Source organism: Pseudomonas sp. MS646, from assembly GCF_036693845.1.
GTDB lineage: Bacteria > Pseudomonadota > Gammaproteobacteria > Pseudomonadales > Pseudomonadaceae > Aquipseudomonas > Aquipseudomonas chlororaphis_E.
In genome coordinates, this window is sequence record NZ_CP144763.1 from 1,015,687 (window position 1) to 1,071,210 (window position 55,524).

Annotated in this window: 55 protein-coding genes (2 of these 55 cut by a window edge); 34 read left to right on the forward strand and 21 right to left on the reverse strand. The window is 62.1% G+C overall.

Going from position 1 to position 55,524, the window contains the following annotated elements:
• The 4 genes in view from lptA to V3H56_RS04295 are tightly spaced (at most 7 nt apart) and all read right to left on the reverse strand, a layout consistent with a single transcriptional unit that may run on beyond the window.
• Positions 1-436, reverse strand: partial view of a lipopolysaccharide transport periplasmic protein LptA gene (gene lptA, locus V3H56_RS04280; protein ID WP_042729882.1) — the 5' portion only. Its footprint begins 110 nt before the window's first position; only the first 436 of its 546 coding nucleotides appear in the window; the start codon lies at positions 434-436; the stop codon falls past the left edge of the window.
• A complete protein-coding gene (lptC, locus tag V3H56_RS04285; RefSeq protein WP_042729881.1) occupies positions 423-992 on the reverse strand; it encodes an LPS export ABC transporter periplasmic protein LptC in 570 nt (189 codons plus the stop codon). Before lptC ends, lptA begins: the two co-directional genes overlap by 14 nt.
• 7 nt (positions 993-999) lie before the next feature.
• Entirely contained in the window at positions 1,000-1,524 is a 525-nt protein-coding gene (locus V3H56_RS04290; RefSeq protein WP_042729880.1) for an HAD family hydrolase, read from the reverse strand.
• Positions 1,525-2,499, reverse strand: a complete 975-nt coding sequence (locus V3H56_RS04295; RefSeq protein ID WP_042729879.1) for a KpsF/GutQ family sugar-phosphate isomerase — start codon at positions 2,497-2,499, stop codon at positions 1,525-1,527.
• Positions 2,500-2,776: 277 nt separating this feature from the next.
• Between V3H56_RS04295 and V3H56_RS04300 the strand changes: the two genes are divergently transcribed.
• The 10 genes from V3H56_RS04300 (at position 2,777) to hisC (ending at position 10,767) form a co-directional block, all read left to right on the forward strand.
• Positions 2,777-3,586, forward strand: a complete 810-nt coding sequence (locus tag V3H56_RS04300) for an ATP-binding cassette domain-containing protein (RefSeq protein ID WP_042729878.1) — start codon at positions 2,777-2,779, stop codon at positions 3,584-3,586.
• Positions 3,586-4,383, forward strand: coding sequence for a lipid asymmetry maintenance ABC transporter permease subunit MlaE (gene mlaE, locus V3H56_RS04305; protein WP_042729877.1), 798 nt, complete (start codon positions 3,586-3,588; stop codon positions 4,381-4,383). The genes V3H56_RS04300 and mlaE overlap by 1 nt, the downstream gene beginning before the upstream one ends.
• Positions 4,383-4,850 carry an outer membrane lipid asymmetry maintenance protein MlaD gene (gene mlaD, locus V3H56_RS04310; RefSeq protein WP_042729876.1) on the forward strand — a complete coding sequence of 156 codons (468 nt, stop codon included), beginning with the start codon at positions 4,383-4,385 and terminating at the stop codon, positions 4,848-4,850. Before mlaE ends, mlaD begins: the two co-directional genes overlap by 1 nt.
• An 11-nt stretch (positions 4,851-4,861) precedes the next feature.
• The gene (locus tag V3H56_RS04315; protein WP_042729875.1) at positions 4,862-5,515 is read left to right on the forward strand and encodes an ABC transporter substrate-binding protein; all 654 of its coding nucleotides are present in this window, start codon (positions 4,862-4,864) and stop codon (positions 5,513-5,515) included.
• 8 nt (positions 5,516-5,523) lie between these two features.
• Positions 5,524-5,829: an STAS domain-containing protein gene (locus V3H56_RS04320; protein ID WP_042729893.1), complete on the forward strand. Its 306-nt coding sequence runs from the start codon at positions 5,524-5,526 to the stop codon at positions 5,827-5,829.
• 113 nt (positions 5,830-5,942) lie between these two features.
• Positions 5,943-6,182 (forward strand): BolA family protein, encoded by a 240-nt coding sequence (locus V3H56_RS04325; protein ID WP_042729874.1) that lies wholly within the window; start codon positions 5,943-5,945, stop codon positions 6,180-6,182.
• Between the two features lie 22 nt (positions 6,183-6,204).
• A complete protein-coding gene (murA, locus tag V3H56_RS04330) occupies positions 6,205-7,470 on the forward strand; it encodes a UDP-N-acetylglucosamine 1-carboxyvinyltransferase (protein WP_042729873.1) in 1,266 nt (421 codons plus the stop codon).
• 146 nt (positions 7,471-7,616) lie between these two features.
• Entirely contained in the window at positions 7,617-8,252 is a 636-nt protein-coding gene (gene hisG / locus V3H56_RS04335) for an ATP phosphoribosyltransferase (RefSeq protein WP_042729872.1), read from the forward strand.
• A 122-nt stretch (positions 8,253-8,374) separates the two neighbouring features.
• Complete coding sequence (gene hisD, locus V3H56_RS04340) at positions 8,375-9,718, forward strand: histidinol dehydrogenase (protein WP_123578222.1); 1,344 nt, start codon at positions 8,375-8,377, stop codon at positions 9,716-9,718.
• The gene (gene hisC / locus V3H56_RS04345) at positions 9,715-10,767 is read left to right on the forward strand and encodes a histidinol-phosphate transaminase (RefSeq protein WP_047738289.1); all 1,053 of its coding nucleotides are present in this window, start codon (positions 9,715-9,717) and stop codon (positions 10,765-10,767) included. Before hisD ends, hisC begins: the two co-directional genes overlap by 4 nt.
• A 59-nt stretch (positions 10,768-10,826) precedes the next feature.
• Here hisC and V3H56_RS04350 read toward each other — a convergent pair whose 3' ends face one another.
• The 3 genes from V3H56_RS04350 to algW all read right to left on the reverse strand — a co-directional run bounded on the left by V3H56_RS04350 (position 10,827) and on the right by algW (position 15,079).
• Positions 10,827-11,546, reverse strand: a complete 720-nt coding sequence (locus V3H56_RS04350; RefSeq protein ID WP_123578221.1) for a DUF4198 domain-containing protein — start codon at positions 11,544-11,546, stop codon at positions 10,827-10,829.
• A 12-nt stretch (positions 11,547-11,558) separates the two neighbouring features.
• Entirely contained in the window at positions 11,559-13,664 is a 2,106-nt protein-coding gene (locus tag V3H56_RS04355) for a TonB-dependent siderophore receptor (protein WP_338474252.1), read from the reverse strand.
• A 254-nt stretch (positions 13,665-13,918) separates the two neighbouring features.
• Positions 13,919-15,079, reverse strand: a complete 1,161-nt coding sequence (algW, locus tag V3H56_RS04360; RefSeq protein ID WP_042732519.1) for a Do family serine endopeptidase AlgW — start codon at positions 15,077-15,079, stop codon at positions 13,919-13,921.
• 104 nt (positions 15,080-15,183) lie between these two features.
• On the opposite strand from algW, the gene V3H56_RS04365 reads away from it, so the two are divergent.
• The 4 genes from V3H56_RS04365 to cysN all read left to right on the forward strand — a co-directional run bounded on the left by V3H56_RS04365 (position 15,184) and on the right by cysN (position 19,525).
• Complete coding sequence (locus V3H56_RS04365) at positions 15,184-15,942, forward strand: Nif3-like dinuclear metal center hexameric protein (protein WP_338474253.1); 759 nt, start codon at positions 15,184-15,186, stop codon at positions 15,940-15,942.
• 267 nt (positions 15,943-16,209) lie between these two features.
• Positions 16,210-17,127: a sulfate adenylyltransferase subunit CysD gene (cysD, locus tag V3H56_RS04370; protein ID WP_042732314.1), complete on the forward strand. Its 918-nt coding sequence runs from the start codon at positions 16,210-16,212 to the stop codon at positions 17,125-17,127.
• 104 nt (positions 17,128-17,231) lie between these two features.
• Positions 17,232-17,573, forward strand: coding sequence for a four helix bundle protein (locus V3H56_RS04375; protein WP_047738283.1), 342 nt, complete (start codon positions 17,232-17,234; stop codon positions 17,571-17,573).
• Between the two features lie 53 nt (positions 17,574-17,626).
• Positions 17,627-19,525 (forward strand): sulfate adenylyltransferase subunit CysN, encoded by a 1,899-nt coding sequence (cysN, locus tag V3H56_RS04380; protein WP_042732316.1) that lies wholly within the window; start codon positions 17,627-17,629, stop codon positions 19,523-19,525.
• A 183-nt stretch (positions 19,526-19,708) separates the two neighbouring features.
• On the opposite strand, the gene V3H56_RS04385 is transcribed toward cysN, so the two are convergent.
• The 3 genes from V3H56_RS04385 to V3H56_RS04395 all read right to left on the reverse strand — a co-directional run bounded on the left by V3H56_RS04385 (position 19,709) and on the right by V3H56_RS04395 (position 23,117).
• Entirely contained in the window at positions 19,709-20,617 is a 909-nt protein-coding gene (locus tag V3H56_RS04385; RefSeq protein ID WP_047738281.1) for an acyltransferase, read from the reverse strand.
• Positions 20,618-22,717 (reverse strand): phosphate acetyltransferase, encoded by a 2,100-nt coding sequence (gene pta / locus V3H56_RS04390; RefSeq protein ID WP_047738280.1) that lies wholly within the window; start codon positions 22,715-22,717, stop codon positions 20,618-20,620. It lies immediately after the preceding gene.
• A gap of 61 nt (positions 22,718-22,778) precedes the next feature.
• Positions 22,779-23,117, reverse strand: a complete 339-nt coding sequence (locus tag V3H56_RS04395; protein ID WP_080964411.1) for a DUF3565 domain-containing protein — start codon at positions 23,115-23,117, stop codon at positions 22,779-22,781.
• Between V3H56_RS04395 and V3H56_RS04400 the strand changes: the two genes are divergently transcribed.
• The 3 genes from V3H56_RS04400 (at position 23,086) to V3H56_RS04410 (ending at position 25,514) form a co-directional block, all read left to right on the forward strand.
• Positions 23,086-23,571 carry a peptidylprolyl isomerase gene (locus V3H56_RS04400; RefSeq protein ID WP_047738276.1) on the forward strand — a complete coding sequence of 162 codons (486 nt, stop codon included), beginning with the start codon at positions 23,086-23,088 and terminating at the stop codon, positions 23,569-23,571. The two genes, V3H56_RS04395 and V3H56_RS04400, sit on opposite strands and share 32 nt — an antisense overlap.
• Before the next feature lie 115 nt (positions 23,572-23,686).
• On the forward strand, positions 23,687-24,169 hold the full coding sequence (locus V3H56_RS04405) for a glutathione peroxidase (RefSeq protein WP_047738275.1): 483 nt from the start codon (positions 23,687-23,689) through the stop codon (positions 24,167-24,169).
• 241 nt (positions 24,170-24,410) lie between these two features.
• A complete protein-coding gene (locus V3H56_RS04410; RefSeq protein ID WP_338474254.1) occupies positions 24,411-25,514 on the forward strand; it encodes an NADH:flavin oxidoreductase in 1,104 nt (367 codons plus the stop codon).
• A 135-nt stretch (positions 25,515-25,649) separates the two neighbouring features.
• Here the strand turns inward: V3H56_RS04410 and V3H56_RS04415 are convergent, their stop codons facing one another.
• Together V3H56_RS04415 and cysZ are read right to left on the reverse strand one after the other, a co-directional pair.
• The gene (locus V3H56_RS04415) at positions 25,650-26,849 is read right to left on the reverse strand and encodes a glycosyltransferase family 1 protein (protein ID WP_047738271.1); all 1,200 of its coding nucleotides are present in this window, start codon (positions 26,847-26,849) and stop codon (positions 25,650-25,652) included.
• A 37-nt stretch (positions 26,850-26,886) separates the two neighbouring features.
• Positions 26,887-27,645, reverse strand: coding sequence for a sulfate transporter CysZ (cysZ, locus tag V3H56_RS04420; protein ID WP_042729392.1), 759 nt, complete (start codon positions 27,643-27,645; stop codon positions 26,887-26,889).
• A 309-nt stretch (positions 27,646-27,954) separates the two neighbouring features.
• On the opposite strand from cysZ, the gene trxB reads away from it, so the two are divergent.
• A complete protein-coding gene (gene trxB, locus V3H56_RS04425; RefSeq protein WP_003205459.1) occupies positions 27,955-28,917 on the forward strand; it encodes a thioredoxin-disulfide reductase in 963 nt (320 codons plus the stop codon).
• Positions 28,918-29,108: 191 nt separating this feature from the next.
• Complete coding sequence (locus V3H56_RS04430; protein ID WP_234407991.1) at positions 29,109-30,263, forward strand: integrase core domain-containing protein; 1,155 nt, start codon at positions 29,109-29,111, stop codon at positions 30,261-30,263.
• A 117-nt stretch (positions 30,264-30,380) separates the two neighbouring features.
• Here the strand turns inward: V3H56_RS04430 and V3H56_RS04435 are convergent, their stop codons facing one another.
• The 5 genes from V3H56_RS04435 to folM form a co-directional block, all read right to left on the reverse strand.
• Positions 30,381-31,631, reverse strand: coding sequence for an aspartate aminotransferase family protein (locus V3H56_RS04435; RefSeq protein ID WP_047738267.1), 1,251 nt, complete (start codon positions 31,629-31,631; stop codon positions 30,381-30,383).
• 204 nt (positions 31,632-31,835) lie between these two features.
• A complete protein-coding gene (locus V3H56_RS04440) occupies positions 31,836-32,174 on the reverse strand; it encodes a HopJ type III effector protein (protein WP_042729390.1) in 339 nt (112 codons plus the stop codon).
• Complete coding sequence (locus V3H56_RS04445) at positions 32,167-32,463, reverse strand: DUF1244 domain-containing protein (protein WP_047738266.1); 297 nt, start codon at positions 32,461-32,463, stop codon at positions 32,167-32,169. The genes V3H56_RS04440 and V3H56_RS04445 overlap by 8 nt, the downstream gene beginning before the upstream one ends.
• An 89-nt stretch (positions 32,464-32,552) precedes the next feature.
• The gene (gene folX, locus V3H56_RS04450) at positions 32,553-32,933 is read right to left on the reverse strand and encodes a dihydroneopterin triphosphate 2'-epimerase (protein WP_042729388.1); all 381 of its coding nucleotides are present in this window, start codon (positions 32,931-32,933) and stop codon (positions 32,553-32,555) included.
• Between the two features lie 50 nt (positions 32,934-32,983).
• Positions 32,984-33,694, reverse strand: a complete 711-nt coding sequence (gene folM / locus V3H56_RS04455) for a dihydromonapterin reductase (RefSeq protein ID WP_338474255.1) — start codon at positions 33,692-33,694, stop codon at positions 32,984-32,986.
• A 190-nt stretch (positions 33,695-33,884) separates the two neighbouring features.
• Here folM and V3H56_RS04460 point away from each other — a divergent pair, with 190 nt between their 5' ends.
• Complete coding sequence (locus V3H56_RS04460) at positions 33,885-34,844, forward strand: MerR family transcriptional regulator (RefSeq protein WP_042729386.1); 960 nt, start codon at positions 33,885-33,887, stop codon at positions 34,842-34,844.
• Here V3H56_RS04460 and V3H56_RS04465 read toward each other — a convergent pair whose 3' ends face one another.
• Positions 34,845-35,450 (reverse strand): hypothetical protein, encoded by a 606-nt coding sequence (locus tag V3H56_RS04465; protein WP_042729385.1) that lies wholly within the window; start codon positions 35,448-35,450, stop codon positions 34,845-34,847.
• Between the two features lie 54 nt (positions 35,451-35,504).
• A complete protein-coding gene (locus tag V3H56_RS04470) occupies positions 35,505-35,981 on the reverse strand; it encodes a PAS domain-containing protein (RefSeq protein WP_042729384.1) in 477 nt (158 codons plus the stop codon).
• A 160-nt stretch (positions 35,982-36,141) separates the two neighbouring features.
• Between V3H56_RS04470 and V3H56_RS04475 the strand changes: the two genes are divergently transcribed.
• The 8 genes from V3H56_RS04475 to V3H56_RS04510 all read left to right on the forward strand — a co-directional run bounded on the left by V3H56_RS04475 (position 36,142) and on the right by V3H56_RS04510 (position 46,967).
• On the forward strand, positions 36,142-36,597 hold the full coding sequence (locus tag V3H56_RS04475) for a flavodoxin (protein ID WP_338474256.1): 456 nt from the start codon (positions 36,142-36,144) through the stop codon (positions 36,595-36,597).
• A gap of 141 nt (positions 36,598-36,738) precedes the next feature.
• A complete protein-coding gene (locus tag V3H56_RS04480; RefSeq protein WP_053149179.1) occupies positions 36,739-37,521 on the forward strand; it encodes a class II aldolase/adducin family protein in 783 nt (260 codons plus the stop codon).
• On the forward strand, positions 37,521-38,423 hold the full coding sequence (locus V3H56_RS04485) for an alpha/beta hydrolase (protein WP_338474257.1): 903 nt from the start codon (positions 37,521-37,523) through the stop codon (positions 38,421-38,423). Before V3H56_RS04480 ends, V3H56_RS04485 begins: the two co-directional genes overlap by 1 nt.
• 373 nt (positions 38,424-38,796) lie before the next feature.
• Entirely contained in the window at positions 38,797-39,708 is a 912-nt protein-coding gene (locus tag V3H56_RS04490; RefSeq protein ID WP_338474258.1) for an SDR family oxidoreductase, read from the forward strand.
• A gap of 517 nt (positions 39,709-40,225) precedes the next feature.
• Positions 40,226-42,019: a DUF1302 domain-containing protein gene (locus tag V3H56_RS04495; RefSeq protein WP_042729379.1), complete on the forward strand. Its 1,794-nt coding sequence runs from the start codon at positions 40,226-40,228 to the stop codon at positions 42,017-42,019.
• 22 nt (positions 42,020-42,041) lie between these two features.
• The gene (locus V3H56_RS04500; RefSeq protein ID WP_042729378.1) at positions 42,042-43,409 is read left to right on the forward strand and encodes a DUF1329 domain-containing protein; all 1,368 of its coding nucleotides are present in this window, start codon (positions 42,042-42,044) and stop codon (positions 43,407-43,409) included.
• Positions 43,410-43,594: 185 nt separating this feature from the next.
• Positions 43,595-46,144 (forward strand): LuxR C-terminal-related transcriptional regulator, encoded by a 2,550-nt coding sequence (locus V3H56_RS04505; protein WP_047738261.1) that lies wholly within the window; start codon positions 43,595-43,597, stop codon positions 46,142-46,144.
• Positions 46,145-46,265: 121 nt separating this feature from the next.
• Entirely contained in the window at positions 46,266-46,967 is a 702-nt protein-coding gene (locus V3H56_RS04510) for a hypothetical protein (RefSeq protein ID WP_047739533.1), read from the forward strand.
• Here the strand turns inward: V3H56_RS04510 and V3H56_RS04515 are convergent.
• Complete coding sequence (locus tag V3H56_RS04515) at positions 46,932-47,753, reverse strand: IclR family transcriptional regulator (protein ID WP_042729376.1); 822 nt, start codon at positions 47,751-47,753, stop codon at positions 46,932-46,934. The genes V3H56_RS04510 and V3H56_RS04515 overlap by 36 nt on opposite strands.
• Positions 47,754-47,905: 152 nt before the next feature.
• Here V3H56_RS04515 and hmgA point away from each other — a divergent pair, with 152 nt between their 5' ends.
• The 3 genes from hmgA to maiA are packed head-to-tail and all read left to right on the forward strand — an operon-like array spanning position 47,906 to position 51,169.
• The gene (hmgA, locus tag V3H56_RS04520) at positions 47,906-49,210 is read left to right on the forward strand and encodes a homogentisate 1,2-dioxygenase (RefSeq protein WP_047738259.1); all 1,305 of its coding nucleotides are present in this window, start codon (positions 47,906-47,908) and stop codon (positions 49,208-49,210) included.
• Positions 49,211-49,213: 3 nt separating this feature from the next.
• Complete coding sequence (fahA, locus tag V3H56_RS04525; RefSeq protein ID WP_047738258.1) at positions 49,214-50,518, forward strand: fumarylacetoacetase; 1,305 nt, start codon at positions 49,214-49,216, stop codon at positions 50,516-50,518.
• A gap of 9 nt (positions 50,519-50,527) precedes the next feature.
• Entirely contained in the window at positions 50,528-51,169 is a 642-nt protein-coding gene (gene maiA / locus V3H56_RS04530; RefSeq protein WP_047738255.1) for a maleylacetoacetate isomerase, read from the forward strand.
• Between the two features lie 199 nt (positions 51,170-51,368).
• Here maiA and V3H56_RS04535 read toward each other — a convergent pair whose 3' ends face one another.
• Positions 51,369-52,172, reverse strand: coding sequence for a tetratricopeptide repeat protein (locus tag V3H56_RS04535; protein ID WP_042728237.1), 804 nt, complete (start codon positions 52,170-52,172; stop codon positions 51,369-51,371).
• 185 nt (positions 52,173-52,357) lie between these two features.
• Here V3H56_RS04535 and V3H56_RS04540 point away from each other — a divergent pair, with 185 nt between their 5' ends.
• The 3 genes from V3H56_RS04540 to V3H56_RS04550 all read left to right on the forward strand — a co-directional run.
• Positions 52,358-53,377 (forward strand): Glu/Leu/Phe/Val dehydrogenase dimerization domain-containing protein, encoded by a 1,020-nt coding sequence (locus tag V3H56_RS04540; RefSeq protein ID WP_042728238.1) that lies wholly within the window; start codon positions 52,358-52,360, stop codon positions 53,375-53,377.
• Between the two features lie 475 nt (positions 53,378-53,852).
• Positions 53,853-54,728 carry an AraC family transcriptional regulator gene (locus tag V3H56_RS04545; RefSeq protein WP_047738254.1) on the forward strand — a complete coding sequence of 292 codons (876 nt, stop codon included), beginning with the start codon at positions 53,853-53,855 and terminating at the stop codon, positions 54,726-54,728.
• Between the two features lie 161 nt (positions 54,729-54,889).
• Positions 54,890-55,524, forward strand: the 5' portion of a protein-coding gene (locus V3H56_RS04550; RefSeq protein ID WP_042728240.1) for a methyl-accepting chemotaxis protein. It continues 997 nt past the right edge of the window; 635 of the gene's 1,632 nt are visible here — the first part of the coding sequence; its start codon is at positions 54,890-54,892; its stop codon lies off the right edge, out of view.

Sequence of the window (55,524 nt, forward strand, 5' to 3'; positions counted from 1 at the left end):
TGTTGGTGTCGTAGACGATCTTCTCGCCCTGGGTGACGTTGTTGTCCTTGTCGACGACCTTGGCGCGGTCGATCAGAACGACGCGGTCCTGGGAGGCGTGGTACTGGATGGTCACGCCATAGCCCTGCACGGGCTTGGTGTCGCCGGCGGTCTGCAACTGCTCGAAGTAGGCCAGGTTGCCGACCGAGGTCACCACGTCGATGTCGCCGGACTGGGTGCGCGTGATGGTCACGGTGTTGCCGGTCACTTTCATCGAGCCCTGGGTGATGATCACATCGCCCTTGTAGGTGGCTACGCCGTTCTTGTCGTCCAATTGGGCGTCGTCGGCCTGGATGCGGATAGGCTGGTCGCGGTCGTTGGGAAGAGCCCAGGCGCTCGCGCTTCCCAGTGCTGCGCCCAGACTGAGCAAAATAGGGAGGGTTTTAGCGAGCTTCATACTGTCCTCTTACGTTCGATAGCAGGTGTATCCTGCTTTCCTTCAAATACGCCTTCATTCCCGTGCCGGTCGATACACCCCCGGCGCCGTCGATTCTAACGGGTTGCTCGGTCTGCGCATATTGTTGCTGCGGGAACACCGTCATGCGTGTGCTGGTGATGATGGTCGTGCGGTTCTTCTCGTCGGTCCGGGCCACGCGCACCGAGTCGATCAACTCCACTTCGGTGCCGCCGGAATTGACTTCGGCGCGCTTGCTCTGCACGTGCCACGGAAACTCGGTGCCGCGGAACATGTTCAGGTCCGGCGTGGTGACCAGCGTAATGTCGGTTGCCTTGACGTGGTCGACCTTGTCGGCCGTCATTTCGTACTGCACTTTTCCGTCGGGCAGGTATTGCAGGGTGTGGGTGTTGGTCGCATACCAGTCGATCTTTTCCTCGACCACCGGCGCGGGCTGGTCGAGAAACCGTTCCGGGCTGATGTTCCAGTAGCCCACCGCCGCGAAAATCGCCGCGATACAGGCAAACACCACGATGGTGCGAATCTTCTTGCTCAGCATAATTGGCTCACAGGTACGCGGCGTTGGCCGCTTCGAGGCGGCCCTGGGCGCGCAGGATCAGTTCACAGAATTCGCGGGCCGCGCCTTCGCCGCCGCGCGCCGTGGTCACACCGTGGGCGTGCTCGCGTACGAAGCCGGCCGCATTGGCCACGGCCATGCCCAGGCCGACGCGGCGGATCACCGGCAGGTCCGGCAGGTCGTCACCGAGGTAGGCCACCTGTTCATAGCTTAGGTTGAGTTGGCCCAGAAGTTCGTCGAGGACGACGAGTTTGTCCTCGCGCCCCTGGTAAAGGTGCGGGATGCCGAGGTTCTTGGCGCGCCGTTCGACCACCGGGGTCTTGCGGCCGCTGATGATCGCGGTCTGCACGCCGGCGGCCATCAGCATCTTGATGCCCTGGCCGTCGAGGGTATTGAAGGTCTTGAACTCGCTGCCGTCCTCGAGGAAATACAGGCGACCGTCGGTCAGTACGCCGTCCACATCGAATACCGCCAGCTTGATGGCCTTGCCGCGTTGCAACAGGTCTGTGCTCATTTACATGACTCCCGCACGCAGCAGATCGTGCATGTTCAGGGCGCCCACCGGACGGTCTTCGTCGTCGACGACCACCAGGGCGTTGATCTTGTGGTCTTCCATGATCTTCAGGGCCTCGGCGGCGAGCATCTCGGCGCGGGCGGTCTTGCCGTGGGGCGTCATCACCTGGTCGATGGTGGCGCTGTGGATGTCGATGGTGCGGTCCAGGGTGCGGCGCAGGTCGCCGTCGGTGAAGATCCCGGCCAGCTTGCCGTCGGCTTCCAGGACCACCGTCATGCCCAGGCCCTTGCGGGTCATCTCCATCAGGGCATCCTTGAGCAAGGTGCCGCGCTGCACCTGCGGCAACTCCTGGCCGGCGTGCATCACGTCGTCGACCTTCAGCAGCAGGCGACGGCCGAGGGCGCCGCCGGGGTGGGAGAAGGCGAAGTCTTCGGCGGTGAAACCCCGGGCTTCCAGCAGGGCCACGGCCAGGGCATCGCCCATGACCAGCGCGGCGGTAGTGGATGAGGTCGGTGCCAGGTTCAGCGGGCAGGCTTCGTGCTCGACATGCACGTTAAGGTTCACGTCGGCGGCCTTGGCCAGGGGCGAGTCGGGGTTGCCGGTGAGGCTGATCAACTGGATGCCCAGGCGCTTGATCAACGGCAGCAGCGTGACGATTTCATTGGTGGAGCCGGAGTTGGACAGGGCGAGGATGACGTCATCCCGGGTGATCATGCCCATGTCGCCGTGGCTGGCTTCGGCCGGGTGAACGAAAAATGCCGTGGTGCCGGTGCTGGCCAGCGTGGCGGCAATCTTGTTGCCGATGTGCCCGGACTTGCCCATGCCGACCACGACCACGCGGCCCTTGCTGGCCAGAATCATCTCGCAGGCGCGTACGAAATCAGCGTCGATATGGGGCAGCAAGCCTTGTACGGCTTCGAGCTCGAGGCGGATGGTACGTTGTGCCGATTGAATCAGGTCGCTGGATTGGCTCATGTCAGAAATCGTATAGCCCGATGAAAAGGCGGCGATTATAGCGGCAATGAACAATTCCCTCACGTAAGTTCGTCATGCTTTGTGTGAATGGGTCGCCCGGCCTGACACAAAGTGTGGTCTTTATCCGTGGATCCAGGCCGACTGGCCCCAGGCTTGGGCCTTGGGCGCAAGGGTGTTGCAGTGATATAGTTCGCCGCCGGTTCGGGTGCCCGGCGGTACCGGCGTTTGTCGGCAGGCCGGGGCATTCGAATGTGAGGCTGCATCGCAAGGAGTTTAGATGAGTGCCGACAACGCTTACGCGGTCGAGCTGAAGGGGCTGTCCTTCAAGCGAGGGACGCGCAGCATTTTCAATGACATCGATATTCGCATTCCACGCGGCAAGGTGACCGGCATCATGGGGCCTTCCGGGTGCGGCAAGACCACGTTGCTGCGGCTGATGGGCGCGCAGTTGCGTCCCAGTGCCGGCGAAGTCTGGGTCAATGGCCAGAATCTTCCCCAGTTGTCGCGCAGCGACCTGTTCGATGCGCGCAAGCACATGGGCGTGCTGTTCCAGAGTGGTGCATTGTTTACCGACCTGGACGTTTTCGAGAACGTGGCCTTTCCCCTGCGGGTCCATACCGACCTGCCGGAAGAGATGATCCGCGACATCGTGCTGCTCAAGTTGCAGGCCGTCGGGCTGCGTGGCGCCCTCGACCTGATGCCGGACGAGCTGTCCGGCGGCATGAAGCGCCGGGTCGCCCTGGCGCGGGCGATTGCCCTCGATCCGAAGATCCTCATGTACGACGAACCCTTCGTCGGGCAGGACCCGATCGCCATGGGCGTGCTCGTGCGCCTGATCCGCCTGCTCAACGACGCGCTGGGCATCACCAGTATCGTGGTGTCCCACGACCTGGCCGAAACCGCCAGCATCGCGGACTACATCTACGTGGTGGGCGATGGCCAGGTGCTGGGGCAGGGCACGCCCCAGGAGCTCAAGGACTCGGACAACCCGCGCATTCGCCAATTCATGAAGGGTGATCCGGACGGCCCGGTGGCGTTCCATTTTCCGGCCACGGATTACCGTACCGATCTGCTGGGGAAGCGCTGATGCGCAAGAAATCATTACTGGAAAGAATCCGCCTGTTTGGCCGATCGGGTATCGACGTGGTGGCCGTGCTGGGCCGTTCCTCGTTGTTCCTGATGCACGCCTTGCTGGGCCGCAACTCCACCGGCGGCGGTTTTGGCCTGCTGGTCAAGCAATTGCATGCCGTGGGCGTGATGTCCCTGGTGATCATCGTGGTCTCCGGGATCTTCATCGGCATGGTGCTGGCCCTGCAAGGCTTCAGCATCCTGTCCAGCTACGGCTCGGAGCAGGCCGTCGGGCAGATGGTCGCGCTGACCCTGCTGCGCGAACTCGGCCCGGTGGTGACCGCGCTGCTGTTCGCCGGGCGTGCCGGTTCGGCGTTGACGGCTGAAATCGGTAACATGAAGTCCACCGAGCAACTGTCCAGCCTGGAAATGATCGGCGTGGACCCGCTCAAGTACATCATTGCCCCGCGCCTGTGGGCCGGCTTCATTTCCCTGCCGGTGCTGGCGATGATCTTCAGCGTCGTCGGGATCTGGGGCGGTTCCTGGGTCGCGGTCGACTGGCTGGGGGTCTATGAAGGTTCCTACTGGTCCAACATGCAGAACAGCGTCGACTTCCTCGGCGATGTGCTCAACGGCGTGATCAAAAGTGCCGTATTCGCTTTCGTGGTGACCTGGATCGCCGTGTTTCAAGGCTATGACTGTGAGCCCACGTCAGAGGGGATCAGCCGTGCCACAACCAAGACCGTGGTGTACGCCTCGCTGGCGGTCCTGGGCCTTGACTTTATTCTGACCGCCTTGATGTTTGGAGATTTCTGATGCAAAACCGCACCCTGGAAATCGGTGTCGGCCTTTTCTTGCTGGCTGGCATCCTGGCTTTGCTGCTGCTGGCCCTGCGAGTCAGTGGGCTGGCGCCGACGGCAAGCACCGACACTTATAAACTTTATGCTTATTTCGACAATATCGCCGGTTTGACTGTCAGAGCCAAGGTGACCATGGCCGGTGTGACCATCGGCAAGGTCACGGCAATCGATCTGAACCGAGAGGATTTCACCGGTCGGGTGACGCTGCAGCTGGAAAAGCGTGTGGACAACCTGCCGACTGACACCACGGCATCTATCCTCACGGCTGGGCTGCTGGGCGAGAAGTACATTGGCCTCAGCGTAGGCGGGGAAGAAACCGTGCTCAAGGACGGCGGAACCATCCACGATACGCAGTCGTCCCTGGTGCTCGAAGACCTGATCGGTAAATTCCTGCTCAATACCGTTAGCAAAGACGCCAAATGAGGAGCTTTTGAATGATCTCTATCTTGCGACGTGGCCTGTTGGTGTTGCTCGCGGCGCTGCCGCTGATGGGCAACGCCGTGGCCGCGCCTTCGGCTCACGACATCATCCAGGACACCACCACCCGGTTGCTGGCAGACCTTGCCGCCAACAAAGAGAAATACAAGCAGGACCCGAGCGCGTTCTATGACGCGCTCAACGGCATCGTCGGCCCGGTCGTGGACGCCGACGGCATTTCCAAGAGCATCATGACCGTCAAGTACTCGCGCAAGGCTTCCCCAGCGCAGATGGCCCGCTTCCAGGAAAACTTCAAGCGCAGCCTGATGCAGTTCTACGGCAACGCGTTGCTCGAGTACAACAACCAGGGCATCACCGTCTCGCCGGCGAAGGATGAGAGCGGCACCCGCACCAGCGTCGACATGCAGGTCAAGGGCAACAACGGCGCGGTCTACCCGGTTTCCTACACGCTCGAGAAGATCAACGACGAGTGGAAAGTGCGCAACGTGATCATCAACGGCATCAACATTGGCAAACTGTTCCGTGACCAGTTCGCCGACGCGATGCAGCGCAATGGCAACAACCTGGACAAGACCATCGACGGTTGGGCTGGCGAAGTCGCCAAGGCCAAGGAAGTGACCGAAGAAGCCAAAGAGAAGCAGGAACAATGATCGAGCCGGTGAGTGAGTCGGCCGTTCGTCCGGGCCAGGCCGGCGAGCTGATGCTCAGTGGTGTGCTGGACTATCGCACCGGCCCGGCCTTGCGCAAGCAGGGCCAGGCGCTGATTAAGTCCTCCGGTGCCGCCGAAGTGGTCATTGACTGCTCGGCGGTGCAGAAGTCCAGCAGTGTCGGCTTGTCGCTGCTGCTGTGCTTCATCCGGGACGCCAAGGCGGCCGGCAAGACGTGGAGCATCCGCGCGATGCCCGAAGACATGCGCGAAATAGCCCAGGTCAGCGAATTGACCGAGCTGTTGGCGCACCCCTGACCCACATCCGCGAGAAGCCCCCTGTCAGAGTCCTGCTATGCGGGGTTCGCAGGCGCGGGGCTTTTTTGTATGATGTGCGACCCGCGCGCACTGGGCGCCGATTGAGGTTGAGCATGCAGGCTGTAGAAGTTAAGAGCTTCCTTGAAGCAAAACTGCCAGGTACGCAGGTGGAAGTTGAAGGCGAAGGCTGCAACTTTCAGTTGAACGTGATCAGCGATGAACTGGCGGCATTGAGCCCGGTGAAGCGTCAGCAGCAGGTCTATGCCCATTTGAACCCATGGATCACCGATGGCAGCATCCACGCGGTCACTATGAAATTTTTCAGCAGCGCGGCCTGGGCCGAGCGCACCTGAGCCCAAGGGCGTCGAGATTCTTATGGATAAACTGATTATTACCGGCGGCGTTCGTCTTGATGGCGAAATCCGTATTTCCGGGGCAAAGAACTCCGCTCTGCCGATTCTGGCCGCGACCCTGCTGTGCGATGGCCCGGTGACCGTGGCCAACCTGCCGCACCTGCACGACATCACCACGATGATCGAGCTGTTCGGCCGCATGGGCATCGAGCCGGTGATCGACGAGAAACTCGCCGTCGAGATCGACCCGCGCACCATCAAGACCCTGGTCGCACCGTATGAACTGGTCAAGACCATGCGTGCGTCGATCCTGGTCCTGGGCCCGATGGTCGCCCGCTTCGGCGAAGCCGAAGTCGCCTTGCCTGGCGGTTGCGCCATCGGTTCGCGTCCGGTGGACCTGCATATCCGCGGCCTGGAAGCCATGGGCGCGGTGATCGACGTCGAAGGCGGCTACATCAAGGCCAAGGCACCTGAAGGCGGCCTGCGTGGCGCGCATTTCTTCTTCGATACCGTCAGCGTGACCGGGACCGAGAACATCATGATGGCCGCGGCGTTGGCCAAGGGCCGCAGCGTGTTGCAGAACGCCGCGCGCGAGCCTGAAGTGGTGGACCTGGCGAACTTCCTGATCGCCATGGGTGCCAAGATCAGCGGCGCCGGCACTGACACCATCACCATCGACGGCGTCGAGCGCTTGCATTCGGCCACCTACAAGGTGATGCCGGACCGGATCGAAACCGGCACCTACCTGGTGGCTGCTGCCGTCACCGGTGGCCGCGTCAAGGTCAAGGACACCGATCCGACCATCCTCGAAGCGGTTTTGGAAAAACTCAAGGAAGCCGGCGCCGAAGTCACCTGTGGCGAAGACTGGATCGAAGTGAACATGCACGGCAAGCGGCCAAAGGCCGTTAACGTGCGGACCGCTCCGTACCCGGCGTTCCCGACCGACATGCAAGCCCAGTTCATCTCCCTCAACGCGATTGCCGAAGGCACGGGCGCGGTGATCGAGACGATCTTCGAAAACCGTTTCATGCACGTGTACGAGCTGCATCGCATGGGCGCCAAGATCCAGGTCGAAGGCAACACCGCCATCGTCACCGGCAACGAGAAGCTCAAGGGCGCGCCAGTGATGGCCACCGACCTGCGGGCCTCGGCCAGCCTGGTGATCTCGGCCCTGATTGCCGAAGGCGACACCCTGATCGACCGCATCTACCACATAGACCGTGGCTACGAGTGCATCGAAGAGAAACTGCAGATGCTCGGCGCCAAGATCCGCCGCGTACCGGGCTAGTTGGAAAGGCGCTGCTCAGGCACTTTCCGTGGGCGCAAGGACGCGTCCTTTGATTCGTTTCAAATCGAGGGTGTTTGCACCCTCGATGTGTGTCCGGCGCCGTTTGCGTCCGGGCACGAGTACCTTGATAAGGACTGACGCTTTCCATGTTGACCATCGCACTGTCCAAGGGCCGTATCCTTGACGACACCCTGCCGCTTCTGGCTGAAGCGGGCATTGTGCCGACCGAGAATCCGGACAAGAGCCGCAAGCTGATCATCCCCACGACCCAGGCCGACGTGCGCTTGCTGATCGTGCGTGCCACTGATGTGCCAACCTACGTTGAACATGGCGCGGCCGACCTGGGCGTTGCCGGCAAGGACGTGCTGATGGAATACGGCGGCCAGGGCCTGTACGAGCCCCTGGACCTGCAAATCGCCCGTTGCAAGCTGATGACCGCCGGTAAAGTCGGCGCGCCGCAGCCCAAGGGGCGCCTGCGGGTGGCGACCAAATTCGTCAACATTGCCAAGCGCTACTACGCCGAGCAAGGGCGCCAGGTCGATATCATCAAGCTGTACGGTTCGATGGAACTGGCGCCGCTGATCGGCCTTGCGGACAAGATCATCGACGTGGTCGACACCGGTAATACCCTGCGGGCCAACGGCCTGGAGCCCCAGGATTTCATCGCGGACATCAGCTCCCGGCTGATCGTCAACAAGGCTTCGATGAAAATGCAGCACGCCCGTATCCAGGCTTTGATCGATACCCTGCGCAAGGCAGTGGAATCGCGACACCGCGGCTGATACCCCTGCGCGACTTCGGTCGCGCCCGTCTATCCGTGTCATAGCCAATTTTCTCAGGTGCCCACGCGAATGGACTGGTAGCTTAGGGCGCCTGAGCATTTGCCATTAATGAGGCCCTCGCTATGACCGCTCCCACTTCGATTCGCCGACTCAACGCTGCCGATCCGGATTTCGCACATCATCTGGATCATCTGCTGAGCTGGGAAAGTGTGTCAGACGACTCGGTCAACCAGCGGGTGCTGGACATCATCAAGGCGGTGCGCGAGCGTGGCGATGCCGCGTTGGTGGAGTTCACCCAGAAGTTCGACGGCCTGCAAGCGGCGTCCATGGCTGACCTGATCCTGCCGCGCGAGCGCCTGGAGCTGGCCCTGACCCGGATCACCGTGGCCCAGCGCGAAGCCCTGGAAAAAGCCGCCTCCCGGGTACGCGACTATCACGAACGGCAAAAGCAGGACTCCTGGACCTACACCGAGGCCGATGGCACGGTGCTGGGCCAGAAGGTCACGCCGCTGGACCGTGCCGGCCTTTACGTGCCGGGTGGCAAGGCATCCTATCCATCGTCGGTGCTGATGAACGCCATCCCGGCCAAGGTCGCGGGCGTGGCCGAAGTGGTGATGGTGGTGCCGACCCCGCGCGGTGAAATCAACGAGCTGGTGTTGGCGGCTGCCTGCATCGCCGGGGTGGACCGGGTGTTCACCATCGGCGGCGCCCAGGCCGTGGCTGCGTTGGCCTATGGCACCGAAAGCGTGCCGCGGGTCGACAAGGTGGTCGGGCCGGGCAACATCTATGTCGCCACTGCCAAGCGCCACGTGTTCGGCCAGGTGGGCATCGACATGATCGCCGGTCCTTCGGAGATCCTCGTGGTGTGCGACGGCCAGACCGACCCGGACTGGATCGCCATGGACCTGTTCTCCCAGGCCGAGCACGACGAAGACGCCCAGGCGATCCTGGTCAGCCCCGACGCCGGGTTCCTCGACAAGGTCGCCGCCAGCATCGACAAGCTGCTGCCGACCATGGACCGCGCCGAGATCATCAACACCTCGATCAACGGCCGTGGCGCGCTGATCAAGGTCGATGACATGGAGCAGGCCATCGAGGTCGCCAACCGCATCGCTCCGGAACACCTGGAGTTGTCGGTCGCCGATCCGCAGGCCTGGTTGCCGAAGATCCGTCACGCCGGCGCGATCTTCATGGGCCGCCACACCAGCGAAGCCTTGGGCGACTACTGCGCAGGGCCCAACCACGTACTGCCGACGTCCGGTACCGCACGCTTCTCGTCGCCGCTGGGGGTGTATGACTTCCAGAAGCGTTCGTCGATCATTTTCTGCTCCGAGCAGGGCGCGTCCGAGCTGGGCAAGACGGCTTCCGTGCTGGCCCGTGGCGAATCGCTGAGCGCCCACGCCCGCAGCGCCGAGTACCGCATTGTCGATGAGCTTTCCAGTGAAGGGCAGGGGAAACTGAAATGAGCAAATTCTGGAGCCCGTTCGTCAAGGACCTGGTGCCCTACGTGCCGGGCGAGCAACCGAAGCTGACCCGACTGGTCAAGCTCAACACCAACGAGAACCCGTACGGGCCGTCGCCCAAGGCGCTCGCGGCGATGCAGGCCGAGTTGAACGACAACCTGCGCTTGTACCCCGACCCCAACAGTGACCAGTTGAAGAGTGCCGTGGCCCGCTACTACGGGGTACAGGGGAACCAGGTGTTCCTCGGCAACGGTTCGGACGAAGTGTTGGCGCACATCTTTCACGGCCTGCTGCAACACGACCAGCCGATCCTGTTCCCGGACATCAGCTACAGCTTCTATCCGGTGTACTGCGGGCTATACGGCATCTCGTTCGATGCGGTGCCGCTGGACGCGCAGTTCCGGATCGATCCGGCGGACTATGCCAAGCCGAACGGCGGGATCATCTTCCCTAATCCGAACGCCCCGACTGGTTGCCTGCTGGCACTGGACGCGGTGGAGCAGATCCTCAAGGCCAACCCGGCATCGGTGGTGGTGGTCGATGAAGCCTACATCGACTTCGGTGGCGAAACGGCCATCGGCCTGGTGGACCGTTACCCGAACCTGCTGGTCACCCAGACCCTGTCCAAATCCCGTTCCTTGGCGGGGTTGCGGGTGGGCCTGGCGGTGGGGCATCCGGACCTGATCGAAGCGCTGGAGCGGATCAAGAACAGCTTCAACTCCTACCCGCTGGATCGCCTGGCGAATGTCGGCGGCGCAGCGGCGTTCGACGACCGCGAGTATTTCGAGCAGACCTGCCGCCTGGTCATCGAGCACCGCGAATGGGTGGTGGCGCAGCTGCAGGCCAAGGGTTTTGAAGTGCTGCCGTCGGCGGCCAACTTCATCTTCGCTCGCCACCCTCGGCATGATGCGGCGGGTCTGGCGGCCAAACTGCGGGAGCAGGGCGTCATCGTGCGGCACTTCAAGCAGGAGCGGATCGCCCAGTTCCTGCGGATCAGCATCGGTACCCCGGAGCAGAACCAGGCGCTGATCGACGGCTTGGGCGAACTCTAAAGCCCCAGGTCGGCCTTGTGGGAGCAGGCTTGCTCCCACAAGTTGGGTACATCAAGGCCTCATTCGTGATGGGGCTCGCCGAGAAAGGTCAGTGAGGTGAAAACACCACGGGTGGCAGCGTCCTGGTCGTCCGTGAGCGGGACCTCCATCTGGGCGGCGATGACATTCAACCCTTCGTTACGCACCAGTACCGTAGCCCGGCCGTCGGCGTCTGTTTCGGTGGATACGGTGTTCGGCGCGTTGCGGTAATCGCCCACCAGCTTCACCCCGGCCGCCGGTTTCCCATCCAGCCACACCTGCACCGGTAGCGACTGGCCGGGGCCGACCGTCAGCGGATCGACTTGGGGCCGGATCAGGAACTTGATCGACTCCAGCTTCGGCAGCTTTGCCCCCGGTTGGTAGATGGCCAGGCTGTACTTGAAGGTGTGGGTCGACGCGATTGCCCCCGGTACTTTGCTGCGTCCTTCATTGACCCAGCGCTGGTCGGCCGTCTGCGACCACGGGCCGTTGTCCAGTGCCACCGCCAGCACCGCCGGCGGTTTGAGCGGTTGCAGGCGGGCGTGGTCGGGCAGGCGTTGCACCGTGACGGGGATCATTTTGCCGGCGAGGTCATAAGCCCAGGCGCCGCTGATTTTCTGGGCCTTGAACGCGTTGTCCTCGGCGCCATGGCCGTAGACCACTTCGATGTTGCCGCGCCGTTGTTCGGTCCACAAACCATGGGCCGAAGCCTGTGTTGCCAGGAGCAGGCCGAGCAGGGCGATTGTCTTGGGGTGTTTCATGCGGGGGTTCCTTTACAGGTCGAGGGTGAGGCTGACGGTGAAGTTGCGCGGCTCGCCGGGGTTGACCCAATAGTTGCTGTAGGCGCGTTCGTAGTATTTTTCGTCGAAGACGTTGTTCAGGTTCAGACCCACGGTGACGGTCTCGCTGGCCTTGTAATGCGCCAGCAGGTCCACGGTGTGGTAGGCCGGCAATTGGAAGTCGCCGCCGGCTTCGCCTGAGCGATCGCCGACGTAGGTGAACGCCGCACCGACGTCCGAGCCCCGCAGTCGCCCATCCTGGAATTCATACACCCCCAGCAGGCTGCCGCTGCGCTTGGCAACGCCGAGGATCCGGCTGCCGGTGGGAATGGTTTCGTCACCTCGGGTCACTTCGGCATCGATGTAGGCGAAGGCGCCGATCACCCGGATGGCGTCGGTCAACTGCCCGGTAACTTGCAGATCGATGCCCTGACTGCGGGCCTTGCCCATGGCACGGCTGGTGTCGGTGCCCGGGTCCAGGGCCAGGACGTTTTCCTTTTCGATATGGAACGCCGCCAGGGTGGTGCTCAGGCGACCTTCGAACAACTCGCTCTTGAGCCCGACTTCATAGCCGGTGCCTTCCTCGGGGTTGAAAGATTTTCCCTGGGCATCCAGGCCGTTGTTGGGCTTGAACGAAGTGGATGCATTGGCGAACAACCCGACTTCAGGTGTCAGTTGGTACAACAGGCCGGCCCGTTGCGTCAGGGCGTCGTGGCGTTGGCGCCGGGTGACGCGCGTGGTGTGATCGTCGATGTGCTGTTCGAAGTGTTCGTAGCGCATGCCGATCATGCCCCGCAACCGGTCGGTGAAGACGATCTGGTCCTGGAGGTTCAGCGCGCGGCTTTGCACGCGTTCGAAGAAGTCCGTGCCGGTGCGCAGCCCGTTGGGTTTTGGCTGACCGTAGACGGGGTGGTAGAGGTCGATGGGGTAAGCGCCCCCGTTGACGGTGGTGACGCGTTCGTTCTTGCGATAATCCTCGTACTCGCTGCCGATCAGCAGTTCATGCTGCCAGGGCCCGAGGTCGAACAGGCCGCGCAGTTCCAACTGGGTGATGCTGTCATGCCAGTCGTTGTCCCGCTCGCGGTAGCGGCGATTGACGGTGTGGCCGTCGGCATTCAGCGGGCGTGCTTCGGAGGCAAAGCCCCAGAGTTCGCCTTGCTTGTAATGACTGGCCAGGCGCACTTGCCACGCGTCGTTGAGCTGATGTTCGAGGGCGGCCTGGAGCATGTTGTTGTGGTTGTCGATGTCACCGTCGTTGGGTTCGCCCAGGAAAGTCGAGCGCGAAACGCCACTCCAGCGATTGTCCGGGGCGACGATGCCGCGGTCGAAGGTCGAACGGTGGCGCACGATTTCACTTTCCAGCAGCAAGCGAGTGTCGGGGTTCAGTTGCCAACTGAGCGTGGGGGCGACGAAGACCCGCTGGCCGTCGACGTGGTCGCGAAAGCTGTGGTTGTCCTCGATCGCCAGATTGACCCGGGACAACAGGTTGCCCTCGGCATCCAGCGGTGTGTTGACGTCCAGCGCGGTGCGGTAGCGATCCCAACTGCCGGCGCTGGCTTGCAGGGTGGTGAAGGCGTCTGGCTGGGGCTTCTTGGTGACGATGTTCACCGTGCCGCCGGGATCGCCGCGTCCATACAGGCTCGCCGCCGGGCCTTTGAGCACTTCGATGCGTTCGATGTTGGCCGTGTCTGGTGTGCTTGGGTAACCCCGGTTGGCGCTGAAGCCGTCCTTGTAGAACTCCGAGGTGGTGAAGCCGCGCACGCTGTATTCGTAGAGCGTCAGGCCACCGAAGTTGTTCTGTTTCGACACGCCCCCCGCATATTCCAACGCCCGCTCCACCTGGGTGCTGCCCAGGTCCTTGAGCACGCTGGCGGGAATCACACTGATCGATTGGGGGATGTCGCGCAGGGCCGTGTCGGTTTTGGTGGCGCTGGCCGAGCGAGTGGCACGATAGCCCTTGACGGGGCCGGAGGGCGATTCGTAATCGGACGTGACGGTGATGGCGTCCAGTTCCAGGGGCTGGGGTTCTTCAGCGAGGGCTGGATCGCCCAACAGGCCGAAGGCCAGGCTGACGAAAGAAATCCGTTTTAAAGATGACATGTTATGTTGTTCCAATTTCCTTAATTGAAACAATATAACACTACTAATGAGAATTTATGCTATCCATGATTTAACACGAAATCGCAAGCTGCCAGGTTCTTCGTGGCGAGGGAGCTTGCTCCCGTTGGGCTGCGAAGCAGCCCGGGAGGCCATACGATCAGTTTGAGGGTTCAAGGGGGCTGCTGCGCAGCCCAACGGGGATGAATCCCCTCGCCACAGATAAATCCCCTCGCCACAAAGGGGATTTGAGCGGGCTACTGCTCTTCTTTGACGGCCACTGGCGCGGGCGGTGGGCGCAGGCCGATTTCGGCGGTGAGCTTGAGCTCCTTGCCGTTGCGCATCACCTGGATGGTGACTTTGTCGGTGGGCTTGATCCGCGCCACCTGGTTCATCGAGCGGCGGCCGTCGCCGGCTGGTTCGCCGTCGATGCTCAGGATCACGTCACCCAGTTGCAAGCCGGCCTTCTGCGCCGGGCCGTCGCGGAAAATCCCCGCGACCACGATGCCTGGCCGTCCCGACAAGCCGAAGGACTCCGCCAATTCCTGGGTCAGTGGCTGGACTTCGATGCCCAGCCAGCCGCGAATCACCTGGCCGTGTTCGATGATGGACTTCATCACTTCCATCGCCAGTTTCACCGGGATCGCGAAGCCAATGCCCTGGCTGCCGCCGGACTTGGAGAAGATCGCCGTGTTGATCCCCGTGAGGTTGCCGTTGGCGTCCACCAGCGCGCCGCCGGAGTTACCGGGGTTGATGGCGGCGTCGGTCTGGATGAAGTCTTCGTAGTTGTTCAGGCCCAGCTGGTTGCGGCCGGTGGCGCTGATGATACCCATGGTCACGGTCTGGCCGACCCCGAACGGGTTGCCGATGGCCAGGGCGACGTCGCCGATGCGGATGCTGTCGGAACGGCCGATGGTGATGGCCGGCAGGTTCTTCAGGTCGATCTTCAGCACCGCGAGATCGGTTTCCGGGTCGCTGCCGATCACGCGGGCCAGGGTTTCGCGGCCATCCTTGAGGGCTACCACGATCTGGTCGGCGCCGCTGGTCACATGGTTGTTGGTCAGCAGGTAGCCTTCGGGGCTCATGATCACGCCCGAGCCCAGGCTCGACTCCATGCGCTTCTGCTTGGGCGAGTTATCACCGAAGAAGCGCCGGAACTGCGGGTCCTCGAACAGCGGGTGGCTGGGCTTGTTGATGACCTTGGTGGTGTACAGGTTGACCACCGCCGGCGCCGCGGTGGTGACGGCGTCTGCATAGGACACCGGGCCCTGCAACAGGGTCTTGGGTTGCGGCGCCTGCTGCAGGTTGACATCGAGGCTCGGCAGGCCGACCCATTCCGGGTAGCGCTGGATAATCAATAGAGCGACAAGCACGCCGGCCAACAGCGGCCAGCCGGAAAAACGCAGCGCCTTGAGCATTAAGCATGTCCTACAAAGGTTGCAGGCGGTATGGGACCGCCCATAATGTCGCGCATTATACGAGGCCGCGCGCGCCTCTGAACGGGATATTTAGGAGTCTTTTCATGGCCGTCGCCCTGAGCACCCTGGTCGAAGAAGCGGACCGCTACCTGGCAAGCAACAGGATTGCCGATTATTGCCCCAACGGCCTGCAGGTTGAAGGCGCGCCCCAGGTGATGCGCATTGTCAGCGGTGTCACGGCCAGCCAGGCGTTGCTCGACGCGGCCGTGGAAGCCCGCGCCGACCTGGTGCTGGTGCACCACGGTTATTTCTGGAAGGGCGAGAACCCCTGCGTCACGGGCATGAAGCAGCGTCGCTTGAAAACCCTGCTCAAGCACGACATCAGCCTGCTGGCCTATCACTTGCCCCTGGACTTGCACCCGGAGGTCGGCAACAACGTGCAACTGGCTCGCCAACTGGACATCACGGTCGAGGGGCCGCTGGACCCGGACAACCCCAAGGTCGTCGGCCTGGTGGGCTCCCTGGCCGAGCCCATGACCGCCCGGGATTTCGCCCGCAAGGTCCAGGAGGCCATGGGCCGCGAACCCCTGCTGATCGAAGGTGAGTCGATGATCCGGCGAGTCGGCTGGTGCACCGGTGGTGGCCAGGGCTATATCGATCAGGCGGTGCTGGCCGGGGTTGACCTGTACCTCAGCGGCGAAGCCTCGGAGCAGACCTTCCACAGCGCCCGGGAAAACGGCATCAGCTTCATCGCCGCCGGCCATCATGCGACCGAGCGCTACGGCGTCCAGGCCTTGGGCGACTACCTGGCGCGCCGGTTTGCCCTGGAGCACATCTTCGTAGATTGCCCGAATCCGATCTGACAGTTTGTAACCCCTGTTGAAGCGCGCTTGTGTGGGAGCGGGCTTGCTCGCGAAGTCGCTATACCAGTCAACACTTCAGGCAACTGATCCACCGCCTTCGCGAGCAAGCCCGCTCCCACAAAGGTTCATGCAACACCCGAACAGCCAGGCATATCCATATGCTGTTTCGATCTAGTTGGCGCCCTGATTAGAAGAGGTCGCTGTGCTAGGATTCCCCGCTCGAACACGGCCCGCTGGCCGTTCATAAGATAGTTTTCGTGAGTAGCCATGGTCGACAAACTGACGCACCTGAAACAGCTGGAGGCGGAAAGCATCCACATCATCCGCGAGGTGGCCGCCGAGTTCGATAACCCGGTGATGCTGTACTCCATCGGCAAAGACTCCGCCGTAATGCTGCACCTGGCACGCAAGGCGTTTTTCCCTGGCAAGCTGCCGTTTCCGGTGATGCACGTCGATACCCGCTGGAAATTCCAGGAGATGTACAAGTTCCGCGATCGCATGGTCGAGGAAATGGGCCTGGACCTGATCACCCATGTGAACCCCGAGGGTGTGGCACAGGGCATCAACCCATTTACCCACGGCAGCGCCAAGCACACCGACATCATGAAGACCCAGGGCCTCAAGCAGGCGCTGGACAAGCATGGTTTCGACGCCGCGTTCGGCGGTGCCCGTCGCGACGAAGAGAAGTCCCGCGCCAAGGAGCGCGTCTACTCGTTCCGTGACAGCAAGCACCGCTGGGACCCGAAAAACCAGCGTCCGGAGCTGTGGAACGTCTACAACGGCAAGGTCAACAAAGGCGAGTCGATCCGCGTGTTCCCGCTGTCGAACTGGACCGAACTGGACATCTGGCAGTACATCTACCTCGAAGGCATCCCGATCGTGCCGCTGTACTTCGCCGCCGAGCGTGAAGTGATCGAGAAGAACGGCACCCTGATCATGATCGACGACGAGCGCATCCTCGAGCACCTTTCCGACGAGGACAAAGCCCGTATCGTCAAGAAGAAAGTGCGTTTCCGTACCCTTGGCTGCTACCCGTTGACGGGCGCGGTGGAGTCCGAGGCCGAAAGCCTGACGGACATCATTCAGGAAATGCTCCTGACGCGAACTTCCGAGCGCCAGGGCCGGGTCATCGACCACGATGGCGCAGGCTCGATGGAAGATAAGAAACGTCAGGGGTACTTTTAAGCTTCGAGTTACAAGCGGCAAGCTGCAAGTTAGAGGCGGTATGCGTAACTTCGCAGCTTGGTGCTTGCAGCCGGTTGTTGCGAGCCGCGATTGGGTGACTCGTAATGGATTTCGAGAAGTTGATTGTCTGGCAGCGAAGCAAATGTTTGGCGGTGGGGATTTATCGAGAGTTTGCGCGATGCGGGGATTTTGGATTCAAGGACCAAATCACCCGTTCTGCACTTTCAGTGCCTTCCAATGTTGCTGAAGGCATGGAGCGTCGGAGTTCCAAGGAAAAGATCCACTTTCTCTGGATGGCGAAGGCTTCTTGTGGAGAGTTGCGCACCCAGATCCTGATAGCCCGAGATATTGCTTACATTGCAGAACCACTGGCTGAAAATTGGATTAAAGAAACCCAAGAGCTCTCTAGGATGCTAGGCGGGTTGATCAATAAAATTTCTGACTAGCTGTACGCCGACAAGCTTGCCGCTTGAAGCTTACAGCTCGGAGCTTGAATGCAATGAGCCATCAATCTGATTTGATCAGCGAGGACATCCTCGCCTACCTGGGCCAGCACGAGCGCAAGGAACTGCTGCGCTTTCTGACCTGCGGCAACGTCGACGACGGCAAGAGCACCCTGATCGGGCGTCTGCTGCACGACTCCAAGATGATCTACGAAGATCACCTGGAAGCCATTACCCGCGATTCGAAGAAAGTCGGCACCACCGGCGACGACATCGACCTGGCGTTGCTGGTCGACGGCTTGCAGGCCGAGCGTGAGCAAGGCATCACCATCGACGTCGCGTACCGTTATTTCTCCACCGCCAAGCGCAAGTTCATCATCGCCGACACCCCCGGCCATGAGCAGTACACCCGCAACATGGCCACCGGTGCGTCCACCTGTGACCTGGCGATCATCCTGGTGGACGCGCGCTACGGCGTGCAGACCCAGACCCGTCGCCACAGCTTCATCGCCTCGTTGCTGGGCATCAAGCATATCGTCGTGGCCATCAACAAGATGGACCTCAAGGACTTCGACCAGGGCGTGTTCGAGTCGATCAAGGCCGACTACCTGCAGTTCGCCGAAGGCTTGAAGATGAAGCCCACGAGCATGCATTTCGTACCGATGTCGGCCCTCAAGGGCGACAACGTGGTGAACAAGTCCGAGCGCTCGCCGTGGTACACCGGCCAGTCGCTGATGGAAATCCTCGAGACCGTGGAAGTGGCGGGCGACCGTAACTTCACCGACCTGCGCTTCCCGGTGCAATACGTCAACCGTCCGAACCTGAACTTCCGCGGTTTCGCCGGCACCCTGGCCAGCGGCATCGTGCACAAGGGCGACGAAGTGGTGGTGTTGCCTTCGGGCAAGAGCAGCCGGGTCAAGTCCATCGTCACCTTCGAAGGTGAGCTGGAGCAGGCCGGTCCTGGCCAGGCGGTGACGCTGACCATGGAAGACGAGATCGACATCTCCCGCGGCGACCTGCTGGTGCATGCCGACAATGTGCCGCCAGTCACCGACAGCTTCGAAGCGATGCTGGTGTGGATGGCTGAAGAACCGATGCTGCCGGGCAAGAAATACGACATCAAGCGGGCCACCAGCTACGTGCCGGGCTCGATTGCCAGCATCGTCAACAAGGTGGACGTGAACACCCTGGAAGAGGGGCCGGCCAGCGCGTTGCAGCTCAACGAAATCGGCAAGGTGAAGATCGCCCTGGATGCACCGATCGCTCTGGACGGCTACGAAAGTAACCGCACCACCGGCGCGTTCATCGTCATCGATCGCCTGACCAACGGCACCGTCGGCGCCGGCATGATCGTGGCCCAGCCATTGGCCCACGGCAGCAGCACCCATCACGGCAAGCTGGCCCACGTGTCGGTGGAAGAGCGCGCCCAGCGTTTCGGCCAGAAGCCGGCCACCGTCCTGTTCAGTGGCCTGTCGGGCGCTGGCAAGAGCACGCTGGCCTATGCCGTGGAGCGCAAGCTGTTCGACTCGGGACGTGCGGTGTTCGTGCTCGACGGCCAGAACCTGCGTCACGACCTGAACAAGGGCCTGCCGCAAGACCGCGCCGGACGCACCGAGAATTGGCGTCGTGCGGCCCACGTCGCCCGTCAGTTCAACGAAGCCGGCCTGTTGACCCTGGCGGCGTTCGTGGCGCCGAGTGCCGAAGGGCGTGAGCAGGCCAAGGACCTGATCGGCAAGGAGCGTCTGCTGACGGTCTACGTCCAGGCCTCGCCGAGCGTGTGTGCCCAGCGTGACCCGCAAGGGCTGTATGCCGCCGCCGGCGACAACATCCCGGGCGAGTCCTTCCCGTATGACGTGCCGCTGGATGCCGACCTGGTGATCGACACCCAGGCACTGACCCTGGAAGAAAGCGTCAAGCAAGTGCTGGACCTGCTGCGCAGTCGCGGCGCGATCTGACACCGCGCTGGCCAACAAAAAGCCCGCCGATGAGCGATCATCGGCGGGCTTTTTTTGTTGTCTGGAGGGGTGCTATCGCGAGCAAGCTCGCTCCCACAGGGGATTGTCAGTGAATATAGAGTCGGCGTTCACACCGATCCCTGTGGGAGCGAGCTTGCTCGCGATGAGGCCAGTGCAGCCACCTCAAGACTTGGCGGAATGTTCCCGATGCATCTGTTCCAGCAACGCGTCCTTATCCTGCCACAGCTGGTTGATCCAGCCCTGGAACTCCAGGCGATACGCGCCGTCCAGGTCGTAGCTCTTGCCGATGAACTGGGGTGGGATCTTCAGTTCCTGGAAGTGCACGACCACCTCGGCAACGTTGCCGCACAGCAGGTCCCAATACCCCGGGCGACCGCCGGGGTAGTGGATGGTCACGTTGATGATCGACTCCAGTTGCTCACCCATGGCATCCAGCACGAACGCGATGCCGCCGGCCTTGGGCTTGAGCAGGTAGCGGAACGGTGACTGCTGCTGGGCATGCTTGCCTTCGGTGAAACGCGTGCCTTCGACAAAATTGAAAATACCCACCGGATTGTCGCGAAACTTCGCGCAGGTCTTGCGGGTGGTTTCCAGGTCCTTGCCTTTCTTTTCCGGGTACTTCTCCAAATAAGCCTTGGAGTAGCGCTTCATGAACGGAAACCCCAGCGCCCACCAGGCCAGACCGATCACTGGCACCCAGATCAGCTCCTGCTTGAGGAAGAACTTCAACGGACGCACACGACGGTTCAGCACGTACTGCAAGACCATGATGTCGACCCAGCTCTGGTGGTTGCTGGTGATCAGGTACGAGTGCTGGTAGTCCAGGCCCTCCAGGCCACTGAGGTGCCAGCGGGTGCGGCGCAGCAGGTTCATCCAGGCCTTGTTGTTGCTGATCCAGGCTTCATGGATATGGCTCATCAACCAGTCGGTGAAGCGCTGGGCGGCGGGGAAGGGCAGCAGCAACTTGAAGATCGCCACGATGAACAGCGGTGTGCAGCAGACAATGGTATTGAGGGCCAGCAGCAGCGAGGCGATGACGCCGCGTACCGGGGCAGGCAGGAAATCCAGCATTTAAATGTCCATGGGTCGGTTGGCGGCTTGGATCGCGGTCAGGGCGATGGTGTACACGATGTCGTCGACCTGGGCGCCGCGCGGCAAGTCGTTCACCGGCTTGCGCAGGCCTTGCAGCATCGGCCCGAGGCTGACGCAGTCGGCGCTGCGTTGTACGGCCTTGTGGGTGGTGTTGCCGGTGTTCAGGTCCGGGAAGATGAACACCGTCGCCCGGCCGGCCACCTGGCTATTGGGCGCCAGTTGCCGCGCCACGGTTTCGTTGGCGGCGGCGTCGTACTGCAGCGGGCCGTCGATCAGCAGGCCATGTTGCGCCTCGTGTGCCAACAGCGTGGCTTCGCGGACTTTCTCGACTTCCTCGCCACTGGCCGATTCGCCGCTGGAGTAACTGAGCATCGCCACCCGTGGCGTGATGCCGAACGCGGCGGCCGAGTCGGCGCTCTGCAGGGCGATCTCCGCCAGTTCCGCGGCACTGGGGTGCGGGTTCATCACGCAGTCGCCATAGACCAGCACTTCCTCGGGAAACAGCATGAAGAACACCGAGGACACCAGGGAGCAACCCGGCGCGGTCTTGATCAATTGCAGCGCCGGGCGGATGGTGTTGGCGGTGGAGTGGATGACGCCGGACACCAGCCCGTCCACTTCATCGAGCGCCAGCATCATGGTGCCGATCACCACGGTGTCTTCCAGTTGCTGCTCGGCCATTGGCGCGTTCAGGCTCTTGCTCTTGCGCAGTCGCACCATGGGCTCGACATAGCGCTCGCGGATCGAGTCCGGGTCGAGAATCTCCAGCCCCGGCGGCAGTTCGATGCCTTGGGCACGGGCCACGGCCTCGACGTCGGCCGGCTTGGCCAGCAGCACGCAGCGGGCGATGCCCCGGGCCTGGCAAATGGCGGCGGCCTGGACGGTCAGCGGCTCGCTGCCTTCGGGCAGGACGATGCGCTTGTTGGCGGCCTGGGCGCGCTGGATCAATTGGTAGCGGAACACGGCAGGCGACAGGCGCATCTCCCGTGGCGTGCCGCAGCGCTGGTGCAGCCAGTTGGCGTCCAGGTGGCTGGCGACGAAGTCGGTGATGATCTCGGCGCGCTCGCGGTCGTCGATCGGGATTTCCTTGTTCAGGCCGTTGAGCAGGTTGGCGGTGTCGTAGGAGCCGGTGCTCACCGACAGCACCGGCAGGCCGGCCTGCAAGGCGCCGCGACACAAGTCCATGATGCGTGGGTCGGGCAGGGTGTCGCTGGTCAGCAACAGGCCGGCCAGCGGCACGCCGTTGATGGCGGCCAGGCTCACCGCCAGGATGATGTCGTCGCGATCGCCGGGGGTGACCACCAGCACGCCGGGCTTGAGCAGTTCCACGGTGTTGCGCATGGTCCGGGCGCAAATGATGATGTTGCTCATGCGCCGGCTTTCGTAGTCGCCGGCATTGAGCACCTGCGCGCCCATCAGGTCGGCCACGTCGCGGGTACGCGGCGCATTGAGTTCCGGACGAAACGGGATGCAGCCCAGCAGGCGGAAATCGCCGCTGCGCAGCAGGGGAGAGTGTTCCTTGAGGCGGGCGGAGAAGGCGTCCATGCTTTCCTCGGTGCGGACCTTGTTCAGGATCACGCCGAGCACTTTCGGGTCTTTCGGCCCGCCGAACAGTTGCGCCTGCAACTCAACCCGGCCGGACAGCTCGGTCAGCACTTCGTTTTCCGGCGCCGAAACCAGGATGACTTCGGCGTCCAGGCTCTTGGCCAGGTGCAGGTTGACCCGGGCGGCGTAGCTGGCGTTGCGGGTCGGGACCATGCCTTCGACCACCAGCACGTCCTTGCCGATGGCGGCCTGCTGGTACAGGGTGATGATTTCTTCCAGCAGCTCATCGAGCTGACCGTCGCCGAGCATGCGTTCGACGTGGGCCAGGCCCAGGGGCTGTGGCGGTTTCAGGCCATGGGTGCGCGCCACCAGTTCGGTCGAGCGCTCCGGCCCGGTGTCGCCGGGGTGCGGCTGGGCGATGGGCTTGAAAAAGCCGACTTTCAACCCGGCCCGTTCGAGGGTACGCACCAGCCCGAGGCTGATGGAGGTCAGACCCACGCCAAAATCGGTGGGTGCGATAAAAAAAGTTTGCATGCGGGTTCTCTAAGGGTGCATGGCAAGGGCGAGGCCTATGTCTGGCCGTCTGCCGTGAAATTCAGTCGCCAAGGTTATCGCTAACGGGGGCCTGCGCGCACCAGCCGCAATCAAAGGGCTGGCCTATTTTTTCAATACGTTGCGCCGGGTCCAGGACCCAGGCCCGGGATTGCCAGGGCGGCTGGTGGCGCAGATGCTGGGTATGCCCGCAGGACAGCTCGGCCACCCAGTGCCCGTCCTCGTCCTGGTGGAAACCGCTGACCGTCGGTCTGGCCGCGCAGGTCCGTTTGTCCGGGTTCCGTTCGCTTTCGGGCAAATCCTTGTTTAGACTTGTCCGTTCTTCATTCTTATGCAAAAGGTCTCGCCCCATGCTGATCGCCGCCAATAAGGCTGTCTCCATCGACTATACCCTGACCAACGACGCTGGTGAGGTCATCGACAGCTCTGCCGGCGGCGCACCGCTGGTCTACCTGCACGGTGCAGGCAACATCATCCAGGGCCTGGAAAAAGCCCTGGAAGGTAAAACCACCGGTGACGAGCTGAACGTGACCGTCGAGCCGGAAGATGCCTATGGCGAGTACTCCGCCGAACTGGTCAGCACCCTGAGCCGCAGCATGTTCGAAGGCGTCGACGAGCTGGAAGTGGGCATGCAGTTCCACGCATCGGCCCCCGATGGCCAGATGCAGATCGTCACCATTCGCGATCTGGAAGGCGACGACGTGACTGTCGACGGCAACCACCCGCTGGCCGGCCAGCGCCTGAACTTCAAGGTCAAGGTCGTCGACATCCGTGACGCCAGCCAGGAAGAAGTGGCCCATGGTCACGTCCATGGCGAAGGTGGTCATCACCACTGATTTTCTGCGCTACGCTCAGAGAATTGAAAAGGCGCCGTGAGGCGCCTTTTTTGGTCGGTTGCTGTTAGCATCGACCGTGGCTGTTTCGAAAAGACCTGCAAACCTGGAGTTCGTCATGAGTGCTTTCCACGACCTTAAACTGAAAGCTCTGGATGGTCAGGAGCTTCCTCTGGCGCCGTTCAAGGGGCAAGTCGTGCTGGTGGTCAACGTCGCCTCCAAATGTGGCCTGACGCCTCAGTACGCCGCGTTGGAAAACCTCCACCAGCAATTCAAGGACCGGGGCTTCAGCGTACTGGGGCTGCCCTGCAACCAGTTCGCCGGGCAAGAACCCGGGACCGAGCAGGAGATCCAGGACTTCTGCAGCCTTAACTATGGCGTCACATTCCCGTTGTCCAGCAAGCTGGAAGTGAACGGTCATGACCGCCATCAGTTGTATCGCCTGCTGGCGGGCGAGGGTGCCGAGTTTCCCGGCGACATCACCTGGAACTTCGAGAAATTCCTGCTGGGCAAGGACGGCCGCGTGCTGGCCCGCTTCTCGCCGCGCACGGCGCCGGATGACCCCGCGGTGATCCAGGCCATCGAAAAAGCATTGGGTTGAAGCCCGGCCCGTGTGGCGAGGGAGCTTGCTCCCGCTCGGTTGCGCGGCAACCGCCAAAAAAGGGGCTGCTACGCAGCCCGGCGGGAGCAAGCCCCCTCGCCACGGGGTTCATGATTGAGCAAACCTCAGTGCTCCCTTCTGATCCTTAATCACTCCAATCAATAGTGCTACCCAGCCAGCGCCACGCTGCATATTATCCCCGTCATATTGACCTGCGACCTTGTCCCCGTGGAGTGCCCCCATGCCTGTAAAAGCCCTGTTCAAACCTTTCCACCTCGGCGCATTGGAGCTGCCGACCCGGGTCGTGATGGCGCCGATGACCCGTTCCTTCTCGCCGGGCGGGGTGCCGAATGCCAAGGTGGTCGAGTACTACCGCCGCCGCGCAGCCGCCGGCGTCGGCCTGATCATCACCGAGGGCACCACGGTCGGGCACAAGGCTTCCAACGGTTATCCCCACGTGCCGCATTTCTACGGTGACGCCGCGCTGGCCGGTTGGAAGCAGGTGGTCGACGCGGTACATGCCGAAGGAGGCAAGATCGTTCCGCAACTGTGGCATGTGGGCAGTGTGCGCCGCATCGGGACCGAGCCGGATGCCAGCGTGCCGGGCTACGGGCCGACCGAAAAACTCAAGGACGGCCAGGTGGTGGTCCATGGCATGACCCAGGCGGACATCGACGAAGTCATTGCCGCATTCGCTCAGGCCGCGAAGGATGCCCAGGCCATCGGCATGGACGGTGTGGAGATCCACGGAGCCCATGGCTACCTGGTGGACCAGTTCTTCTGGGAGGGCAGCAACCAGCGTACCGACGGTTACGGTGGCAGCCTGGCCAACCGTTCGCGCTTCGCGATCGAGCTGATCCGTGCCGTGCGCGCGGCGGTGGGCGAGGGCTTCCCGATCATCTTCCGTTTTTCCCAATGGAAACAGCAGGACTACACCGCCCGCCTGGTGCAGACGCCGCAGGCGTTGGGCGAATTCCTCAAGCCGTTGTCCGACGCCGGCGTGGACATTTTCCACTGCTCGACGCGGCGTTTCTGGGAACCGGAATTCGAAGGCTCCGAGCTGAACCTGGCCGGCTGGACCCGCAAGCTCACCGGCAAGCCGACCATTACCGTGGGCAGCGTCGGCCTGGATGGCGAGTTCCTGCAGTTCATGGTCAACACCGACAAGGTCGCCCAGCCCGCCAGCCTGGAGAAGTTGCTGGAGCGCCTGAACAACGATGAGTTCGACCTGGTGGCGGTGGGGCGTGCGCTGCTGGTGGATCCGGACTGGGCGCAAAAAGTTCGCGACGGCCGCGAGCAGGAGATCCTGCCGTTCAGCCGCGAGGCGTTGATGACCTTGGTTTAAGGACTGACTGAACTGACGCTATCGCGAGCAAGCTCGCTCCCACACTGATCTCTGGCGGACACCTACCTTGTCCGCGACCAGGATCCCTTGTGGGAGCGAGCTCGCTCGCGATGGCGATCTGCACGGCACCTGGGACTAACGCATTGTCGAGGCGGCAGGTATCGCCTGCTCAGTCATGCAAGCCCCGCGCAACTGCGCCTCGAACTGCTCGATCACGGCCGTCCAACCCTGGCGGCTGGCATGCTGGCGGGCATTGAGCCTCACACAGCGCAAGTTCTCGCGACCCTCCAGCAGCCAACAGGCGGCCTCGCAGAACGCCTCTTCATCCCCTGGCATCGCCAGCACGCCGTTATAGCCGTGACGAATGTGCTGGGCCGCCGCGGCCTGGTCATAGGCCACCACGCCCAACCCGGACGCCAGCGCTTCGAGCACCACGTTGCCGAAGGTTTCGGTCAGGCTCGGGAAGACAAACAGGTCTCCCGAGGCATAGTGGCTGGCCAGCGTTTCGCCACGTTGCGAACCGCAGAAAATCGCCTCGGGCAGTGCCTGTTCCAGTTCGGCGCGTTGCGGGCCATCGCCGATCACCACCAGCTTCATCCGCCGCTCCGGGAATGTACTGCGCAGCCTGTCGAAACTGCGCTTGAGCAAGCCGAGGTTCTTCTCCGGCGCCAGGCGTCCGACATGAATCACTGCCATGTCGTCATCGCCCAGGCCCCAGGCCTCGCGCAGGCTGGCCGAGCGCTTTATCGGGTGAAACAGCTGGCTGTCCACACCCCGCGACAACAATGCCACGCGTTCGAAGTGCCGCCGTTCCAGCTCCAGGCGCTGGCTGAGGCTGGGGACGAGGGTCAGGTGGGAGCGGTTATGAAACCAGCGCAGGTAATGCGTGAGTACGCGGCTCAACAGCCCGAGCCCGTATTGCTGGGTGTACTGCTGGAAATTGGTGTGGAAACCACTGACCACCGCGATCCCCAAGCGCCGTGCCGCCCGCAACGCGGCTAGCCCAAGCGGGCCTTCGGTGGCGATGTACAGCACGTCGGGACGGTGACGTTTCCAGCGCCGCAGCAGCTTGTGCATCGACGCCTGGCCCCACTGCAGGCCCGGATAACCCGGCAACGGCCAGCCCCGGCACAACAGCAATTGCTCGTCACTGGCCTGGCGCTGGTCGTCGCCCTGGCGGGGACGGATCAGCTCGACCCGGTGCCCTCGGGCGCACAAACCGTCGTACAGACGGCCCAGGGTATTGGCCACACCATTGATTTCCGGCGGGAAGGTTTCAGTGATGAGGGTGATGTGCAGGTGTATGGTCATGACCCCAGTGTCGACCGGGGCCATGTCGTCATTGTGACGTCAGGATGATGGATTTGTGACCTTAAGGGACCTGCCGCGCCAACGCGGTTTCGGCCCCTTGCTCGCGCACCCAGAACAAGGTCGCCCCGGCCACGGCCGCCGGCATCATCAGGATGTTGACCACGGGGATCAGCAGCGCCAGGTACACGCTGCCGCCAAAGCCGAGGCTCTGCCAGCGCTTCTGCCGCAGCCAGGCGAGCATTTCGTTCCAGCCCAGCTTGTGGTTGTCCGCCGGGTAGTCGATGTACTGGATCGCCATCATCCACACCCCGAACAGCAGCCACAGCGGGGCGGCTACCAGGTTGACCACCGGAATGAACGACAGCACGAACAGCCCCAGGGCGCGGGGCAGGAAATAGCCGAGCTTGCGCGCCTCCCGGGCGAAGGTGCGAGGAACCATTGCGATCAGCTCACCCCAGCTGAATGCCGGGAAGTCATCGGTGCCACGGATGACCACCTCGACCTTTTCCGCGAGAAAACCGTTGAACGGCGCGGCGATGATGTTGGCGAGCAGGGTGAAGGTGAAGAACACCATCAGCACCACCAGTACCACGAACAACGGCCAGAGAATGTAGCTGAGGAAGCCCAGCCACTCCGGCAGCGAGGGCATCAGGGTGTCGACCCACAGGCTGAACTGGTGGCCGGCCAGGTAGATCAGCCCGACGAACAGCACCAGGTTGATGGCCAACGGCAACAGGACGAACAGGCGCAGGCCCGGGCTCAAGACCAGCTTGAGGCCTTCTTGCAGGTATTGCGGGCCGGACAGGACAGGGGCGGGCATGAGGAGCTCCGAACGAAGTTGATCGCGCCGACCTTACCGACTTTGTCTGGCGCGCGAAAGCGGCGACATGGCGTGTAACAACGTTTCAGGCCACAACCGCTGCTATTGGAGCGACCATTGCGAATAGAGCTCACCTATGAGCTGGATTGTTAAACCGTATTTCCTTAATCTTCGCTCCCTCGATACGCTGCACCCATTCTTTTTCAGGACCGTCGAACCCAGCCTTCCCCAAGTGCGTCAACGGTCTTTTTTATTCACGCCGCTCACCCGGCGTTCCGGGCCGCAGGGTCCGGTCAACAGGAGCAGGTCATGTCTGAAGTCCGTCATTCGCGAGTGATTATTCTCGGTTCCGGCCCTGCCGGTTACAGCGCTGCTGTCTATGCCGCCCGTGCCAACCTCAAGCCGCTGCTGATCACCGGCATGCAGGCCGGCGGTCAATTGACCACCACCACCGAAGTCGACAACTGGCCGGGCGATGTCCACGGCCTGACCGGCCCGGCCCTGATGGAGCGCATGAAAGAACACGCCGAGCGCTTCGAAACCGAGATCGTTTTCGATCACATCAACGCCGTGGACTTTGCCGCCAAGCCCTACACCCTGACCGGTGACAGCGCGACCTACACGTGCGATGCCCTGATCATCGCCACCGGTGCCAGCGCTCGCTACCTGGGCCTGCCGTCGGAAGAAGCCTTCATGGGCAAGGGTGTTTCCGCCTGCGCCACCTGCGACGGTTTCTTCTATCGCAACAAACCCGTGGCAGTGGTCGGCGGCGGCAACACCGCTGTCGAGGAAGCCTTGTACCTGGCCAACATCGCCAGCACGGTCACCCTGATCCACCGTCGTGAAACCTTCCGCGCCGAGAAGATCCTGATCGACAAGCTCAACGCCCGCGTTGCCGAAGGCAAGATCATCCTCAAGCTCAACGCGACCCTGGACGAAGTGCTGGGCGACAACATGGGCGTGACCGGCGCGCGCCTGAAGAACAACGATGGCAGTTTCGACGAGATCAAGGTCGACGGCGTGTTCATCGCCATCGGCCACACGCCGAACACTTCGCTGTTCGAAGGCCAGCTGGAGCTCAAGGACGGCTACCTGGTCGTCAAGGGCGGCCGTGACGGCAATGCCACCGCCACCAGCGTCGAAGGCATCTTCGCGGCCGGCGACGTGGCCGACCACGTCTACCGCCAGGCCATCACCTCGGCCGGTGCCGGCTGCATGGCGGCCCTGGACACCGAGCGTTACCTGGACGGCCTGCAGAACGCTTCGTTCTGATTCATCGGGCACAAAAAAACCGGCTTCGGCCGGTTTTTTCATGTGAGTGACATTCCTCAACCCCTGTGGGAGCGGGCTTGCTCGGGTAGAAACCGGGGACATCCTTTACGTTTTAAACCGGAGACATCGTTTACAGGTGCATAAATACGGTCAGGAGGTGCCTGACCATGCCCTGGAATCGAGAGTCCCCGATGGATCAACGAATCAAACTCATAGGCGACTGGCTGCAAGGCAGCTACTCCAAGAGCGAGCTGGCCCGTCACTACGGGCTCAGCCGACCCACTTTGGACAAATGGCTTGCACGCTACGAGGCGCACGGCATTGATGGGCTAAAGGAGCTGTCACGGCGCCCACATACGAGCCCTTTCAAAATCAGCGACGAGGTGCTTGAGCTGCTAATCGCGTACAAGCGCGAGCATCACAGCTGGGGGCCTGAGAAGTTGGTGCATAACCTTAAGATCGACCATCCAAACCTGTCTTGGCCCACTGTCAGCACGGCAGGCGAGTGGCTTAAGCGAGCAGGTCTGGTGCAAAAGCGCCGTTTCCTCAATCGACCGCCAGCAGGAAAAAATCCGCTGCGTGACGCCACTGGGCCTAATCAGACATGGGCCGCAGACTTCAAAGGTGACTTCGCGCTTCAGAACGGCCAACGTTGTTACCCTCTGACCATTACCGATCACGTCAGCCGATTTCTATTGCTGTGCAGAGCACAAGGCAGCGTTGCCGGTGCCCGCGAAGGATTTGACTGGGCGTTTCGGGAGTACGGTTTACCTGACGTAATCCGTACAGATAATGGCTCTCCTTTTGCCTCTACCGGCATTTCACGCATATCCAGTCTGGCCGCGTGGTGGATACGTTTAGGGATTCATCCGGAGCGAATCCAGCCGGGGCGGCCTGACCAGAATGGCCGTCACGAACGCATGCATCGAACACTCAAGGCTGCTTTGCTTCATGCACCTGAACGTAACCTGGTGGAGCAACAGCTGGCATTCGAACAGTTTCGACAGGAATTCAATTACGTGCGACCTCACAAGGCCCTAGAGATGAAAGTTCCTGCGGACCTCTATGAGCCATCAAAGCGGCAGTACGATGGGCGCGTGCCTGAGGCGGATTACGCGGCGGACATGACGATCCGTATGGTTAGGCAGAACGGGTCGATGAAATGGAAAGGCAAGATGATTTTCGTCAGCGAATCTCTGGCCGGTGAGGCGCTAGGACTCAAAGAAGTGGACGATGATGTGTGGGATATTTACCTCTGCAGCTACCTTTTAGGTAGGCTGAAAAGCGGCGAAAGCCGCCTTTCAAGCCAACAGAAACGTAAACGATGTCCCCGGTTTCAATTGTAAAGGATGTGTCCGTTTCTACACCGCGAATGCGGTATGTCAGTCAAACCTATGCTGGCTGACCCACCGCATTCGCGAGCAAGCCCGCTCCCACAAGTTATCCATGGCTTGTAGATCGTATCAGGACAACTTCGCCAGGCACGCTTCGAGAATATCCAGGCCTTCCTCCAACACTGCCGGCTCGGTCGTCAACGGTGCCAACAGGCGGATGATGTGTCGCGACTTGCCACTGGGCATCAACAGCAGGCCCGCTTCCCGTGCCAGGGCCAGCAACTGGGTCAGTTGTGTCGGTGCCGGCGTGCCGTCGGCGTGGGCCAGTTCGAGGCCGCGCATCGCGCCGACGCCGGTCAGGCGGCCCAGGTACGGCGCCAGTTTACGATGACGCCAGGCTTCGTAGCGGCTGACAATCGCAGCTTCCTGTCGCGTGCCCCAGGTGTGCAGGTGGGTGTCGGTCATCTCGTCCAGGGTTGCCAATGCGGCGGCGCAGGCGATGGGGTTGCCTGAATAGGTTCCGCCCAGCCCACCCTTGGGCAGGTTGTCGAGCAACGCCTTGCGTCCCACCACCGCGCCCAGTGGCACGCCGCCGGCGATGCTCTTGCCCAGCAGGATCAGGTCCGGCTCGATGCCCAGGCGCGAAAATGCGAAGCGCTGGCCGGTGCGACCGAAGCCGGACTGGATCTCATCGACGATCAGCACGATTCCCTGCTTATCGCAGAACTGCCGCAGGGCCTGGGCAAAGGGCACATCCAAGGCCAGGAAACCGGCTTCGCCCTGCACCGGTTCGATGATGAAACAGGCCACGTCGTTCACGTCGATCTCGACGCTGAACAGCCGCTCCATGGCCTTGAGCGCCTCGGCGCACGTGATGCCGTTGTCCTGGCTCGGATACGGCAGGTGATAGACCGGCCCGGGCAGCACGCCGACCTTCTGTTTGTACGGCGCGACCTTGCCGTTGAGGTTGAGCGTGGCCAGGGTGCGGCCATGGAACGCGCCGTCAAACGCCACGACAGCGGTGCGGCCGGTGGCGCCGCGCACGATCTTCAAGGCGTTCTCCGCCGCTTCGGCACCGCTGTTGGTGAGCATGCCACTGATCGGGTAGTCCACCGGTATGAACGCGCTCAGGCGTTCCATCAGTTCAATGTAGGGCACATGCGGTGCAGCGTTGAATGCGTAGTGGGTCAGCCGGGTCGCCTGTGTGCGAATCGCCTCGACGATGCGTGGATGGCAATGGCCGAGGTTCAACACGCCGATGCCGCCGACGAAATCGATGTAGCGCTTGCCATCGGTGTCCCAGACCTCGGCGTTCCTGCCGTGGCTGAGGCTGATGGGGTGCACGATGGAAATCGATTGGCTGATGGTTTCGCTGCTCATGAATGACCGCTCGCAAGGGAAGATGGCGTGCGCTATTCAAGCGGTGAGCGAAGGGCGTGGGCAAACGAAATAAAGTTGCCGGGTCAATCTTAAAAGTCGGGATGTGGAACAGGCGCACTGTGTGCGTGACGACGAACCTTTCGTGGCGAGGGAGCAAACTTCCTCGCCACGAAAGCGGATTTCGACATGGCGGCGGTTTTTGGATCAGCGACGCTGCAGCGGCTGCGCCTCGAACTTCACGCCGGCCAACCCATGCGCCATCAGCGCACGGATATTGCCGTGATCGCTGCCTTCGGGCGTGGCCAGCACCGAACGGTAATGCTCGCCAAATGCCAGCAGCGCTTCTTCGTCGCTCAAGCCTTCGAGCAAGGCCAGGCCCAGGGTCTTGCAGGAACCTTCGTTCTGCCCCGCGGCGTTGGTCACGCCACCATTGGTGAAAGCCTGGGGTTGGTAGTCATAGCCGGCGGCGATGAAGGCCAGGGTGTCGGCGAACAGGTGTTCACCGCTTTTGAGACGGGTGCGCAGGGTGTCGAGATCAGGCATCGGGTTTTCCTTTGGCGAACGCCGCTTGCTGTTCGGCGCTGGCTTCTTTCTGGTATTGGGCTTTCCACTCGGCGTACGGCATGCCGTAGACCACTTCGCGGGCTTCGTCGAGGCTGACCTCGATCTGGCGTTCATCGGCGGCGGCCTTGTACCACTTGGACAGGCAGTTGCGGCAGAAGCCGGACAGGTTCATCAGGTCGATGTTCTGCACATCCTTGCGGCTGTCCAGGTGGGCAACCAGCCGGCGGAAAGCGGCGGCTTCGAGTTCGAGGCGTTGTTGCTCGTTCATGGTGGTCTCTGCAAGACAGCTTCAAGGGCTAGCTTCAAGCTGCACGTTGGGGATCAGGCCTGAAGCTTACAGCTTGAAGCCGGCAGCGGCTATTGGGTCGCCCGGCTGGCCGCCAGGGTGATCGACACCGACTCGGCAAAGCGCAAGGCATGGGGCTTGTCGACCTCGACTTCGGCGTACAGCACCGACTCGTTGGCCATGATCAGGTCCAAAAGCTCCTGGGTCAGGCGTTCGAGCAGGGCGAAGCGATTGCCCTCCACGTGGGCGATCACCGCCTTGGTGATGGTGCGGTAGTTCAAGGCGTGGTCGATGTCATTGTCGCGCACCGCCTCCTGGGCGGCGTAGAGGATGGTCAGGTTGATCAACACATCCTGTTTGTTGAGGATCTCGTCCTCGTTGATGCCGATGAAGGTGCGCAGGCGCAGGTCCTTGACCTTGATGCGTGCCATGGCGGGCTGAAGTTGTGACATTTACGGGCTCCGTCGAATCAATTGCAGAAACTCATGAAGGCAACGCCGGGCTACTTGACGTGCCGCCCGCCGTTGACGGACAGCGTCGTGCCGGTGACATAAGGGTTGTCCAGCAGGTAGCGCAGGCTCTGGTAGATCACCTCGCTGCCGGGCTCGATACCCAGTGCGGACTTGGCCAGGGCCTTGGCCCGGTAGGCCGCGTCGTCTTCGGGATTGAACATTAGCAGGGCCGGGGCGATGCCGTTGACCTTGATGGCCGGTGCGTATTTTGCCGCGAATGACAAGGTCAGGCTTTCGAGGCCGGCCTTGGTGGCGCAGTAGGCGATGTGTCGGGTGCTGCCCTTGCGCGTCACGTCATCGCTGATGTGCACGATGTCGGCCGGGTTCGAACGCTGCAGCAAGCCGGCGCAGTGCAGGTTGATCAGGTACGGCGCCAGCATGTGCACGCCGAACATGGCGCCGAATGCCTGCGCTTCGTTGCCGGGGTCTTCGGCCAGCCAGGCCGACGCGTTGTGCACGATGGCCCGCAGGCGATCAGTGTGCTGCCGAAGCCGCTCGATAAAGGCCAGGATCCCGGCTTCGCTGGAGAAATCGGCAAACAGCACGGTGGCTCCAAGGTCCCGCAGTACCTGTACGCCCGGGCGTTCGGTGCGATAGGTCGCGATCACCGGCTGGCCGTCTTCCAGGCAGCGGCGGGCACAATGCAGGCCGACGCGTTGGGCGGCGCCGGTGATCAGGATCGGAGCGGGGGCGCTGGGCATAAGGGGCTCGGTTCGCGACTGGAGTAAAAACTATAACAGCGACAGGGGGCGTCTCCTACGTGGGCCGGTGATATTCCAGATCGCGCACAAAACAACAAAACCGCGCAGCGGCGACGTTTTGTTCTTGTCATGACATCTGCCGGAAGGAGTAGACTGGGATCCAATTCGCCAGCCGGATGGGTCTGCCAACATGAGCGTAATCACTGAGGACAATTTCATCTTCAAGGCGCCAGGGGCCTGGGCGCGCGAAGACTTGTTCCCCATCCGTGAAGTCGCGCGCCTGACCGGTGTGAACCCTGTGACGCTGCGCGCCTGGGAGCGTCGCTACGGCCTGATCCAGCCCACTCGCACCGACAGCGGACACCGCCTGTATTCGTTGGGCGACATTGAAAAGGTACGCAGCATCCTGGCCTGGATCGAGCGTGGCGTGGCGGTCAGCAAGGTGGGCAAGATCCTGGCGAAGACCGAGTCGGTGCAGTCGGTCTGCGCGTTGATTCCCTCGGACCTGGTCAGGGCCGACTACGCCCAATGGCAGCAGCAGGTGGCGGATGCGGTGGGTCAGTTCGACGACGTGGAACTGGACCGCATCTATGGCCAGATCTTTTCCACCTACGCGGTGCCCGTCGTCTTCCAGGACATCCTGATGCCGCTCTGGCGGCAGTTGCTGCAACGCCAGCAAGTGTTCGGGCAAACCAGCGAATGGGTGTTCTTCGACGGTTTCCTGCGTTCACGCATCATCCAGCGGTTGCTGCTCAAGCGCGAAGGCGTGTCGCGACGGGTGCTGGTCTGCGCCATCGCCGGCCAGTGTCGCGAGCTGGAGCTGCTGGTCACGGCGCTGTTCCTGTCCAAGGCGGATGTGGGGGTCAGGGTGCTGGCGACCGGTTTGCCTTTCGATGAGCTGACCCTGGTGTGCCAGAAGATCCAGCCGCTCGCGCTGGTGGTGGTGTCCCATCATGCGCCGGCCCCCGAATTGCCCAAGCGCCTGGGCAAGTTGGCCATGAGCCTGGATTGCCCGTTGTTGCTGGCCGGCGATGCGTCTGACCTGGCGCAGGACGCCCTGGCCGGTTCGTCGATCGGCTGCCTGGGTAACGAAGGGACCGTGATGCGCCAGCGCCTGCGTCAATTTCTGGCAGGCAACCTGGACACCTGATCAGAGATGCATCGTCGGATGGGTCAGGCGATGTTGCTGCAGGATGTACTGGCGCAGGCGTTCGGTCTCGTCCTGGTCATCCTGGCTCAGATGGTAGGCGTACAAGCCCTGGGCGGTTTCCCGTTCGAAGGTGCCGCGCAATGAAATCCGTTCATAGCCCGAGGGGCTGAACCACAAGGCGAATTGCTTGAGTGGCTTGGTACGACTGCGGCTTTCCACCAGGACGCCCTTGCACGAGACCTCGTGCACCCAGAGCGAGCCCGGCTGGCCCTTGATGTTTTCCAGTGCCACGGGCTCTTCGAGGGTCAGGCGCCAGGGACGTACCTTCGGGCCGTCTTCGTAGATGCTCGGCACGCCCAGGCGCAGGTGCATGGCATGGAATTCGTCTTCCACCAGGTGCAAGGGGAACGTCATCTGCTGGTTTTCGAAGTTGGCTTGTAGCGTCACCTGCTCGTTCGCCGCCAGGCGCGTCAGCAGGTCACGGATCTGCGAGCCACCGTTTACCAGCAAGCTCGACGTGACATCCCGCTCATTGAGTTGCGGGTTGTGCTGCATGGTCCGGATGAAATCCAGTTCATCCTGCGTCAGGAGGGCATCGCGCGGCATGATGGGCTCGAAGAGGTGATGTGCATTTTCACTGGTGATTGTAGTGACTGACCGTTAATTCGCTATTTTGTTTGCGCCGTTCGTCGCTTCGAGCCGGGCAATCGTTTCCCGCGCTTCGGCCAGTTCCTTTTCCAACTGGGCCGTGCGCTGTTGAGCCTTGACCTGGGCCGTGACGTCCTTTTGCACGCCGACGAAGTACGTACGCCCATCGGCTTCGTTTCTGACCGTGGAGAGCGACAACTCATTCCAGAACGGCGTGCCGTCCTTGCGGTAGTTACGCAGCACCTCACGGCAGGCACCGCCTTGTTCCAAGGTCTGGCGAATGTGCTTCAGGGCGGGCTGGTCGCGATCACCCGACTGGAGGAAACGACAATCCTGATAGAGGATTTCCTCGCGGCTGTAGCCGGTCAGGCGTTCGAAGGCCGGGTTCACATAGATCAGGATATTGTCCTCGTCACCTTCTTTTTCGGCGATGACAATCCCGTCGTTGGTCGCGTTGATGACCAGTTGCATCAAATGAGCGTTGATCATGGCGCAGCTCCCGTTGAAACGTCCTTGTTTAGAGCCAGCATTCTAGAAGAATTCAACAGGCTGTCTACTGGCCATCAGCTCCCATTGAGAGCCATTCGCAGCTTGGCGGGTGCAGCTGTTACTATCCCCGGCTCTTTTATTCAGGTTCAGGATCAGATTGATGAAAGTCGCCATCCTTTCCGGCTCGGTCTATGGCACCGCCGAAGAAGTCGCCCGGCACGCCGCCAAACTGCTCGAAGCGGCGGGTTTCGAGGCGTGGCACAACCCGCGCGCCACCCTGGCGGATATCCAGGCGTTCGCTCCGCAGGCGATGCTGGCGGTGACTTCGACGACGGGCATGGGGGAGTTGCCGGACAACCTGATGCCGTTGTATTCGACCCTGCGCGACCAGTTGCCGGCATTCCTTCGTGGGTTGCCTGGGGGTGTGATCGGCTTGGGCGATGCCAGCTACGGGGACACCTTCTGCGCTGGTGGTGAGCAGATGAGCGAGTTGTTCGCCGAACTGGGCGTGCGAGAGGTGCTGCCCATGCTGCGCCTGGACGCCAGCGAGAGCGTCACGCCTGAAAGCGACGCCGAGCCTTGGCTACAGGCCTTGATCGAAGCCTTGCGTGCTTGATGCACTCGCAATGACTCGCTCGGCCAGTAAGCTGGCTGCCAATGCAACTAGCGGCCCGGGGAGAGCTGGCTAGACTCATTTTTCTTGCGTGAAGTTTGAAAAACGCGATTCATATAATAAGAAAACAAAGGGGTCAGAGCCGTGAGCGTAGCGCCCATCCAAACGACACTCGGTATCAAGGAACAGGTCAGTGCGGCTGAATGGCAAACCCGGGTGGACCTGGCCGCCTGTTACCGCCTGGTTGCGATGCATGGCTGGGATGACCTGATCTTCACCCACATTTCTGCGAAGGTCCCCGGCACCGAGGATTTCCTGATCAACCCGTACGGGCTGATGTTCCACGAGATCACCGCCTCCAGTCTGGTCAAGGTCGACCAGGCCGGCAACAAGCTGATGGACAGCCCCTACGACATCAACCCGGCCGGCTACACCATCCACAGCGCCGTGCATGAGGTGCGCCACGACGTGACGTGCGTGCTGCACACCCACACCGCCGCCGGCGTGGCGGTGTCGGCGCAGAAGCAAGGGGTGCTGCCGATCAGCCAGCAGTCGTTGTTCGTGCTGTCGAGCCTGGCTTATCACGCCTACGAAGGCGTGGCCTTGAACCACGAAGAGAAGGCGCGCCTGCAGGCGGACCTGGGTGACAGCAACTTCCTGATGCTGCACAACCATGGCTTGCTGACCTGTGGCGCCAGCATCGCCGATACGTTCCTGATGATGTTCATTTTCCAGCGCGCCTGTGACATTCAGGTCCTGGCGCAGAACGGTGGCGCCGAGCTGATCGGCATCGAACCGCAGATCCTGGCCGGCGCCCGGGCGATGATCGCCGGGGTGACCAGAAGTGCCCAAGGCATGGGCGGCGCGCTGGCCTGGCCGGCGTTGTTGCGCAAGCTCGACCAACAGGACAGCGGGTATAAAAGCTGATGCCCCTGGCCCAGATTCCCTTGCGTATCTGGCGCCAGCGCAGCCAGATCTTCCTGTTCCGCGGCCATGCCATCCGTTACTGGGTGGCGGGGCAGGGCGAGCCGCTGCTGCTGATCCACGGCTTTCCTACTGCCAGTTGGGACTGGCATTACCTGTGGCAGCCGTTGGCGCAGCGCTACCGGGTGATCGCCTGCGACATGCTCGGTTTCGGCGACTCCGCCAAGCCGGCGGACCACACCTACAGCCTGCTGGAGCAGGCCGATCTGCAACAGGCCTTGCTGGCGTACCTGAACGTGCGGCAAGGGGTGCATGTGCTGGCCCACGACTACGGTGACAGCGTGGCCCAGGAGCTCATCGCCCGGCACTACGAAGCGCGCCTCAACGTTGCCAGTTGCGTCTTTCTCAATGGCGGCCTGTTCCCCGAAACCCACCGGCCGGTGCTGGCCCAGAAACTGTTGCTCAGCCCGCTGGGCTGGCTGCTGGGGCGGGCGTTTTCGCGGCAAAGCCTGGTCAAGAGCTTCCGGCAGATCTTCGGCCCCCGCACCGGCCCCACCGAAAGCGTGCTGGATGATTTCTGGAGCCTGATAGAAGCGCATCACGGGCCGCGGATCATGCACAAGCTCATCGCCTACATTCCCGAGCGGCGGGTACAGCGTGATCGCTGGGTGCAGGCGATGCAGCGTGACGACGTGCCCTTGCGGGTGATCGACGGGGCGCTCGATCCGATTTCCGGCGAGCACATGGTGGCGCGCTACGAATCGCTGATCCCCAATCCGGATACGGTGCTGCTGTCCGAGATCGGCCACTACCCCCACACCGAGGCCCCGGTGCAGGTGCTCAAGCATTACCTGGCGTTTCGCGAAAACATCGCGCCACGGTGCAGAAAGGTGGCCTACTCCTGACACAACCCTGTGTGGGGGGGCCTGGATGTGCTGCCCGACTCAATCCCTTGTGGGAGCGGGCTTGCCCGCGAAAGCGGCGTGTCAGGCAGCGCATTTCTGACTGAAGGACCGCCTTCGCGAGCAAGCCCGCTCCCACAATGTTTCTGGGTGTTCCCGGATGTGATGCCCGGCTCGATTTCCTGTGGGAGCGGGCTTGCCCGCGAAAGCGGCACCGCGGTCTCACTTCTGGATGAACAGAGTGATCTCACCTCTGGCATCGCATCATCCCCCCACCTTATTGCCCACTATTCACTCCCAGCCCATTTCATTGTGACCGGCCGACGAGTGCCGGACACTCGGCCTCAATGTCCTATTGGCCTGCTGGAGTTCTGCCATGAATGAGTCTGTGCGCTTCGAAGATAAAGTCCTGATCGTCACCGGGGCCGGCGGTGGCCTGGGGCGGGCCCATGCCCTGCTGTTCGCCAGGCACGGCGCGAAGGTACTGGTCAACGACTTGGGCGGTTCGGCCCAGGGGGAAGGGGCCAATGCCTCGGCGGCAGACCGGGTGGTGGCTGAAATCCGCGCGGCGGGCGGCATTGCCGAGGCCAACCACGATTCGGTCACCGATGGCGACAAGCTCGTGCAGAATGCCCTCGACGTGTTCGGCCGGGTCGACGTGGTGGTCAACAACGCCGGGATCCTGCGGGACAAGACTTTCCACAAGATGGACGACGCCGACTGGGACCTGGTCTACCGCGTCCATGTCGAAGGGGCCTACAAGGTGACCCGCGCCGCCTGGCCGCACCTGCGTGAGCAGAATTATGGACGGGTGATTTTCACCGCTTCGACCTCGGGTATCTACGGCAACTTCGGCCAATCCAACTACGGCATGGCCAAGCTCGGGCTGTATGGGCTGACGCGTACCCTGGCCATCGAGGGGCGCAAGAACAACATCCTGGTCAATGCCATTGCCCCCACCGGCGGCACCCGCATGACCGAGGGCCTGATTCCGCCGCAGGTGTTCGAGCAACTCAAGCCTGAACTCGTCAGCCCGCTGGTGGTGTACCTGGCCAGTGAAGCCTGCCAGGAAACCAGCGGCCTGTTCGAAGTGGGCGGCGGCTGGATGGGCAAGGTGCGTTGGGAACGCAGCCTGGGTGCAGGCTTCGACCCGCGCACAGGTTTTTCACCCGAAGACGTCGCTGCCCATTGGCAGCAGATCTGCGACTTCGAGGATGCGGTGCACCCCAATGACAACCTGGAAGCCTTGAAGGAGATGATGGCGAACCTGCAACGCTACGCCGTTTAACCCCGCGTCCTCGACCCGTGGCAACCCGTCTCGGGTAATCCGTGGCGAGCCTCTCGCCATCCTCTGTGCGCTTCCCATAAAAAAGGCCGCTGCAAAAAGCAGCGGCCTAAGCGTGACGTTGCAAAGGAGCTACAAATCAACGTCGGTACACACGGGACGATGGATCGAATGCGCCAATCCATCCGAATGACGGTGCGCCAGGCATGAGGGATGCCATGGCGGCTTGCGCTTGCAGGCCCGTTGCGCTGCAAGCCCGGCCAGCATAGGGATCCAGGGTGCCTGGAAACAGCCCGGATCCGGACATGCACTGTTGCAGGGCGCGCAACAGTGAGGCCGACCGCTGGAACATGCGCCTGGCTGATAACCCATCATCCAGTGCGTCGATGCCCTGCGCGAAGGCCCGCCTGGTATGGGGGGTAATCCTTTCGGGGTACAGCGCGAATACCTCCTTGGTGCGCTTATCGCCCCTGGCGTGCGGCAGTAGGGTGAAGCCTCTGTCACTCACCGGGGAAGACGCATGACAACAATAACAATGCGCGCCATCTTCAAGCCGCAGGCACTCGCCGCCGCGGTGGCCTTGGGTTGCTGTGCCCAGGCGCAGGCCGTTTCATTCAACATTGGTGAAATCGAAGGTCAGTTCGACTCTTCGTTGTCCGTGGGCGCGAGCTGGGGCATGCGCGATGCGGACAAGGATTTCGTCGGCACCGTCAACGGCGGTCGGGGGCAATCGTCCACCGGGGATGACGGGCGGCTGAACTTCAAGAAAGGCGAGACGTTTTCCAAGATCTTCAAGGGCTTGCACGACCTCGAACTCAAGTACGGCGACACCGGTGTGTTCGTGCGCGGCAAGTACTGGTACGACTTCGAACTCAAGGACGAAAACCGTGAGTTCAAGGACATCAGCGACAGCAACCGCAAGGAAGGCGCGAAGTCGTCGGGGGCTGAGATCCTCGACGCGTTCGTCTACCACAACTATTCCATCGCCGATTTGCCGGGCACGGTGCGTGCCGGCAAGCAGGTGGTCAGCTGGGGTGAAAGTACCTTCATCGGCAACTCCATCAACAGCATCAACCCGATCGACGTGTCGGCGTTCCGTCGCCCGGGTGCGGAGATCAAGGAAGGCCTGATCCCGGTGAACATGCTGTTCGCCTCCCAGGGCCTGACCGACAAGCTCACCCTCGAAGGTTTCTATCAGTTGGAATGGGACCAGACAGTCGTCGATAACTGCGGCACCTTCTTCGGCAACGACGTGGTGGCCGACGGCTGCACCACCGGCTACACCGTGGGCAGCCCGGCCATTGCGCCGTTCCAGCCGTTGACCGCGCTGTTCGGCCAGGGCATCCAGGTGTCGCGCGAAGGGGTGATCATCCCCCGTGGTGGCGACCGCGATGCCCGTGACTCCGGCCAGTGGGGCACGGCGTTGCGCTGGCTCGGCGATGACACCGAGTACGGCCTGTACTTCATGAACTACCACAGCCGCACACCCACCGTCGGCACCACCACGGCGGGTGCGTCCACCCTCGCGGCCCTGCCGGGAATGGTCGCGATCGCCAATGGCCTGGCCCCCGGCAGTGGTTCGGGCCTGGCCCAGAGCGTGATGCTGGGACGCGGGCAGTACTACCTCGAATACCCTGAAGACATCCGCCTGTATGGCGCCAGCTTCTCCACCACGCTGCCCACCGGCACCGCGTGGACCGGTGAAATCAGCTACCGGCCCAATGCGCCGGTGCAACTGAGCACCAACGACCTGACCCTGGCCCTGGTCAATCCGATTGCCGGCGGTGCGGCGTCGCCCATCGCCACCAGGCCGGGGGCGGACAACACCGGTTACCGGCGCAAGGAAATCACCCAGGTCCAGAGCACCCTGACGCACTTCGTCGATCAGGTGTGGGGGGCCGATCGCCTGACCCTGGTGGGTGAGGCCGCGGTGGTGCATGTCGGCGGGCTGGAATCCAGGGACAAGTTGCGCTACGGCCGCGACTCGGTCTTCGGCCAGTACGGCTTCAATGGCGACACCGACGGTTTCGTCACGTCCACGTCCTGGGGCTACCGCGCCCGGGCGATTCTCGACTACTCCAACGTCATCGGCGGGGTGAACTTCAAGCCCAACGTGTCCTGGTCCCACGACGTGGCCGGCTACGGTCCCAACGGCCTGTTCAACGAAGGCGCCAAGGCCGTCAGCCTGGGTGTCGATGCCGACTACCGCAACACCTACACCGCCAGCCTGAGCTACACCGACTTTTTTGGCGGCGACTACAACGTTCTCAAAGACCGCGACTTCCTCGCGTTGAGCTTCGGCGTGAACTTCTGATCTGGCTGACAAGGAAAACCCAATGCGCAAGATGATCCTGCAATGCGGTGCCCTGGCCTTGAGCCTGCTGGCCGCGAACGTGATGGCGGCGGTTTCGCCGGAGGAAGCCAACAAGCTGGGCACCACCCTGACGCCGCTGGGCGCGGAAAAGGCCGGCAACGCCGATGGTTCGATCCCGGCCTGGACCGGTGGTATCCCGAAAAATGCCGGTGCCGTGGACAGCAAGGGCTTTCTGGCCGACCCGTTCGCCAATGAAAAGCCGCTGTTCACCATCACCGCCGCGACCGTGGACAAGTACAAGGACAAGCTGTCCGAAGGCCAGGTCGCGATGTTCAAGCGCTACCCCGAGACCTACAAGATCCCGGTCTACCCGACCCATCGCAGCGTTGCGCTGCCGCCGGAAATCTACGAGTCGGCCAAGCGCAGTGCGCTGAACGTAACGTCCATCAACGACGGTAACGGCCTGGCCAACTTCACCGGTAACCGTTACTACGCGTTCCCGATCCCCAAGAACGGCGTGGAGGTGCTGTGGAACCACATCACCCGCTATCACGGCGGCAACCTGCGCCGCATCATCACCCAGGCGACGCCGCAGACCAACGGCAGCTTCACGCCGATCCGCTTCGAAGAAGAAGTGGCCGTGCCGTTCCTGATCAAGGACGCCGACCCGGAAAAGGCCAGCAACGTGCTGACCTATTTCAAGCAGGAGGTCACCGCCCCGGCGCGCCTGGCCGGCAACGTACTGCTGGTGCATGAAACCCTCGACCAGGTGAAGGAGCCGCGCCTGGCGTGGATCTACAACGCCGGTCAACGCCGCGTGCGCCGCGCCCCGCAAGTGGCCTACGACGGTCCGGGCACCGCGGCCGATGGCCTGCGCACCTCCGACAACTTCGACCTGTTTTCCGGCGCCCCGGATCGCTACGACTGGAAGCTGGTCGGCAAGAAGGAAATGTACATCCCGTACAACAGCTACAAGCTCGATTCGCCGACCCTCAAGTACGACGATGTGATCAAGGCCGGCCACATCAACCAGGACCTGACCCGCTATGAGCTGCACCGGGTCTGGGAAGTGGTGGGCACGGTCAAGCCCAGCGAGCGCCACATCTACGCCAAGCGCCACATGTACATCGACGAGGACAGCTGGCAAGCCGCGGTGGTGGATCACTACGACGGTCGCGGCCAACTGTGGCGCGTGGCCGAAGGTCATGCCCAGTTCTACTACGACCACCAGAACCCGGGCTACACCCTCGAAGCGCTCTACGACATCATCGCCGGCCGCTACATCGCCCTGGGGATGAAGAACGAGGAGAAGCACAGCTACGAGTACGGCTTCGAAGCGCGGGCGGCGGACTACACGCCGGCGGCGCTGCGGTCCTCGGGCGTGCGTTAAAGGTGTGGCGAGGGAGCGAGCTCCCTCGCCACAGAGTGGTGTCTGCGCAAGGGCATCGTGAACGACCGGCAGTTGCCTCTGCCGGTCGTTTTTTTATGGGCGCCAATCAGCGCGCTGAATACTTCTCCAAAGGTCAGCGACACAGGACTAGGGTGATGAAACAACAATAAACAGGACCTTCGTACATGACTGCCATGACCCCGTGTCCGGACCGTCCAGGATTGCTGCCCCGCCTGTCCTCGACGCATGTACCGCGGCGGTCCTTGAGCGAGCCGTTGCTGACTTCCGAGGCACGGGTAAAACTGCTGTGCGCGCCCGCGGGGAGTGGCAAGAGTGCGCTGTTCGCCGAGTGTTTTCTCAAGGCCCCCGCCGACTGCCGACTGCATTGGTTGCCGCTGGGTGGCGTTGCGTTGACCCCCGCGCAGATGGGCGAGCGACTGGCGCAGACCCTGGGCCTGCCAGTGATGGACGAAGCGGGGCTGCTGGCCCACCTGGCGCGCCTGCAAACACCCACCTGGCTGTTCCTGGATGATTACTGCCGGGTGCCGAATCCCGAGCTGGACCAATGGCTCGACCGCCTGTTGAACACCAGCAGCCCGGCCTTGCACCTGTGGCTGAACGGCCGTCGCCGGCCGCACTGCAATTGGCCGCGGCTGTTGCTCGACGATGAGCTGCACGAATTCGACACGCAGGCGCTGGTGTTCAGCCCTGGCGATGTCCAGCAACTGCTGCGTCATTTGCCTGGCCCCCAGGCGGCCCGCACCGCCCGCGAGGTGATACAGCGCAGCGGCGGCTGGTGCGCCGGGGTGCGCATCAGCTTGCTCGAACGTTGCGAATGGGCGCGCAGCCACGCCACGCCGGGGCGGCCCGGAACCCTGGCGGACTACCTGGAGTACGAGCTGTTCAGCGCCCTGAGCCCGGACCTGGCGCAAGCCTGGCGCGTGCTCGCCCACTTGCCACGTTTCAATGCCCGGCTTTGCGAGCATCTGTTCGGCGACACGGTGGGCGTTGAATGCCTCCCGCTGTTGAAGGACCTGGGCTGTTTCATCGAGCCGTGGGAACACTCCTCGGACTGGTTGCAGATCTTCCCGGCCCTGGCCCGACTGGTTCGCGAGGAACCCTGGCCCCAGGGCCGTTCCTGGCATCGCCGGGCCTGCCAGTGGTTTGCCGCCGAACAGGATTGGCCCATGGCATTCGAGCAGGCGATGTTGGCCCACGAGTTCGAGACGGCCGTGAGTGTCTTGCAGCATCTGAGCTTCGAGCACCTCTTGCAGGGCCGCAACGTCGTGTTGCTGCTGAACTTGCATGACCAGCAGGGCGAGGCGCTGTCCCTTGGCACGCCGCAATCGGTAGGGTTGGTCACCGCAGCGCTGTTGTTTGCCGGTCGCTTCGACCAGGCCGCAGTGTGCATCGAGCAACTCACGCGGTTCGCACCCCAGCCGCGGGCCTGCCAGCAGCGCCAGTTGATCGCACGCTGGCAGGTCCTGCGGGGCTGGCTGCTGCACTTGTCGGGCGACGGAGATCCGGCCCGCGAACATTTCCTCCAGGCCCAGGCTCATCTGGATCCGCAGGCCTGGGCCTCGCGCTTGTTGTGTCAGTCGGGATTGACCCAGCAGGCGTTGCTCAAGGGCGACCTGGCCTCGGCGCAATGGATCAACCGCCAGGCGCTGTGCCTGGCCCGTGCCGAAGGCTCGCTGGTGTTCGAAGGGCTGCTGGAACTGGATCACGCACAAGTGCTGGAGCAACGCGGTGCGCCGCATCGGGCCGACGAATTGCTGGGCGATGTCCAGGCGCGGCTCGACAAGCCCGGCCAGGATTTTTCCCCGCTGCTGGGCCGTATCGCCTTGCGGCGTGGACGCCTGGCGCTGCGCATGGGTTTTGAAGAGCGCGCCGCCGAGCAGTTCCAGGCCGGGTTGGAAACCGGCCTGCGCAGCCAGGATAAACAGGTACTTTACGGCTTTCTCGGCAAGGCCAGCCTGGCGGCCAACCAGGGCGACTATGGCGAGGCCTTCATGCAACTGCGCGACGCCGAGCGGATCATGCAGCAGCGGCACATTCCCGACACCGTTTACCGCGGTGTATTGCTGCAGATCAGTTGTCAGTTCTGGTTGCAGCAGGGGCGCGCCGAACTGGCCCACGAAGCCTTGACCCGCGTGCTGCGGCATTTCCGCGGGCCCCAGGCCAAGCACGCACCGCCCGCGACCCTGGAGTTGATTCCTCGGCTTGAATACCTGTTGCTGTTGACCGAGGTGCACCTGCACCGCGCGCAAGACCCGATGGCACGCCTGGAGGCCATGATCGCCCAGGCCCGTTACGCGGAAATGCACGGCCTGGAAACCGAGCTGCACCTGGCGCTGGCGGAGGTGGCCTGGTTGACCGCCGACCGCTCGCAGGCCCGCGTGCTTGTCCAGGAAGGCCTGGAGCGCGTGGCCTGTTGGCGCGCCCAGCAAGCCTTGTGCGAACTGCGCCTGCGCCAGCCCGAACTGTTGCACTGGGCGCAATCGTCAGGCCCGATCGAACCGCCGGCGGCCCCCGAGGACGCCTTGCTCAGTCATCGCGAACTGGAAGTGCTGGAACTGATCGCCCAAGGTTATTCCAACCAACAGATTGCCGAACGGCTGTTCATCTCGTTGCACACGGTAAAAACCCATTCACGGCGTATACACAGCAAGTTGGGCGTCCAGCGGCGTACCCAGGCAGTGGCGAAGGCCAAGGTCATGGGGATGATGGGATAGTGCGCACTGCAAGCCTTACGCGTGCTTACAGTTGCGCTTTTACCCCCGGAGGGGGAGTTGGGTTATAACGGCGATGCCGGTTCGAACAGGACGTTCGGGCCATGAAATGACAAGGATGTTCATGAACACTCAAACGTTTTCTACGTATTCCGAAAGACTGCTTGCCCTCAAGCTCACTCGCGTCGATTTTGCCGTGCAAGTGCTGTTGGGCGATCACCTGGAGGCACTGGGCCTCAACCCGCATAACCTGTATCTGAATACCGTGGCCGGGTTTCCCGAGCCCCAGGTTGAAACGTCCAGGACATTGTTCGATGAAACACTGGCCTGCGTTCAGAAACAGACCTTGGCGCATTACACCCAAGGCATCACCAATATCTTCAGCAAGCGGTATTCCTTTGCCGTCGAAGATCGGGTCAAGGCGCTGGACTTGATCACCTTCGAGAAAATCGTGGCGGACATCGTGACGGGCCTGGCTGAAAAGCCCGGGATGGATTTGTCCGAGCGGCCCATCCTGCCGTTGAGCGCCGAAGCGCTTCATGGCGCGTTGAAAGTCCATCTGCCCGGCGTCGATCTGGAGAAAGTCTTCATCACCAGCTTCGTCAACCATGACGTTGCAAACCCGGTGGTGTTTTCTTCCGAACCCCTGGTTGAGTACTTGCTGGCGCACCTACGCAACAACGATATTCCTTACCATGCCAAGGGCGATCCCCAGGCCATCTACCTGGTCCCCTTCAGCGGCGAAGAGCGTCACCTGCATCCGCGCCTGACGCCTGCCCACCTCAATGACCTACTGATCAGGATCGTCCCCGACTTCCTGGGCTGATCTTCCATCGGTTTCATACCCCATCCGCCAACTCACGGCCCGGGTCGCGGCGAGCAATCGTTGCGCCGCCGGGCCGTTTTCGTCGGCGTGGAACAGCGAGGTCGGGCCGACGATGGTCATCACCGCCGTCACCTGGCCGACCGCATTGAACACCGGGGCGGACAAGGCATCCACGCCGGGCATCAGCAGGCCATGTACATGGTGCAGGCCACGGTTGCGGATCTGTTCGCACAAGGTGGCATAGGCCTGGTCGTCGGCCAGGGCATGCCGTTCGGATCCTTGCACCTCCTGTTCGCGCAAGCCGATCGTCTCGCGCTCGGGCAGGTAGGCGCTGAACACCAGCCCGGTGGACGAACTGAGCAGGGGCAGCACCGAGCCCAGTTGCGTCACGACCGTCACGGCGCGCACGGCAGGTTCGATGCGCACCACGGTGGCGCCGTGGTTGCCCCACACCGCCAGGAAGCAGGTTTCGTTCAGGTCATCGCGCAACTCGGCCAGCGGCATGGCGGCCACTTGCAGCACGTCCATGCCGTTCAATGCCGCCAGCCCGACGCGCAGCGCTTCGCGGCCCAGGCCGTAGTGGTTGGTGGCGGTGTTCTGCTCGGCGAATCCGCTGGCAATCAACGCCTGCAAGTAGCGATGCACCTTGCTTGCCGGCATTTGCACGTGCTCGGCCAGGCGCGACAGCGACGTGGACGGCGACAGCTCGGCCAAGGCCTTGAGAATGTCAGTGCCGACTTCGGCCGAGCGGACTTTCTGTTTACCGTTATTGAGCGGGGTTTGCATGGCGGCGCGGGGTCCAGAGGCGAATGGGCGTCTTTATAGCTTGACGGTCGTTGTCGAGCAAATTACGTTATGCGTAATTGAATTACGATAAAAATAACCCGGTGCGCCTGACACTCACCCCATGAGTCACGGGCCGCATCCTTGGAGGCTCCATGAACCTCGATTCCCCAGCGTCGGACCTGGCTTATCAATCAGGCTTCGGCAATGAGTTCGCCAGCGAAGCCCTGCCCGGCGCTTTGCCCGTCGGCCAGAACTCTCCGCAAAAAGCCCCTTACGGCCTGTACGCCGAATTGTTCTCCGGCACCGCGTTCACCATGGCCCGCAGCGAGGCTCGGCGGACCTGGATGTACCGCATCCGGCCGTCGGCCAACCACCCGGCCTTCACCCCATTGGAGCGGCAACTGGTCGGCGGCCCGCTGGGCGAGGTCACGCCCAATCGGTTGCGCTGGAACCCGCTGGAGAATCCCGCGCAGCCCACCGATTTCCTCGATGGCCTGGTGCGCATGGCCGCCAATGCCGGCATGGACAAGCCGGCTGGCATCAGCATTTTTCACTATTGCGCCAACCGCTCCATGGAGCGGGTGTTCTTCAATGCCGACGGTGAATGGCTGATCGTGCCGCAGTTGGGCCGGTTGCGGATCATCACCGAACTGGGCGTGCTGGAACTGGCGCCGCTGGAAATCGCCGTGCTGCCCCGGGGCTTGAAGTTTCGCGTCGAACTGCTGGATGCGCAGGCCCGCGGTTACCTCGCCGAAAACCATGGCGCGCCGCTGCGTCTGCCGGACCTCGGGCCCATCGGCAGCAATGGCCTGGCCAACCCGCGGGACTTCCTGACACCGGTCGCCCATTACGAGAACCTCGCCCAGCCCACCACCCTGGTGCAGAAGTTCCTCGGCCAGTTGTGGGCTTGCGAGCTGGGGCACTCGCCCTTCGACGTGGTCGCCTGGCACGGCAACAACGTGCCGTACAAATATGATCTGCGGCGGTTCAACACCATCGGCACCGTCAGCTTCGACCACCCGGACCCGTCGATTTTCACCGTGTTGACCTCGCCCACCAGCGTCCACGGCCTGGCCAACCTGGATTTCGTCATTTTCCCACCCCGCTGGATGGTGGCCGAGAAGACCTTCCGTCCACCCTGGTTCCATCGCAACCTGATGAACGAATTCATGGGCCTGATCCAGGGCGCCTACGATGCCAAGGCCGAGGGCTTCGTGCCCGGCGGGGCGTCGTTGCACAGCTGCATGAGCGCCCATGGCCCGGACGGCGAAACCTGCACCAAGGCGATCAACGCCGAACTTCAGCCGGCGAAAATCGACCACACCATGGCCTTCATGTTCGAGACCAGCCAAGTGCTGCGTCCGAGCCGTTTCGCCATGGACTGCCCGCAACTGCAAACCGACTACGATGGGTGCTGGGCTTCGCTGCCTGTCACCTTCGACCCGACCCGGAGATAACCCATGACTCAACTTTCCCCCGTCCGTAGCTGGGTGGCCTCTGCCAACGGTCATGCCGATTTCCCGCTGCAGAACCTGCCACTGGGCATCTTCAGCCACCAGGGCGGCACCCGACGCGGCGGCGTGGCCATCGGCGAGCAGATTCTCGATTTGTCGGCCGCGTTGCAGGCCGGCCTGTTCGACGGCGCGGCGCGAGCAGCGGTCGAAGCCATGGCGGGCGGTGATCTCAATGGGTTTTTCGAGCTGGGCCGTGGCGCCCGTGTCGCCTTGCGTGAGCGGCTGCTGGAGCTGCTGCGCGAGGACAGCCCTCAGCGTGCCCAGCTCGAAGCCCAGCAGTCTCAATGGCTGTTCCCCGCGGCCGATTGCCAGTTGCACCTGCCGGCCAGGATCAATGACTACACCGATTTCTACGTAGGGATCGAGCACGCACAGAATGTCGGCAAGCTGTTCCGCCCCGACAACCCGCTGTTGCCCAACTACAAGTACGTGCCCATCGGTTATCACGGCCGCGCCTCGACCATCCGTCCCTCCGGCACCGACGTGCGCCGTCCCAAGGGGCAGACGCTGCCGGCCGGTCAGGCCGAACCCACCTTCGGTCCGTGCGCACGGCTGGACTATGAATTGGAGCTGGGGATCTGGATCGGCCAGGGCAATGCATTGGGCGAACCCATCGCCATTGGTGACGCCGCCGAGCACATTGGCGGTTTCTGCCTGCTCAACGACTGGTCGGCCCGGGATATCCAGGCGTGGGAATACCAGCCGCTGGGGCCTTTCCTGTCGAAGAGCTTCCTCACCAGCATTTCGCCGTGGGTCGTGACGGCCGAGGCGCTCGAACCGTTTCGTCGTGCACAACCCGCGCGTCCGCAGGGCGATCCGCAACCGCTGCCGTATCTGCTGGACGCGCGCGACCAGGCCGGTGGTGCCTTCGACATCGAACTGGAAGTGCTGCTGCTGACCGACGCCATGCGCGAGCAGAACCTGCCGGCGCATCGCCTGACCTTGAGCAACACCCAGTACATGTACTGGACCGTGGCGCAGATGGTGGCGCACCACAGCGTCAATGGTTGCCAGTTGCAGGCCGGTGACCTGTTTGGTTCGGGCACCTTGTCGGGCCCGCAGAATGGTCAGTTTGGCAGCCTGCTGGAAATCACCGAGGGTGGTAAGAAGCCGATCGAGCTGGCGTCTGGCGAAGTGCGCAGGTTCCTCGAGGACGGTGACGAAATCATCCTGCGGGCCCGTTGCCGCCGCGAGGGCTTTGCCTCCATCGGGTTTGGCGAGTGCCGTGGCAAGATCCTGCCGGCGCGTTGAGGGGCGAGCATGGAACTCTATACCTACTACCGCTCCACTTCGTCGTACCGGGTGCGCATCGCCCTGGCGCTCAAGGGCCTGGACTATCAGGCCCTGCCCATCAACCTGATCGCCCCGCCGGGAGGCGAGCATCGCCAGCCGGCCTACCTGGCGATCAATCCCCAGGGGCGAGTGCCCGCGTTGAGGACCGATGAGGGGGATGTGCTGGTGCAATCTCCCGCGATCATCGAGTACCTGGAAGAACGGTATCCGCAGGTGCCGTTGCTCAACGCGGACTTGGCCATTCGAGCCCACGAGCGGGGCGTCGCGGCCTTGATCGGTTGTGATATTCACCCGCTGCACAACGTCAGCGTGCTCAACAAACTGCGCCAATGGGGGCATGACGAGGGGCAGGTGACGGAGTGGATCGGGCACTGGATCAGCCAGGGCTTGGCGGCGGTGGAGCGGTTGATCGGCGATGAGGGTTTTTGCTTCGGCGCGACGCCGGGACTGGCGGATGTCTACTTGATTCCGCAGTTGTACGCGGCTGAGCGGTTCAATGTCTCGTTGCAGGCGTACCCGCGGATCTGTCGAGTGGCGGGGCTGGCGGCCGGGCATGCGGCGTTCCAGCGGGCGCATCCTGCGAATCAGCCCGATACGCCTGCCGGATAGGGCCGTGACCGACCTGACGCCTTCGCGGGCAAGCCCGCTCCCACAGGGAATAGGTAGCGGCCCCACTGTGGGAGCGAGCTTGCTCGCGAAGGCGGCCCGACAGCCGCCCTCTCTCTGCCGGCAGCACACAGCGCCTTGTGGGAGCGAGCTTGCTCGCGAAGGCGTCAGGTCGGTCAACAGGGGCCCGCTTCATCCTGTCTCAATGCACAATCGAGTTCGGTGGCAGGTGCCCCAGCCGCTCCGTCAGCCGGAGCCGCTGGATCGGGTCTTCGCTGAGCATCAGCGCATGCTCCAGGTCGAATCGCTCGGCGTTGGGGCAATCGAGTCGCTGGTACAGGCTGGCGCGGGCTAGGTAGTCGGCGGCGCTGGCGTTACCCAGTTCCAGCACCCGTTCGGCGTCGATCAGCGCGGCAATGTAGTCGTCGTTCGCCAGGTGCAACTGGCGCAGGTTGCGTGACAGTCGCTGGAGCATCTGCAGCGGCTCGGCGTTGACCAGGTGTTCAGCCTTGAGCGGCATGTTCGCGCCATATTGACGGTGCAGCAGGTCCCGGCAGTCATGGGGGTACAACCGGCGTCCGCCGCACGGATCGAGCAAATGGTCGGCCCCAGGCACCTTCAACAGGAAGTGGCCAGGGAAATTGACGCCGACCATCGGGATCTCCAGGCCGCGCGCCAGTTCCAGGGCAATCAGGCCGAGGGCCAGCGGCTGCCCGCGCTTGCCCACCAGGACCTTGTCGAGCAACGCCGCCCGCGGGCGCAGCGGTGTGGCGTCGTCCTGGGCGAACCCCAGGTCGTTGAGCTGACGTAACAAGGGTTGGGCCAACTCGCTCACCGGCAGCATCGGCAGGTCATGGCTGACCCGTTGTTGCAGATCCCTGAAGTCGCGCAGCAGGGCCGGTACGTCGACGTCGCGATCATGTTCGGCGGCGATCCACAGCGCAGCTTCGAACAGCGCCGGGGGCGAGCGGTGCAGGCAGGCAAAAAAGGCTTGGCGCGGTTTCATCACACTCTCCGGGCTATGTCCCCGTTGTAGCTCTGCCATGGATTTTCGTCCAGTCCCGGGCCGGCGCAGTCGGCGGTTATACCGAAAAGGCTGGCGGCCCACCGGCCTTATGCCGGTGTGTTTCAGCAAATTTCGAGCGCGCGCCTATACTGGCGAAACGAACAAAGTGATTCGGGAGCCTGTCGATGTTCGCTCTCATGCAAAGCTCCCGCCTTGAATCGCTGCACTTAAGCGTAGACCCGATGACCGGGTTGAAGGCGGTGATTGCCATTCATTGCAGCCGTCCCGGGCCCGCCCTGGGTGGCTGTCGTTATCTTGCCTACCCCGACGACGAAAGTGCCGTGGCGGACGCCGTGCGCCTGGCCCAGGGCATGAGCTACAAGGCTGCCCTGGCCGGCTTGCCAGTGGGAGGCGGGGTGGCGGTGATCATGCGACCGGCCCATGTCGAAAGCCGGGCCGCGTTGTTCGAAGCCTTTGGTCGTTGCATCGAACAGTTGGACGGGCGCTACATCACCGCCATCGACAGCGGAACGTCGGTGGCCGACATGGATTGCATCGCCCAGCAGACCCGCCACGTCACCAGCACCACGGCCTCGGGAGATCCCGCGCCCCATGCGGCGATGGGCGTGTTCGCCGGCATCCGGGCCACCGCCATGGCTCGCCTGGGCAGCGATAACCTGGAAAGCCTGCGCGTGGCGATCCAGGGCCTGGGCAATGTCGGTTATGCCCTGGCCGAACAACTGCACGCCGCTGGCGCCGAACTGCTGGTCAGCGACATCGACCCCGGCAAGGTACAGCTGGCGATGGAGCAACTGGGCGCGCACCCCATCGCCAATGACGCACTGCTCAGCACCCCTTGCGACATCCTCGCCCCCTGTGGCCTGGGCGGCGTGCTCAACAGCCACAGCGTGGCGCAACTGCGTTGCTCGGCCGTGGCCGGTTCGGCCCATAACCAATTGAGCAACCTGCAAGTGGCCGATCAACTGGAGCGGCGCGGGATCCTCTACGCGCCCGACTACGTGATCAACTCCGGCGGCCTGATCTACGTCGCCCTCAAGCACCGCGGCGAAGAACTGCCGAGCATCACCGCACATCTGTCGAAGATCGGCGCGCGCCTGACCGAAATCTTCGCCCACGCCCAGGCGGAGAAACGCTCACCGGCCCGGGTGGCCGATGAACTGGCAGAGCGCTTGTTGTATCGCTAGGGCCAGCACTTGTATGTTGAATGCAGATGGGGTGGATTGTTCAGGTTTTGAGGGCTGGGTGATTCGCACTGACGCATTTAATCAAAACATTGAGGAGGCACTTTGAATTAAGTAGTGCAGGGTGAAAATGAGCGGTTATTGCGGGTGGTTAGTTGCAATCTTTTGAATATTGACCCTTTGGACAGTCGGCGTTCTTTTGTGGGGAGTGTGGGTGCTGAAAACGGCTCCGGGTAGCCAGATTTGGCGGTGACGTTATAGACTGGCACTTGCCTGTCGGTATTTTTTTGATCAATTGATCAGAAAACCTCTCAGGGTGAAAGATTTGAAAGTTTGATCATCAGGGTGTGAGGTAGGTTTGCAGAGTGTTTCTCTAGCGTTCGCCAGAGCGCTCATCAACTCGATATCAAACTTCGACAAAAGAATTTTACTCAGGCTTGAAAACTACGTCTTGTCTCATGGGGTTGAACAACTTCCCATGAGTGAGTTGTCTCAGTTATTCGAACTCGCCATACGCCACAGTGGCAATGAGGATTTAGGCCTGCTGGCTTATAAAAGTGCCCACCCTGGTCACTTGGGTGTTTTAGGGTATGCGGTGATGTCTAGCTCGACCCTCGGCGAAGCGATGGCTCGAATGGTTGATCATCACTCCATCATCGGCACGGGTTTTTGTATGTTTTTTGAGGGTGATGAAACCACGGTCAGGATTGCGGGCTTGTCGGGTAATGCACAAGGTGAAGTGCTGCCCAGGGCGTTTATCGATGCCGTGGCGGCTATTACCCTGGGCCTCTTGCGCTGGCTTGTACCGACTGTTTGTATTACTCCTGTAAGGGCAGAGTTTGCCTATGAAAGACCGCGAGACATTCGCCAGTTGGAGCAGATCTTTGGTCATGATCTGAGATTTTCCTGTGCCGCCAATGCCATGGTGTTTCAAAAGTCGGACATGGATATCGCTATCGCAACGTCCGACGCATCGCTGCAACAAATTCATGATCAATACCTTAAACGCCGCCTGGATGAGATGCGCTCGGAAAACATTGCAGCAGCGACGAAGAAAGTGATCCTGCAGCACCTGGTTCAAGCCAGATCCCTGGCCATGGGCGATATTGTGCTCACCTTGGGCATGTCGACCCATCAGTTGATCAGAGCCTTGGAAAAAGAGAATAAAAGCTTTCAGTTACTGGTTGATCAGGTTAAGAAGCAGCATTGCTATCACTTGCTGGTTAACACAAGGCTCACGCTCAAGCAGGTGTCTTACAGTTTGGGGTTCAGGCATTCCAGCGCTTTGAATAAGGCTTGCGAAAGATGGTTTGGTATGGCGCCAGGCGCTTGTCGTTCCCGCGAGAAGATGTAGGCGTTTGCGAGTAGGTGTCTCGGCACGGTTCGAAGTGATCTGTTTTTAACGCTTATCCTCAGGCGGGTTTCAGTTACCCCGAGCGCGCAACGCTATCTTAATTTTCCGGGATTAAGGAGAGAATTCGAAGTCGATATTTCTTCGATAGGACGAGTAAGTCAATGCAGCTAAGACGCCTGAAGTTTGCGGCACGGATCCGATTTTGTTTCGTTTTGGTGATTGCCGCTTTAATAGGCGTAAGCGCCTTCGCTACGTATAAGGCTAGGGAAATAAGGCAGGCGAGCCTGGTGGTTGAGCAGGACGCTCTCCCAGGGATTGCCTTGGGAGACGATATAATCTTGGCCTTTAGCAAGACTCGATTCAGTGTATTTCGTCTGCTGGTGTCCACCGATGATTTGAAACTTGCCAATAACTACAATTTGCTTGTTGCTGATATCCGCGAATTTGAAGTGGCTCAGGCGGCTTATCTTCCCATCATCAGTACGGATCAGGAGCGAGGCCTGTTCACCACAATAGGCAAGCTCTTCGAGAGTTATCGTACTTCGGCGCTCCATGTCCACGATCTCATCAAGCGTGGCTCGACGGGCGAAGCCACTGCCTTGGTCGAAGGGGAGATGTCCAGCATCGCTCAAAACATGGTCAAGGTGCTAGGTGAGCTGGAGAAGCTTAATGATCAAGCACAACAATCGGCTAGCGCAGCCGGACAAAACGCCTATGAGACGTCAATACGAGTGACACTGACCGCGATTATGTTGGTGGCGCTAGGTGCAATATTTCTTGCGCATAGGCTGACCGT

What these genes read in the sequence shown, in the direction of transcription:
- lptC (WP_042729881.1), bottom strand. Translation starts at nt 992, where the DNA reads ATGCTGAGCAAGAAGATTCGCACCATCGTGGTGTTTGCCTGTATCGCG.
- V3H56_RS04290 (WP_042729880.1), bottom strand. Translation starts at nt 1,524, where the DNA reads ATGAGCACAGACCTGTTGCAACGCGGCAAGGCCATCAAGCTGGCGGTA.
- V3H56_RS04295 (WP_042729879.1), bottom strand. Translation starts at nt 2,499, where the DNA reads ATGAGCCAATCCAGCGACCTGATTCAATCGGCACAACGTACCATCCGC.
- V3H56_RS04300 (WP_042729878.1), top strand. Translation starts at nt 2,777, where the DNA reads ATGAGTGCCGACAACGCTTACGCGGTCGAGCTGAAGGGGCTGTCCTTC.
- mlaE (WP_042729877.1), top strand. Translation starts at nt 3,586, where the DNA reads ATGCGCAAGAAATCATTACTGGAAAGAATCCGCCTGTTTGGCCGATCG.
- mlaD (WP_042729876.1), top strand. Translation starts at nt 4,383, where the DNA reads ATGCAAAACCGCACCCTGGAAATCGGTGTCGGCCTTTTCTTGCTGGCT.
- V3H56_RS04315 (WP_042729875.1), top strand. Translation starts at nt 4,862, where the DNA reads ATGATCTCTATCTTGCGACGTGGCCTGTTGGTGTTGCTCGCGGCGCTG.
- V3H56_RS04325 (WP_042729874.1), top strand. Translation starts at nt 5,943, where the DNA reads ATGCAGGCTGTAGAAGTTAAGAGCTTCCTTGAAGCAAAACTGCCAGGT.
- murA (WP_042729873.1), top strand. Translation starts at nt 6,205, where the DNA reads ATGGATAAACTGATTATTACCGGCGGCGTTCGTCTTGATGGCGAAATC.
- hisG (WP_042729872.1), top strand. Translation starts at nt 7,617, where the DNA reads ATGTTGACCATCGCACTGTCCAAGGGCCGTATCCTTGACGACACCCTG.
- hisD (WP_123578222.1), top strand. Translation starts at nt 8,375, where the DNA reads ATGACCGCTCCCACTTCGATTCGCCGACTCAACGCTGCCGATCCGGAT.
- hisC (WP_047738289.1), top strand. Translation starts at nt 9,715, where the DNA reads ATGAGCAAATTCTGGAGCCCGTTCGTCAAGGACCTGGTGCCCTACGTG.
- V3H56_RS04350 (WP_123578221.1), bottom strand. Translation starts at nt 11,546, where the DNA reads ATGAAACACCCCAAGACAATCGCCCTGCTCGGCCTGCTCCTGGCAACA.
- V3H56_RS04355 (WP_338474252.1), bottom strand. Translation starts at nt 13,664, where the DNA reads ATGTCATCTTTAAAACGGATTTCTTTCGTCAGCCTGGCCTTCGGCCTG.
- algW (WP_042732519.1), bottom strand. Translation starts at nt 15,079, where the DNA reads ATGCTCAAGGCGCTGCGTTTTTCCGGCTGGCCGCTGTTGGCCGGCGTG.
- V3H56_RS04365 (WP_338474253.1), top strand. Translation starts at nt 15,184, where the DNA reads ATGGCCGTCGCCCTGAGCACCCTGGTCGAAGAAGCGGACCGCTACCTG.
- cysD (WP_042732314.1), top strand. Translation starts at nt 16,210, where the DNA reads ATGGTCGACAAACTGACGCACCTGAAACAGCTGGAGGCGGAAAGCATC.
- V3H56_RS04375 (WP_047738283.1), top strand. Translation starts at nt 17,232, where the DNA reads ATGGATTTCGAGAAGTTGATTGTCTGGCAGCGAAGCAAATGTTTGGCG.
- cysN (WP_042732316.1), top strand. Translation starts at nt 17,627, where the DNA reads ATGAGCCATCAATCTGATTTGATCAGCGAGGACATCCTCGCCTACCTG.
- V3H56_RS04385 (WP_047738281.1), bottom strand. Translation starts at nt 20,617, where the DNA reads ATGCTGGATTTCCTGCCTGCCCCGGTACGCGGCGTCATCGCCTCGCTG.
- pta (WP_047738280.1), bottom strand. Translation starts at nt 22,717, where the DNA reads ATGCAAACTTTTTTTATCGCACCCACCGATTTTGGCGTGGGTCTGACC.
- V3H56_RS04400 (WP_047738276.1), top strand. Translation starts at nt 23,086, where the DNA reads ATGCTGATCGCCGCCAATAAGGCTGTCTCCATCGACTATACCCTGACC.
- V3H56_RS04395 (WP_080964411.1), bottom strand. Translation starts at nt 23,117, where the DNA reads ATGGAGACAGCCTTATTGGCGGCGATCAGCATGGGGCGAGACCTTTTG.
- V3H56_RS04405 (WP_047738275.1), top strand. Translation starts at nt 23,687, where the DNA reads ATGAGTGCTTTCCACGACCTTAAACTGAAAGCTCTGGATGGTCAGGAG.
- V3H56_RS04410 (WP_338474254.1), top strand. Translation starts at nt 24,411, where the DNA reads ATGCCTGTAAAAGCCCTGTTCAAACCTTTCCACCTCGGCGCATTGGAG.
- V3H56_RS04415 (WP_047738271.1), bottom strand. Translation starts at nt 26,849, where the DNA reads ATGGCCCCGGTCGACACTGGGGTCATGACCATACACCTGCACATCACC.
- cysZ (WP_042729392.1), bottom strand. Translation starts at nt 27,645, where the DNA reads ATGCCCGCCCCTGTCCTGTCCGGCCCGCAATACCTGCAAGAAGGCCTC.
- trxB (WP_003205459.1), top strand. Translation starts at nt 27,955, where the DNA reads ATGTCTGAAGTCCGTCATTCGCGAGTGATTATTCTCGGTTCCGGCCCT.
- V3H56_RS04430 (WP_234407991.1), top strand. Translation starts at nt 29,109, where the DNA reads ATGGATCAACGAATCAAACTCATAGGCGACTGGCTGCAAGGCAGCTAC.
- V3H56_RS04435 (WP_047738267.1), bottom strand. Translation starts at nt 31,631, where the DNA reads ATGAGCAGCGAAACCATCAGCCAATCGATTTCCATCGTGCACCCCATC.
- V3H56_RS04440 (WP_042729390.1), bottom strand. Translation starts at nt 32,174, where the DNA reads ATGCCTGATCTCGACACCCTGCGCACCCGTCTCAAAAGCGGTGAACAC.
- V3H56_RS04445 (WP_047738266.1), bottom strand. Translation starts at nt 32,463, where the DNA reads ATGAACGAGCAACAACGCCTCGAACTCGAAGCCGCCGCTTTCCGCCGG.
- folX (WP_042729388.1), bottom strand. Translation starts at nt 32,933, where the DNA reads ATGTCACAACTTCAGCCCGCCATGGCACGCATCAAGGTCAAGGACCTG.
- folM (WP_338474255.1), bottom strand. Translation starts at nt 33,694, where the DNA reads ATGCCCAGCGCCCCCGCTCCGATCCTGATCACCGGCGCCGCCCAACGC.
- V3H56_RS04460 (WP_042729386.1), top strand. Translation starts at nt 33,885, where the DNA reads ATGAGCGTAATCACTGAGGACAATTTCATCTTCAAGGCGCCAGGGGCC.
- V3H56_RS04465 (WP_042729385.1), bottom strand. Translation starts at nt 35,450, where the DNA reads ATGCCGCGCGATGCCCTCCTGACGCAGGATGAACTGGATTTCATCCGG.
- V3H56_RS04470 (WP_042729384.1), bottom strand. Translation starts at nt 35,981, where the DNA reads ATGATCAACGCTCATTTGATGCAACTGGTCATCAACGCGACCAACGAC.
- V3H56_RS04475 (WP_338474256.1), top strand. Translation starts at nt 36,142, where the DNA reads ATGAAAGTCGCCATCCTTTCCGGCTCGGTCTATGGCACCGCCGAAGAA.
- V3H56_RS04485 (WP_338474257.1), top strand. Translation starts at nt 37,521, where the DNA reads ATGCCCCTGGCCCAGATTCCCTTGCGTATCTGGCGCCAGCGCAGCCAG.
- V3H56_RS04490 (WP_338474258.1), top strand. Translation starts at nt 38,797, where the DNA reads ATGAATGAGTCTGTGCGCTTCGAAGATAAAGTCCTGATCGTCACCGGG.
- V3H56_RS04495 (WP_042729379.1), top strand. Translation starts at nt 40,226, where the DNA reads ATGACAACAATAACAATGCGCGCCATCTTCAAGCCGCAGGCACTCGCC.
- V3H56_RS04500 (WP_042729378.1), top strand. Translation starts at nt 42,042, where the DNA reads ATGCGCAAGATGATCCTGCAATGCGGTGCCCTGGCCTTGAGCCTGCTG.
- V3H56_RS04505 (WP_047738261.1), top strand. Translation starts at nt 43,595, where the DNA reads ATGACTGCCATGACCCCGTGTCCGGACCGTCCAGGATTGCTGCCCCGC.
- V3H56_RS04510 (WP_047739533.1), top strand. Translation starts at nt 46,266, where the DNA reads ATGAACACTCAAACGTTTTCTACGTATTCCGAAAGACTGCTTGCCCTC.
- V3H56_RS04515 (WP_042729376.1), bottom strand. Translation starts at nt 47,753, where the DNA reads ATGCAAACCCCGCTCAATAACGGTAAACAGAAAGTCCGCTCGGCCGAA.
- hmgA (WP_047738259.1), top strand. Translation starts at nt 47,906, where the DNA reads ATGAACCTCGATTCCCCAGCGTCGGACCTGGCTTATCAATCAGGCTTC.
- fahA (WP_047738258.1), top strand. Translation starts at nt 49,214, where the DNA reads ATGACTCAACTTTCCCCCGTCCGTAGCTGGGTGGCCTCTGCCAACGGT.
- maiA (WP_047738255.1), top strand. Translation starts at nt 50,528, where the DNA reads ATGGAACTCTATACCTACTACCGCTCCACTTCGTCGTACCGGGTGCGC.
- V3H56_RS04535 (WP_042728237.1), bottom strand. Translation starts at nt 52,172, where the DNA reads ATGAAACCGCGCCAAGCCTTTTTTGCCTGCCTGCACCGCTCGCCCCCG.
- V3H56_RS04540 (WP_042728238.1), top strand. Translation starts at nt 52,358, where the DNA reads ATGTTCGCTCTCATGCAAAGCTCCCGCCTTGAATCGCTGCACTTAAGC.
- V3H56_RS04545 (WP_047738254.1), top strand. Translation starts at nt 53,853, where the DNA reads ATGAGTGAGTTGTCTCAGTTATTCGAACTCGCCATACGCCACAGTGGC.